General features: G+C 48.8%; 49 protein-coding genes (2 of these 49 cut by a window edge). 37 read left to right on the top strand and 12 right to left on the bottom strand.

Annotation, left to right across the window (positions count from 1 at the left end):
• From pgeF to OCV62_RS01870, 6 genes are all read left to right on the top strand, one after another.
• On the top strand, positions 1-22 hold the 3' end of the coding sequence (gene pgeF / locus OCV62_RS01895; RefSeq protein WP_262584882.1) for a peptidoglycan editing factor PgeF. 809 nt of this gene lie to the left of the window's left edge; the window shows 22 of its 831 coding nt (coding positions 810-831); its start codon lies off the left edge, out of view; it ends in the stop codon at positions 20-22.
• A gap of 117 nt (positions 23-139) precedes the next feature.
• Positions 140-835 carry a response regulator transcription factor gene (locus OCV62_RS01890; RefSeq protein WP_021914561.1) on the top strand — a complete coding sequence of 232 codons (696 nt, stop codon included), beginning with the start codon at positions 140-142 and terminating at the stop codon, positions 833-835.
• Positions 836-864: 29 nt separating this feature from the next.
• Positions 865-3,477, top strand: coding sequence for a sensor histidine kinase (locus tag OCV62_RS01885; RefSeq protein ID WP_262584847.1), 2,613 nt, complete (start codon positions 865-867; stop codon positions 3,475-3,477).
• 10 nt (positions 3,478-3,487) lie between these two features.
• Positions 3,488-4,333: a helix-turn-helix domain-containing protein gene (locus OCV62_RS01880; protein WP_262584846.1), complete on the top strand. Its 846-nt coding sequence runs from the start codon at positions 3,488-3,490 to the stop codon at positions 4,331-4,333.
• Positions 4,334-4,536: 203 nt separating this feature from the next.
• Positions 4,537-5,889 (top strand): ArsB/NhaD family transporter, encoded by a 1,353-nt coding sequence (locus OCV62_RS01875; RefSeq protein WP_262584845.1) that lies wholly within the window; start codon positions 4,537-4,539, stop codon positions 5,887-5,889.
• Between the two features lie 96 nt (positions 5,890-5,985).
• Positions 5,986-6,597, top strand: coding sequence for a cytidylate kinase-like family protein (locus tag OCV62_RS01870; RefSeq protein ID WP_021914556.1), 612 nt, complete (start codon positions 5,986-5,988; stop codon positions 6,595-6,597).
• Positions 6,598-6,700: 103 nt separating this feature from the next.
• On the opposite strand, the gene OCV62_RS01865 is transcribed toward OCV62_RS01870, so the two are convergent.
• Positions 6,701-7,702, bottom strand: coding sequence for an NYN domain-containing protein (locus OCV62_RS01865; RefSeq protein WP_117960078.1), 1,002 nt, complete (start codon positions 7,700-7,702; stop codon positions 6,701-6,703).
• A gap of 222 nt (positions 7,703-7,924) precedes the next feature.
• On the opposite strand from OCV62_RS01865, the gene OCV62_RS01860 reads away from it, so the two are divergent.
• Positions 7,925-8,956: a glycoside hydrolase family 172 protein gene (locus tag OCV62_RS01860; protein ID WP_262584844.1), complete on the top strand. Its 1,032-nt coding sequence runs from the start codon at positions 7,925-7,927 to the stop codon at positions 8,954-8,956.
• Positions 8,957-9,195: 239 nt separating this feature from the next.
• Here OCV62_RS01860 and OCV62_RS01855 read toward each other — a convergent pair whose 3' ends face one another.
• A complete protein-coding gene (locus OCV62_RS01855) occupies positions 9,196-10,380 on the bottom strand; it encodes a ribose-phosphate pyrophosphokinase (protein ID WP_021914553.1) in 1,185 nt (394 codons plus the stop codon).
• A gap of 197 nt (positions 10,381-10,577) precedes the next feature.
• Between OCV62_RS01855 and OCV62_RS01850 the strand changes: the two genes are divergently transcribed.
• From OCV62_RS01850 to OCV62_RS01835, 4 genes are all read left to right on the top strand, one after another.
• The gene (locus OCV62_RS01850) at positions 10,578-11,918 is read left to right on the top strand and encodes a DUF512 domain-containing protein (protein ID WP_118762214.1); all 1,341 of its coding nucleotides are present in this window, start codon (positions 10,578-10,580) and stop codon (positions 11,916-11,918) included.
• Positions 11,919-12,017: 99 nt separating this feature from the next.
• A complete protein-coding gene (der, locus tag OCV62_RS01845) occupies positions 12,018-13,355 on the top strand; it encodes a ribosome biogenesis GTPase Der (RefSeq protein ID WP_117960080.1) in 1,338 nt (445 codons plus the stop codon).
• The gene (gene plsY / locus OCV62_RS01840; protein WP_262584881.1) at positions 13,355-14,014 is read left to right on the top strand and encodes a glycerol-3-phosphate 1-O-acyltransferase PlsY; all 660 of its coding nucleotides are present in this window, start codon (positions 13,355-13,357) and stop codon (positions 14,012-14,014) included. The genes der and plsY overlap by 1 nt, the downstream gene beginning before the upstream one ends.
• Before the next feature lie 43 nt (positions 14,015-14,057).
• On the top strand, positions 14,058-15,068 hold the full coding sequence (locus OCV62_RS01835; RefSeq protein WP_117960081.1) for an NAD(P)H-dependent glycerol-3-phosphate dehydrogenase: 1,011 nt from the start codon (positions 14,058-14,060) through the stop codon (positions 15,066-15,068).
• A gap of 152 nt (positions 15,069-15,220) precedes the next feature.
• Here OCV62_RS01835 and metF read toward each other — a convergent pair whose 3' ends face one another.
• Positions 15,221-16,075 (bottom strand): methylenetetrahydrofolate reductase [NAD(P)H], encoded by an 855-nt coding sequence (gene metF, locus OCV62_RS01830; protein WP_262584843.1) that lies wholly within the window; start codon positions 16,073-16,075, stop codon positions 15,221-15,223.
• A 266-nt stretch (positions 16,076-16,341) separates the two neighbouring features.
• On the opposite strand from metF, the gene OCV62_RS01825 reads away from it, so the two are divergent.
• Complete coding sequence (locus OCV62_RS01825; RefSeq protein WP_330667182.1) at positions 16,342-16,875, top strand: nitroreductase family protein; 534 nt, start codon at positions 16,342-16,344, stop codon at positions 16,873-16,875.
• 226 nt (positions 16,876-17,101) lie between these two features.
• A complete protein-coding gene (locus OCV62_RS01820; RefSeq protein ID WP_262584842.1) occupies positions 17,102-18,472 on the top strand; it encodes an alpha-L-fucosidase in 1,371 nt (456 codons plus the stop codon).
• A gap of 103 nt (positions 18,473-18,575) precedes the next feature.
• On the opposite strand, the gene OCV62_RS01815 is transcribed toward OCV62_RS01820, so the two are convergent.
• The 4 genes from OCV62_RS01815 to OCV62_RS01800 form a co-directional block, all read right to left on the bottom strand.
• Entirely contained in the window at positions 18,576-19,436 is an 861-nt protein-coding gene (locus OCV62_RS01815; RefSeq protein WP_262584841.1) for a sugar phosphate isomerase/epimerase family protein, read from the bottom strand.
• A 53-nt stretch (positions 19,437-19,489) separates the two neighbouring features.
• Positions 19,490-20,500 (bottom strand): Gfo/Idh/MocA family protein, encoded by a 1,011-nt coding sequence (locus OCV62_RS01810; protein WP_262584839.1) that lies wholly within the window; start codon positions 20,498-20,500, stop codon positions 19,490-19,492.
• A complete protein-coding gene (locus OCV62_RS01805) occupies positions 20,497-21,699 on the bottom strand; it encodes a Gfo/Idh/MocA family protein (protein ID WP_262584838.1) in 1,203 nt (400 codons plus the stop codon). Before OCV62_RS01805 ends, OCV62_RS01810 begins: the two co-directional genes overlap by 4 nt.
• A 98-nt stretch (positions 21,700-21,797) precedes the next feature.
• Positions 21,798-22,589: a sugar phosphate isomerase/epimerase family protein gene (locus OCV62_RS01800; protein WP_262584837.1), complete on the bottom strand. Its 792-nt coding sequence runs from the start codon at positions 22,587-22,589 to the stop codon at positions 21,798-21,800.
• 168 nt (positions 22,590-22,757) lie between these two features.
• Here OCV62_RS01800 and OCV62_RS01795 point away from each other — a divergent pair, with 168 nt between their 5' ends.
• From OCV62_RS01795 to OCV62_RS01770, 6 genes are all read left to right on the top strand, one after another.
• Entirely contained in the window at positions 22,758-23,630 is an 873-nt protein-coding gene (locus OCV62_RS01795) for an AraC family transcriptional regulator (protein ID WP_262584836.1), read from the top strand.
• 137 nt (positions 23,631-23,767) lie between these two features.
• A complete protein-coding gene (locus OCV62_RS01790; protein ID WP_021915558.1) occupies positions 23,768-24,670 on the top strand; it encodes an Abi family protein in 903 nt (300 codons plus the stop codon).
• A 656-nt stretch (positions 24,671-25,326) separates the two neighbouring features.
• Positions 25,327-27,423, top strand: coding sequence for an McrB family protein (locus OCV62_RS01785; RefSeq protein WP_262584835.1), 2,097 nt, complete (start codon positions 25,327-25,329; stop codon positions 27,421-27,423).
• Positions 27,398-28,252: a 5-methylcytosine restriction system specificity protein McrC gene (locus OCV62_RS01780; protein WP_262584834.1), complete on the top strand. Its 855-nt coding sequence runs from the start codon at positions 27,398-27,400 to the stop codon at positions 28,250-28,252. Before OCV62_RS01785 ends, OCV62_RS01780 begins: the two co-directional genes overlap by 26 nt.
• Positions 28,176-28,715 carry a 5-methylcytosine restriction system specificity protein McrC gene (locus OCV62_RS01775; RefSeq protein WP_262584833.1) on the top strand — a complete coding sequence of 180 codons (540 nt, stop codon included), beginning with the start codon at positions 28,176-28,178 and terminating at the stop codon, positions 28,713-28,715. Before OCV62_RS01780 ends, OCV62_RS01775 begins: the two co-directional genes overlap by 77 nt.
• 83 nt (positions 28,716-28,798) lie before the next feature.
• Positions 28,799-28,993: a plasmid mobilization protein gene (locus tag OCV62_RS01770; protein ID WP_262584832.1), complete on the top strand. Its 195-nt coding sequence runs from the start codon at positions 28,799-28,801 to the stop codon at positions 28,991-28,993.
• Positions 28,994-29,418: 425 nt separating this feature from the next.
• Here the strand turns inward: OCV62_RS01770 and OCV62_RS01765 are convergent, their stop codons facing one another.
• A complete protein-coding gene (locus OCV62_RS01765) occupies positions 29,419-29,706 on the bottom strand; it encodes a hypothetical protein (protein ID WP_262584831.1) in 288 nt (95 codons plus the stop codon).
• 107 nt (positions 29,707-29,813) lie between these two features.
• On the opposite strand from OCV62_RS01765, the gene OCV62_RS01760 reads away from it, so the two are divergent.
• Both OCV62_RS01760 and OCV62_RS01755 read left to right on the top strand, forming a co-directional pair.
• Positions 29,814-30,749 carry a recombinase family protein gene (locus tag OCV62_RS01760; RefSeq protein ID WP_262584830.1) on the top strand — a complete coding sequence of 312 codons (936 nt, stop codon included), beginning with the start codon at positions 29,814-29,816 and terminating at the stop codon, positions 30,747-30,749.
• A gap of 9 nt (positions 30,750-30,758) precedes the next feature.
• Complete coding sequence (locus OCV62_RS01755; RefSeq protein ID WP_262584879.1) at positions 30,759-31,355, top strand: DUF4368 domain-containing protein; 597 nt, start codon at positions 30,759-30,761, stop codon at positions 31,353-31,355.
• 76 nt (positions 31,356-31,431) lie between these two features.
• On the opposite strand, the gene OCV62_RS01750 is transcribed toward OCV62_RS01755, so the two are convergent.
• On the bottom strand, positions 31,432-32,844 hold the full coding sequence (locus OCV62_RS01750) for an amidophosphoribosyltransferase (protein ID WP_262584829.1): 1,413 nt from the start codon (positions 32,842-32,844) through the stop codon (positions 31,432-31,434).
• Positions 32,845-32,865: 21 nt separating this feature from the next.
• Here OCV62_RS01750 and OCV62_RS01745 point away from each other — a divergent pair, with 21 nt between their 5' ends.
• From OCV62_RS01745 to spoIVA, 4 genes are all read left to right on the top strand, one after another.
• On the top strand, positions 32,866-33,477 hold the full coding sequence (locus OCV62_RS01745) for an L-rhamnose isomerase (RefSeq protein WP_317258830.1): 612 nt from the start codon (positions 32,866-32,868) through the stop codon (positions 33,475-33,477).
• Entirely contained in the window at positions 33,464-35,056 is a 1,593-nt protein-coding gene (locus OCV62_RS01740) for a WD40/YVTN/BNR-like repeat-containing protein (protein ID WP_262584828.1), read from the top strand. Before OCV62_RS01745 ends, OCV62_RS01740 begins: the two co-directional genes overlap by 14 nt.
• Before the next feature lie 439 nt (positions 35,057-35,495).
• Positions 35,496-36,719, top strand: coding sequence for a tyrosine--tRNA ligase (gene tyrS / locus OCV62_RS01735; protein WP_021914124.1), 1,224 nt, complete (start codon positions 35,496-35,498; stop codon positions 36,717-36,719).
• Positions 36,720-36,993: 274 nt separating this feature from the next.
• Complete coding sequence (gene spoIVA / locus OCV62_RS01730; protein ID WP_317258829.1) at positions 36,994-38,463, top strand: stage IV sporulation protein A; 1,470 nt, start codon at positions 36,994-36,996, stop codon at positions 38,461-38,463.
• 81 nt (positions 38,464-38,544) lie between these two features.
• Here spoIVA and OCV62_RS01725 read toward each other — a convergent pair whose 3' ends face one another.
• Positions 38,545-39,708 carry a VanW family protein gene (locus tag OCV62_RS01725; RefSeq protein WP_262584826.1) on the bottom strand — a complete coding sequence of 388 codons (1,164 nt, stop codon included), beginning with the start codon at positions 39,706-39,708 and terminating at the stop codon, positions 38,545-38,547.
• A gap of 134 nt (positions 39,709-39,842) precedes the next feature.
• Complete coding sequence (locus OCV62_RS01720) at positions 39,843-41,162, bottom strand: alpha-L-fucosidase (RefSeq protein ID WP_021914127.1); 1,320 nt, start codon at positions 41,160-41,162, stop codon at positions 39,843-39,845.
• A 159-nt stretch (positions 41,163-41,321) separates the two neighbouring features.
• Here OCV62_RS01720 and OCV62_RS01715 point away from each other — a divergent pair, with 159 nt between their 5' ends.
• The gene (locus OCV62_RS01715; RefSeq protein WP_262584825.1) at positions 41,322-42,131 is read left to right on the top strand and encodes an AraC family transcriptional regulator; all 810 of its coding nucleotides are present in this window, start codon (positions 41,322-41,324) and stop codon (positions 42,129-42,131) included.
• Between the two features lie 46 nt (positions 42,132-42,177).
• Here OCV62_RS01715 and OCV62_RS01710 read toward each other — a convergent pair whose 3' ends face one another.
• Positions 42,178-46,428, bottom strand: a complete 4,251-nt coding sequence (locus OCV62_RS01710; protein WP_330667181.1) for a 2-hydroxyacyl-CoA dehydratase — start codon at positions 46,426-46,428, stop codon at positions 42,178-42,180.
• A 308-nt stretch (positions 46,429-46,736) separates the two neighbouring features.
• Between OCV62_RS01710 and OCV62_RS01705 the strand changes: the two genes are divergently transcribed.
• The 11 genes from OCV62_RS01705 to ppdK all read left to right on the top strand — a co-directional run.
• A complete protein-coding gene (locus OCV62_RS01705; RefSeq protein WP_021914130.1) occupies positions 46,737-47,618 on the top strand; it encodes a hypothetical protein in 882 nt (293 codons plus the stop codon).
• An 86-nt stretch (positions 47,619-47,704) separates the two neighbouring features.
• Complete coding sequence (locus OCV62_RS01700; RefSeq protein WP_262584824.1) at positions 47,705-48,451, top strand: sigma-70 domain-containing protein; 747 nt, start codon at positions 47,705-47,707, stop codon at positions 48,449-48,451.
• Positions 48,452-48,454: 3 nt separating this feature from the next.
• Positions 48,455-48,877: a hypothetical protein gene (locus tag OCV62_RS01695; protein ID WP_117960102.1), complete on the top strand. Its 423-nt coding sequence runs from the start codon at positions 48,455-48,457 to the stop codon at positions 48,875-48,877.
• A 32-nt stretch (positions 48,878-48,909) separates the two neighbouring features.
• Positions 48,910-51,831, top strand: a complete 2,922-nt coding sequence (locus OCV62_RS01690; RefSeq protein ID WP_262584822.1) for an insulinase family protein — start codon at positions 48,910-48,912, stop codon at positions 51,829-51,831.
• An 81-nt stretch (positions 51,832-51,912) separates the two neighbouring features.
• The gene (locus OCV62_RS01685) at positions 51,913-53,040 is read left to right on the top strand and encodes a DUF4349 domain-containing protein (protein WP_262584821.1); all 1,128 of its coding nucleotides are present in this window, start codon (positions 51,913-51,915) and stop codon (positions 53,038-53,040) included.
• A complete protein-coding gene (era, locus tag OCV62_RS01680) occupies positions 52,922-53,839 on the top strand; it encodes a GTPase Era (RefSeq protein ID WP_117960105.1) in 918 nt (305 codons plus the stop codon). Before OCV62_RS01685 ends, era begins: the two co-directional genes overlap by 119 nt.
• A gap of 47 nt (positions 53,840-53,886) precedes the next feature.
• Positions 53,887-54,183, top strand: coding sequence for a hypothetical protein (locus tag OCV62_RS01675; RefSeq protein ID WP_262584820.1), 297 nt, complete (start codon positions 53,887-53,889; stop codon positions 54,181-54,183).
• Positions 54,122-54,766: a DNA repair protein RecO gene (gene recO / locus OCV62_RS01670; RefSeq protein WP_262584819.1), complete on the top strand. Its 645-nt coding sequence runs from the start codon at positions 54,122-54,124 to the stop codon at positions 54,764-54,766. The genes OCV62_RS01675 and recO overlap by 62 nt, the downstream gene beginning before the upstream one ends.
• Positions 54,767-54,875: 109 nt before the next feature.
• Entirely contained in the window at positions 54,876-55,475 is a 600-nt protein-coding gene (locus OCV62_RS01665) for a hypothetical protein (RefSeq protein ID WP_262584817.1), read from the top strand.
• A 27-nt stretch (positions 55,476-55,502) separates the two neighbouring features.
• The gene (locus OCV62_RS01660; protein WP_021914139.1) at positions 55,503-56,891 is read left to right on the top strand and encodes a glycine--tRNA ligase; all 1,389 of its coding nucleotides are present in this window, start codon (positions 55,503-55,505) and stop codon (positions 56,889-56,891) included.
• Positions 56,892-57,249: 358 nt separating this feature from the next.
• Positions 57,250-57,671: the 5' end (the start) of a pyruvate, phosphate dikinase gene (gene ppdK, locus OCV62_RS01655; RefSeq protein WP_262584816.1), read on the top strand. The gene runs 2,206 nt beyond the window's last position; 422 of the gene's 2,628 nt are visible here — the first part of the coding sequence; it begins with the start codon at positions 57,250-57,252; its stop codon lies beyond the right edge, outside the window.

Genomic DNA, 57,671 nt, shown 5'->3' with positions numbered 1-57,671 from the left:
GTTTCTGATGCTGAAGCAATAGAATGCGCGCGAAAGAGGCTGCTGTCGGTAAAATCTTTATAAAATATTAAGAATATCCCGGACAGCAGATTCAGATTTTTCTGGTTTAATAGAGAGAAAGCAGAAAATGGAGGGTATTATGACAAATATTCTGGTATGTGACGATGATAAAGAGATTGTGGAAGCAATCGAAATTTATCTGGCGCAGGAGGGTTACAATGTCATCAAGGCATATGACGGGGAGCAGGCGATCCGGGCGTTAAAAGAAAACGACATTCAGCTTTTGATTATCGATATTATGATGCCGAAGCTGGACGGAATCCATGCGACGCTCAAAATTCGGGAATACAGCAGCATTCCGATCATTATCCTGTCGGCAAAATCCGAGGACGCGGACAAGATTCTGGGGCTGAACATCGGCGCGGATGACTATGTGACAAAACCGTTTAATCCGCTTGAGCTCGTTGCGCGGGTGAAGTCGCAGCTGCGCCGCTACACGAAGCTGGGAAATTTAAACACGGACAATAATGCAGTGTTCCGCGCTGGCGGACTCGTGATCAACGACGAGACCAAAGAGGTTACGGTGGACGGAGAGCCAGTCAAGCTGACACCGATTGAATACAATATTCTGTTGCTTCTGGTGCGCAATCAGGGGCGTGTTTTTTCGATTAATCAGATCTATGAAAGCATCTGGGAAGAAGAGGCAATCGGTGCGGACAATACAGTGGCTGTCCATATCCGGCACATCCGGGAAAAGATTGAGATTAACCCGAAGGAGCCACGTTATCTGAAGGTTGTCTGGGGTGTCGGATACAAGATCGAGAAGCAGCCGTGACGAAAAAAGCCGGAAAGGAGTACGGGCTCATGAAAAAGAAATGGGTCATTGGAAAGAAGGACAGAAGAGTGCTGCTCATTTTTCAGAAAGTGCTGGCAGCGGCTTTTGCGGCAATTTTTGTCGGGCTTGCCTGCAATAGTTCGGTCAGCGTGGAGAGAAATGGCAGGCTGTATGAACAGCAGATCAATCTGCTTGAAAACAGTAATTCGTTTGAAAATTCCGATCTGTTCACGGACATTCTGTCCGAAGAAATCCGGGGAGTGACGCGGCTTTCTGTCATCCGAAGCCAGTTGGAAACGGACGGAACTTATAACGGACAAAAGCAGATCGATATCGCGGAATTTGCCCACAGGCAGGAAGATGTCCGTGATACGACGGCAACGGCGTCTTTTTATCTGGATGATCTGGTCAAATGGGGAAATTATGGCTTCGTGACGGAAAAGGTTTTTGCGACGAAGGCACAGCTGGACGCTTATTTTAAAGGGGATTCCAGCGTTTTTTCCGGTCAGGAGGGGCTGAGCGGGAACGACTGGAACGGGGAAACGGCAACCCTGAATGTGTTGCAGAAGTTGGATCAGAAACGGCAGAAGCAGTCGCTTTCGATGCAGATGATTCAGGAGCTTCCGTCCAGCCGGGAAGAATATCAGAAAAAGTGCGAGGAGCTGGGACTGAATTATTCGGATGCAGATGGGATGGAGCTGGATCTTTTGGTGCCCCGGTATCTGTCTGCAGAGGGAAAGGACCTGGCGCAATATGCGTCCGACACAGACGAATACATTCAGCTGCGGGACGATTTAAAGACGACATCGAAGGAACTTTTTTATAATTTTTCCGAATATTCGGCGTACAAAGACAGTTACGGTCTGGACGCGTCAAATATCCGATATTGTTACCGGATGGATCAGGATGGCGAAGTCCATTATTATACGAATCTGAAGGACGATTTTTCAGATAAAAAATTAGACGAAATCACGAGACAATTTGAAGAATATGGCAGATATCTGTGCTATAATGCGGATCGGGCGGAGCTTTTGACGAATACGGAGATTGCTGCGGAGGAGCTTAGACAGGAGCTGTCCTCCTATCAGTATGCCTTTGGCGATAATACGCGGGTATGGCTGGCAGTTGATACGACGTATCCGGCACAGGACGGCTTTGCAACCGCGCGTGCGGCGTACCACAGAGTCGTTCCTTATTATGGTTATCTGGCTGCAGTCGGCATGTTATTTCTGGTGGTTTCTGTCTGGCTGCTGCTTCGGGTAACTCGGTATGAAGGGCGTGTCCGCAAAGAGGGCGGCGGTTATCAGATTGAATTAAGGATTCGGGACACGGTGCTGACGGAGCCGTTTGTGGCGGCAGGAATTTTGATGATAGGTATGATCCTTGGCGTCAGCTGGCTTTTGTATCTGCTTGCGCAGACGGCGTTGACGGATGTGACGCATGCGGTGTGGTTCCCGTTTGCAGTGGGTGTTGTTGCCTTTTTACTGGACGATGTGTTTTTGTTTTTCTATTTGAGTCTTGTCAGACGGGCGAGAGCGCATACACTGTGGAGCAATTCCATGCTGCGGCTGATTTTCAGTCGGATTGGGAACGGCGTGCTGCACCTTTATGACAACGGGCACATTCTGGTCAGGAGTCTGCTTCCGTTTTTACTGTTGCTTGCGGGCAACCTGATTCTGGGCGGCTGCGGTGTTGTAGGGATTCTGATCGCGGCTGTAATCGATATCATTGCGATTCTGATGCTGTACAGCTCGAAAAAGGATCAGCAGCAGATTGTGGACACTGCGGTTCGATTGGGACACGGCGATCTGGATCTGAAGGTCGATCTTTCCGGCATGCACGGAGAAAACCGGGAACTGGCGGAAGCGGTCAACGGCATCGGAGACGGCATCAAGACGGCGGTTGAAAAGAGCATGAAGGACGAACGGTTAAAAGCCGATCTGATTACGAATGTTTCCCATGATATCAAAACGCCGCTGACGTCGATTATCAACTTTGTGAACCTGTTAAAGCGCGAGCAGATCGACAACGAGCGCGCGAAAGGCTATATACAGGTGTTGGATGCGAAGTCCCAGCGCTTGAAGCAGCTGACGGACGATCTGGTGGAAGCATCCAAGATCACGTCCGGCAATATTTCTTTGCAGATGGAGCGACTGGATTTCAAGGAACTCGTCAAGCAGACCTGCGGGGAGTTCGATGACAAATTAAAGGAAAAATGCCTGGAAATGATCGTCAGTTTGCCGCCGGAGCCGGTTTATATCGAAGCCGATCCGAGAAGAATCTGGCGCGTGGTGGAGAATTTGTTTTCCAATGTTTGCAAGTATGCGCTGGAAGGCACGCGGGTCTATCTGGAAATCCGCAGAGTCAGACAGGAGGATAGGGAAATCGCGGTATTTACAATGAAAAATATTTCCGCACAGGCGTTGAACATCCGTGCCGAGGAGCTGACGGAACGGTTTATCCGAGGCGATATTTCCAGAAGTACGGAGGGCAGCGGACTGGGACTGTCGATTGCACAGAACCTGACGACGCTGCAGAAGGGAACGTTTGAAATCTATCTGGACGGCGACCTGTTCAAGGTACAGATCGGATTTTCCTGTCTGGACGTACCGCAGCCGGAGATAGAAATACAGATGAGGTAAGCCTTACAGGATGAATACAGAAAACGTATGGAAGTCCGGTTTGCAGGCGGCGAAGCTTTTGAGCGGCAGCCGCCTGCAGATCGTATTTTTATTAAAAAAAGAGCCGATGTCCGAAAAACAGTTGGCGGGATATATGGACGAAGACGAGCAGGGCGTGGGGACAGAGCTTTGTATGCTGCAGGCTGTCGGGCTGGTGTCCGCAGAAAAAGAGGGCACGGCGGCAATCGTTGTGTCCGCAGACGGAAAGCCGGGAGGAATGGAAGACTTGTCGGATACCGATGTATTCGGGATGCTTCAGGAGAGAGCCCATCGGACAGACGATGTTCGTTTCCATTTGACAGAGCTTGGCGAGGAGTTGCTGCCGCTGTGCAGGGAACTGGAACGTTTTGGACGTTTGTATGAGGCTGCGAAAGACCTGGTCCCGGAGCTTATGGGTGGGAACGATATCCCCTGGGCAGAATCTGACGGGACTGCAGCAGGCAGCACAGATGCAGGTTCACCACAAAATACGGAAGACGATTTTAACAATCTGCCTGCGAAAAAAGTTTCTGCAAAGGACAGGCACGGTTTTTATCAGGCGGACAATGCGTTTGTTTTTTTCAATCCGCACTGTGAATTTGAGGACTGGTATTTTTATGGCGAAACCGCAGGGGAGATAACAGAGCTGTACCTGATTACGGATCCGGAATATCAGCTGTTTTTGGCGGCATTGAAAAACGCCGGTTCTGCGCCAAAAGATCAGGCGATGTTAAAGCTCCACTTTTCACAAAAAACAGCTGATTTAAACTGGAAAGAGGAGATTGCCTATCAGTTGGCGGAGGACACGCTGATCGGGATTGCAGTTCCGATGGAGTGAAGGGAAAGAGACGGCAGTTCATGCTCTGGAAGCGGAGAAGGTTTCATGCAGAGTTGATGTGCTATGTCAAATTGTCCAGAAGAATGTTAAGAGAACTGGAAAGATGCTGAATTTTGACTGAATTTATTGTGCAAAGTATCAATTATGCTTCCTCGAAAAATGCATTATAATGTCAAAAGAGAATATGAGAGGAGGGAACGAAAATGGCACCGCATATATTGGCAGTTCTGATTTTCGTAGTGATGTTTGTCCTGATTGTCATGGACAAAATCGAGCGGCAGTATGTGTCCCTTGGCTGTGGACTTTTGATGATCGTACTGGTGCTTGGACTGGGCATGCACAGTAAGGATGCGATTGTGGAAACGCTGAATGTGAAAAGCATCTTTCAGGCAAGCTTCTGGTACACGGCAGCGGAAGGAGAGGCATCTTCGTCCGGAATTAACTGGTCTACCATCATTTTCATTTTAGGTATGATGATCATGGTAGAGGGAATGGGAAAGGCAGGATTTTTCCGCTGGCTCTGTCTGGAGATCGCAAAGCTGGTAAAATATCGCACGATTCCGGTATTTATCACGTTTATGCTGATGTCTTTTGTACTGGCGATGTTCATCGACAGTATTACGGTCATCCTGTTTTTGGCGGCAGTTACACTGGAGCTGGCGCAGACGCTCAAGTGTAATCCGGTTCCGATTATTCTGTCGGAAATTTTCTGTGCGAACCTTGGCGGTTCGGCAACGATGTGTGGAGATCCGCCCAACATTATCATCGGCACATCCCTGGGATATACCTTCGGTGAATTTATTTCCAACACCGGCTTTATCGCTCTGATATCGCTTATTGTCATCGTGATTTATTTTTACTTATGCTTCCATAAGGAACTGGCCGGACAGGGTGCAGCGGTTCAGATTACTTCTTATCCCGATCCGAAGGAAGCGATTACAGATAAAGGTGAGTTTGCAAAGAGCTGTGTCATTTTCCTGCTGGCAGTTGTCCTTTTGGTAACCCATGCGCAGACGGGGCTGACCGTTGCGTTTATCGGTACGTTTATTGCGATTTTGACACTTGTGACACAGTATAAGGATGCAAAAGAGCTGCTTTCCAAAGTAGACTATAAGACGCTTTTATTCTTTATTGGTCTGTTTGTTGTAGTCGGCGGATTGGAGCAGACGGGCGTACTGGAAGAAATCGCCGGTCTGATCAGTAAATTGAGCGGCTCCAACGGCATGCTGATGTGCGCGATTATTCTCTGGATATCCGCAATTGCAAGTGCATTTGTTGACAATATTCCGTTTGCAGCGACGATGATTCCGGTCATCCAGACGCTGTCGGCGCTGCAGGGCATAGATTTGAGTACGCTGGCGTGGACACTTTCCATGGGAACCGATATCGGCGGCAGCGCAACACCGATTGGCGCATCTGCAAACGTTGTTGGAATTTCCGTCGCGACTAAGCAAGGCTATCCGATTGGATGGGGATATTACTGTAAATATGCGGCACCTGCGACGATCATTGTCATTTCAATTTCGATGGTTTGCATTTTCCTGAGATATTTCTAAAAGCAGAATCCTGTTTTGCCGGAGGGAGTTTTTTGCCTGCGGCAAAACTGAATTCTCCGAAACGAAAAATATAAGGGGTAACGGAGGGGTATGTGTATGAAGAAACAGCTGATTATTTCTGTAGGACGGGAATTTGGAAGCGGCGGTCATGTGATTGCGGAGACTCTGGCAAAAAGGTTTGATCTGCCTTTGTACGACAGCAATATTCTGGAATCTATTGCGCAGGAGAGAAACGTAGACGCCAAAACGCTGCACCGTTATGATGAAGTGCCCAGAAACATCCTGTTTTCCAGAAGGGTAAGGGAGTATTCGACCTCTGCAGAAGAAAATATCGCGCAGATGCAGTTCGAGTATCTGAAGAAAAAAGCAGATGAGGGAGAATCCTTTGTCGTTGTAGGACGCTGCTCGGAAACAAAACTTGCAGGAACCCCGGGATTGATCACGATTTTTGTGCTGGGTGATATTCCGGTCAAGACTGCACGTATTATGAAGCTTCACAACCTGACGGAGAAAGAAGCGAAGAATATGATCGAAAAGCAGGATCGCCAGCGTAAGATGTACCACAACTATTACGTAAAGGGAAAATGGGGAGATTCCCGTAATTATGATCTGAGCATCAACAGCAGCCGGATGGGGATTGAAAAGACGGCGGATTTCCTGGAAAGTTATATTAGAGAGCGGATCGCAGAATCCGTTCAAGAAGCCTGAGACGATCTGAAAAACGTCCGGTAGAATGCAGATGGGAAAATTCCCAAGGCATTTTGCCGGACGTTTTTAGTCATGACAATAGAAGATCCGCGAAACGTGCATTCTATTGTTTTGTTTTTTTTCGAGTCTTTTGCTTTGCTGCATCCTTTAGGGTAACAGCGTTTCCACGGACGGAAATATTGCCCATGCTGCGTAAGAAGCTGGACAGGCGGCTGTAGCCGTAATCCTTTAGGTCAAAGTCCGGATGCTTCTTTTTCAGGCAGTCGTAGATGACAGAGAGATTATCCACACTGCCGCCGCTTTTCTCAATGAGATCCGTTACTTCCTTCTGCATTTCGGAAACATTGTTTATTTCGCGGACTTTCACATAATAAGAGGAATTTTCTTTCACCAGCTCGAGCTTGGCGCATTTGTCCTGAATAAATGTTAAGAGCTTGGTATATCCGTAGTTGCGGACATCGAAATCGGTGAATTTGCTGTTTAAACGGCTGCCGATTTCTCCCATATAGGTGAGTTTCCCTTTGTTTTCATTATCGTTGATGACAGAAATGATGGCTTCTTCGATATCGGCGATCGGGGTGACTGCATTCGCTTTGACGCTGCGGTCGGAGGAAAAGTCTTCATGCAGTTCGGCGGTCTGACTTTCGGAAAGGGTAACACTTGCTTCAAAAATCAGATTCAGATGGATGAATTTGTTGCACGCTTTTGTGAGGGCAGCAGGGGTTTTGGATTCTCCCATACCAATCACGTACATATTGGCTTCCCGCAGGCGCATGGCGAGCCGGGTAAAATCGCTGTCGCTGGTGACGAGACAGAAACCGTCTACATTGCCGGAATAGAGGATGTCCATCGCGTCGATGACCATCGTCATGTCGGAAGAATTTTTGCCCGAGGTATAGTTAAACTGCTGAATCGGTGTGATGGAATTCTCCAGAAGAATATTTTCACTCCAGCCGTTATTTTTTGTCCAGTTACCGTAGATGCGGCGATAAGTGGCAAAGCCGTAGGTTTCGATTTCATTAAAAATGATAGATGCATATCTGGAACTGACGTTTTCTGAATCGATCAGTACTGCAATCTGCATTTTGGATTCATTCTGGTCCATGTATGACACTCCCGTTTTTCTTTCAGTATAACTCGTCCGGAGGTGTTTTGCAAAGGAGTTTTCTGTATCCTTTTTAAAACGATAGATTTTGCTGTTTTCCTGCAAATTTCCGATTTTGAAATGCAAGTTATCCCTTTTCAGATAAGAGCAAATCAGGTATAATAAGCATAAGCTGTAAAACGGAAAAGGAATACAAAAGAGCAGCGAAAGGGAGATTTTGATATGGAGACATCACTTTTTCAGATCAGGCAGAGAGAGAGTTTTGGGTTTTCCGCAGAGAATCCAACAGGAACCAGAGAAGGCGGCACGCATGCAAAGGACTGCGAAAAATTGCGTCCTTGTATCGACATTGAGCCGGGAGAAACGGTTGTTTTATGCGATACCGACGGACCGGGTATGATTACGCATATCTGGTTTACCGGCTATGTGGGACATTCCTTTGTGATGAGAATCTATTGGGATAATGAGGAGTTCCCTTCGGTAGAAGCACCGATTTCCGCATTTTTCGGATGTGCTTATGATGAGAATTTCAAGGACAGGGATGGAAAGTATGTTGTATTGAATGCTGCGACGATGCTGACTGCACCGGGACGCGGCTATAACAGCTACTGGGAGATGCCTTTTTACAAGCATTGTAAAATTACAATGGAAAACAGAGGAGAGCAGAAGCAGACGCTGTTTTATATGATTTCCGGCTGGCACGGGGAAATTCCGGAGGACAGCGGATATTTCCATGCAGTTTACAGACAGGAGCATCCGGTGCAGAAAGGACGTTCCTATACTGTGCTGGACAACGTTGAGGGTCCCGGAATGTTTGCCGGTGTATGTTTTTCCTCCGGCATGAATGGCAACAACACCTGCTGGGTAGAAGGCGAGATCAAGATGTATATTGATGGTGCGAAATACCCTTCCATGAATTATACCGGTACGGAGGATTATTTCTGCGGATCTTACGGGTTCGGAAATGATATTATTTTGAACAAATATCAGACCTTCTCCGGATTGTATACCGGATTATATGCGATCCTTGGCGATAACGAAGAGTTTTACAACCAGCAGCAGCGCTTTTTGCTTTACCGCTTCCATGTAAAAGATCCGGTTTATTTTTCGAAGAGTTTTAAGATGACAATGGACAACCTTGGCTGGACAGGACCGAGATACGATGATTATACCTCTGTGGCGTTCTGGTATCAGCAAAAGCCCGGAAAACTGCCGTTTGAGCTTCCTGCAGATGCAGAGATGGTGATGAAGTAAACTCTGACTGATTTTGGAACGTAGTTGACAGCAAACAATAGAATGCACGCTCTGCGAGCATTCTATTGTCATGAACAAAAAAGAGCGAACCATTCTGCACCTTGCAGTGGTTCGCTCTTTTTATTTCATAGGAAAATGCATCCTATGAAATAAAAACGCGCTACGAGAATGTGCCAAGGCACATTCTTTTTTGCACTTTTATAAAGACACCGGACAGTATAGCTGTCTGATAACGGAATTTATAAATAAGACTCGCGCTTGTTGTATTTTTCCAGAATTGTACGGATCTTCTCGGTAGGAGTCAGGACGTTGGACATGGAAACATCGTGGTTCATGAAGTCGATGATTGATGCCAGGAACTTGCTCATGTCCGCTTCGATGTAGTAAGGGCGGGAGAGCAGCTCGGGAATCTGGTAGGTGAGGTTGGTGGTGATTACCTTGTCGAACCATCCCTTTTCATAGGCTTCATCGAATGCAGCCATGCCGTCTGTGAACAGACCGAAGGTCGTACAGATGAATACACGTCTTGCATTCATTTCCTTTAACTGACGGGCGGTATCAAGCATACTTCCGCCGGAGGAAATCATATCATCGACGATCACAATATCCTTGCCGTCAATATTATCTCCTAAGAATTCATGTGCAACGATGGGATTTTTGCCATTTACGATTACGGAGTAATCGCGGCGCTTATAGAACATACCGATGTTGACGCCGAGCACATTTGCAAAATAAGTGGTACGGTCGAGTGCGCCTTCATCCGGGCTGATAACCATCATATGATCCTTGTCGATGATGAGATCCGGCACGTTGTCGAGCAGGGCACGCATGAACTGATACGGAGGGGTAAAGTTATCGAAGCCGCACAGAGGGGTTGCGTTCTGTACTCTGGGGTCGTGCGCATCGAAGGTGATAAAGTTGGTAACGCCCATTTCAGCGAGCTCTGTCAGTGCATAGGCACAGTCCAAAGATTCACGGCCGCTTCTTTTGTGCTGACGGCCTTCATACAGGAAGGGCATAATGACATTGATTCTCTTTGCCTTACCTTCTACGGCGGCAATCATTCTTTTTAAGTCCTGATAATGGTCATCGGGAGACATATGGTTGGTATAGCCGTTTAAAGAATAGGTCAGGCTATGGTTGCAGACATCGACCAGAAGATAGAGGTCGGTACCGCGGACGGATTCGTGTAGTTCACCCTTGCCTTCCCCACTGCCGAAACGTGGGCAGCTGGCGTCAACCAGATAGTTGTTTTCGATATAGCCGCGGAATGCAGGATCGTCATGTACGGTCTTGCGCATATTTCTGCGGAATGTTACGAGATAATCATTGACATTTCTGCCGAGCTTCTCTGCGGAGTTTAACGCAATGATTTTCAGAGGGCCAACGGGAAGTGCATTTTCCAGTTCGCGTAAATTAGGCATTTGATTTTCCTCCATTATATCCTGATGGAATTCATCAGACAGTACATTTACCTTTCATTTATATCATCCGCCTGTTGGCGCGTCAAGAAATTTCTCGTGACAGAGCGGGATTTTTCTAGTAAAATAGGAAGGTACAGGAATTAGATTCAAAAAAAGAAGAATTTCCGATCAGAAAGCATGCAGGAGTAGGATAGTTCATGAAGAAGCAAAAAGGGCATTTGATTAAAACTGTAAAACCGGACAGCATCGCAGAGGAGATGGGGATAGAACCCGGAGATCGCCTGCTGGAGATCAACGGTGAAACGGTAGAAGATATTTTTGATTATCAATATATGATCGAGGAAGAGTATGTGGAGGTGCTGATCGCCAAGCCGTCCGGGGAAGAATGGCTGTTGGAGATCGATAAGGATTACGCGGAGGATCTGGGGGTCGAGTTTGAAAACGGACTGATGGACGATTACCGTTCCTGCAGCAACAAATGTATTTTCTGTTTCATCGACCAGATGCCGAAGGGAATGAGGGAAACACTGTATTTTAAAGACGACGATTCGCGTCTTTCCTTTTTGCAGGGCAACTATGTGACGCTGACAAACATGTCTGACAAGGATGTGGAACGTGTGATCAAATATCATATGTCTCCGATCAATATTTCCTTTCAGACCACAAATCCGGAGCTGCGCTGCATGATGCTGCACAACCGTTTTGCAGGCGACGCGCTCAAAAAGGTCGATCGCTTTTACGAGGCGGGCATCGAGATGAACGGCCAGATCGTTTTATGTAAGGGAGTCAACGACGGTGCAGAGCTGGAACGCAGTATTTCCGACATGTCGAAATATTTGCCGCATCTGCGCAGCGTGTCGGTTGTGCCGGTTGGACTGTCGAAATACCGGGAGGGGCTGTATCCTCTGGAGCCCTTTACAAAAGAAGAAGCGCAGCAGGTGCTTGCGACGATCCACAAATGGCAGGAAAAGCTTTTTCCCGAGTACGGTCTGCATTTTATCCATGCCAGCGACGAATGGTATATCCTGGCGGAAGAGGAGATTCCGGACGAGGATAACTACGACGGGTATCTGCAGCTGGAAAACGGTGTCGGCATGATACGACTTTTGCTGGAGGAATTTGAAGATTCCCTGCGGCAGCTTCGAAAAAGCGGCGCGATGGAGCGCTGGAATCACAGAAAGCGGGAAATTTCTACAGTAACCGGCAGAATTGTCGCACCCTATATCGAACGGATGGCGAGACGGATGGAGGAAGAATTTCCGGGGCTCTGCGTCCATGTGCATCCGATCCGCAACGACTTTTTTGGGGAACGGATTACGGTAACAGGGCTTTTAACCGGACAGGATATCATGGCGCAGTTAAAGGGCGAGCATCTGGGCGAAGAGCTGCTGTTGCCGATCAACGTCCTTCGAAGCGGCGAAAGGGTGCTGTTGGACGACTATACGGTTGAGGATATTTCCAGCGCTTTACAAGTACCCGTGAATATTGTAAAATCAAGCGGATATGATTTTACGGAAAGTTTGCTGGGCGAATTTTAACCCCAGTCCGGAAATTGCAGCTGTGCAGTTTAGAAAAATCAGCGCATTGCCAAAGGACAGGCGGGAGAAATGTTGTCCGTTATAAGGAAAGGAGCATATATGGCAAGAAAAAGAAAGCCAATCGTTGCAGTAGTTGGCAGACCCAATGTCGGAAAATCGACACTGTTCAACGCACTGGCGGGAGAGATGATCTCCATCGTAAAGGATACACCGGGCATTACAAGAGACCGTATTTATGCGGACATTTCGTGGTTGGATAAAAATTTTACCCTGATTGATACCGGCGGTATCGAGCCGGATTCCGGGGACATCATTTTGTCCCAGATGCGGGAGCAGGCACAGATCGCCATCGACACGGCGGACGTGATTCTGTTTATGGTAGATGTCAAGCAGGGATTGGTGGATGCAGATTCCAAGGTAGCGGATATGCTGCGCCGTTCCCACAAGCCGGTGGTTTTGGTAGTCAACAAAGTAGACAGCTTCCAGAAATACATGGCGGATGTCTATGAGTTTTATAATTTGGGAATCGGTGATCCGTGGCCGATCTCTGCGGCAAACCGGATGGGGATCGGCGATATGCTGGACGAAGTTGTACGTCATTTCCCTGAAGATGCAGAGATGGAAGAGGAGGATGATCGTCCGAAAATTGCGATTGTCGGAAAACCGAATGTCGGCAAATCGTCCATTATTAACCGCTTGATTGGTGAAAACCGGGTGATCGTTTCCAATATTGCAGGTACAACGCGGGATGCGGTGGATACCGAGGTAGTGCATAACGGAAAAGAGTACATCTTCATTGATACGGCAGGTCTTCGACGCAAAAATAAAATTAAAGAAGAGCTGGAGCGCTATATGATCGTCCGCACCGTCAGCGCGGTAGAGCGCGCCGATGTCGTCGTGCTTGTCATCGATGCGGAAGAAGGCGTGACCGAGCAGGATGCCAAGATTGCCGGAATTGCTCATGAGCGGGGCAAGGGCATGATCATTGCGGTCAACAAGTGGGACGCCATCGAGAAAAATGATAAGACGATTTATCGTTTCCAGGAAAAGATCCGAAACACCCTTTCCTTTATGCCGTATGCAGAGATTATTTTCATTTCTGCACTGACCGGGCAGCGTCTGCCCAAGCTGTTTGAGACGATTGATGCAGTCATTGAGAACCATGCGCTGAGGGTTGCAACGGGCGTATTGAATGAAATTATGGCGGAAGCGGTTGCATTGCAGCAGCCTCCGACGGACAAGGGAAAGCGCCTGCGGCTGTATTACATTACGCAGGTATCGGTAAAGCCTCCGACATTTGTTATTTTCGTCAACGATAAAGAACTGATGCACTTCTCGTATACGAGATATATAGAAAATAAAATCCGCGAGGCGTTTGGGTTCCGCGGAACACCTCTGAAATTTATTATCAGAGAGAGGAAGGAGAATAACGAATGATGGAACGTCTGGTCTGTGTAGCCATCGGCTATCTGTTCGGTCTGTTTCAGACTGCCTATATTTATGGAAAGCTGCATGGAATCGATATCCGCAATTACGGAAGCGGCAATGCGGGAACGACAAATACGCTGCGCGTGCTCGGTACAAAGGCAGGACTGATCGTACTGGCAGGAGATATTTTAAAATGTATCCTGGCAATCGCAGCAGTGCGCTTGTTGTTTGCTGGCGGTGTACATGAGGATATGTATTATCTGCTTGCGATGTATGCGGCACTCGGTGCGATTCTGGGACACGACTATCCGTTTTATTTAGGCTTTAAGGGCGGCAAGGGCATTGCTGCGACAGCAGGCCTGATCCTGGCGATCCATCCGGCATTTATCCCAATGGGTGTGATCCTGTTTTTCGGTACCTTCCTGCTGACGCATTATGTTTCCCTCGGTTCCCTGTTGGTTTATGCAGGATTCCTGATCGAGATGGTGATTATGGGACAGATGGATCTGTTTTCCATGCCGGTCGAACACCGGATTGAGATGTATGTGATCGCGGCGTTTCTGACGGCAATGGCGTATTGGAAGCACCGGGAGAATATCAAACGTCTGCTTTCCGGTACAGAACGCAAGACCTATCTTTTTAAGAAAAATAAAGAAGCGCTGAACTAAGAAACAAAGCAGATATAAATTAGAGTAGGATGGTAAAATAACTATGGCAAAAATCGGTATGATCGGTGCAGGCAGCTGGGGCACTGCGTTGACCTGGCTTTTGACAAATAACGGACATCAGGTAACGGTCTGGAGCGCACTTGCAGATGAGATTACGATGCTGCAGGAAAAGCATGAACAGACCTCCAAGCTGCCGGGAGTCATTCTGGATGACAGTGTGGTATTCACGACAGATTTAAAGGCTGCTGTGGAGGGTATGGATCTGCTCGTTTTGGCAGTTCCGTCCCCGTTTACCAGAAGCACGGCGCATCAGTTAAAGGATGTGGCAGCACAGGGACAGATCATCGTAAACGTTGCAAAGGGCGTGGAAGAAAACACGCTGATGACGCTTTCTCAGATCATTGAAGAAGAGGTTCCACAGGCGGAGGTGGCGGTACTTTCCGGTCCATCCCATGCAGAAGAGGTGGGCAAGGGAATCCCTACGACGATCGTTGTCGGTTCTAAGAAAAAAGAAATTGCGGAAAAAATCCAGAGCATTTTTATGAACCCGGTATTCCGCGTGTATACAAGCCCGGATGTGCTTGGTATCGAGCTGGGTGCAGCACTCAAAAACGTCGTTGCGCTGGCAGCTGGCGTTGCAGACGGCTTAGGATACGGTGATAACACCAAGGCTGCACTGATTACGCGAGGTATCACGGAAATTGCACGCCTGGGCACTGCGATGGGCGGACGCCGTGAGACGTTCTTTGGACTGAGCGGAATCGGCGACCTGATTGTAACCTGTGCCAGCATGCATTCGAGAAACCGGCGCGCAGGCATCCTGATCGGAAAAGGATACACGATGGAAGAGGCCATGAACGAAGTCAAGATGGTCGTTGAGGGCGTGTATTCTGCAAAGGCAGCCCTGGGTCTGGCACACAAGTACGAAACATCGATGCCGATCATCGAGCAGGTCAATCTGGTGCTGTTCGGCGGAAAGCCCGCAAAGGAAGCAGTGGCAGATTTGATGCTGCGGGATAAAAAAGTAGAAATCTCCGATACAGAGTGGGAATGAAGCAAAAAAAGAGAGCCGAGAGGCTCTCTTTTTTTGCGCTACTTCTGAATTCCCGTTAGGGAATTTAGAAGGTTCTATTTAAAAGAGAGCCGGAGGCTCTCTTTTTTTGCGCTACTTCTGAATTTCCGAAAGGAAATTTAGAAGGTTCCTTCTTATCGGATCGCTTCCACGATCGTGCGTGTTGTCTTAGGCTTGTTCATGGAATAAATATGGATGCCGTCTGCACCGTGCTGCTTTAAGTCGAGGATCTGGCGGATCGCATAATCGATACCGGCTTTTCTCATGTCTTCCGGGTTTTCTCCGTAAGTCGCAATGATGTCGGCCAGCTCTTTCGGAACGGAAGAGCCGGAGAGGGTTACCGTCGTGCCGAGCTGCTTTGCGGAAGTGATCGGCATGATGCCTGCACAGACCGGAAGCGTAATGCCTGCATGGTTTTTCTTTTCCAGGAAACGGTAGAAGCTGTCATTTTCAAAGAACAGCTGAGTGATGAAAAACGCTGCGCCTGCTTCCTGCTTTTCTTTCAGGTAAGCAATATCGCTGTCAAGGCTTTCTGCTTCGAAATGCTTTTCGGGATAGCATGCGCCTGCGACTTCCAGATCGGTATGCTCCTTTAAGAAGCGAGTCAGATCGGAAGCATGGGCAAAAGCACGGTTTTCAAACTGTGCATCATCCATCCAGGTCGGTCTGTCGCCGCGAAGCGCCAGTACATGGGAAAGACCCGCCTGCTTCATATCATCAGTAACGGTGAGAATGTCCTCTTTGGAGGAGCCGACACAGGTCATATGGGCAACTGCCGGAATGTGGAGACTGTTCTGGATGAAGGAAGCCAGCTCCACCGTGCGTTTGGAACGGCTGCCGCCTGCGCCGTAGGTTACGCTGATAAAATCCGGCTGCAGCTCGGAAAGCTGATGCAGGACGTTCTGCGCGTTTGTAAATTCGTCGTCCTTCTTGGGAGGAAATACCTCAAAAGAAAGGGTCTGTTTCTGGGAAAATAAATCTTTAATCATAGGTAAGAAATCCTTTTCTGTAGTATGCATCAAACAAACCTGAGTTCAGGAACCGCTTGATTTTGGATCTTAAATATCGTACCATGAACTTAGCTGTAATTCAAGCTTGGCATAAGCAAAAATGAATGGAGGATAGTGAAAAAAATAAGCGTGATCGCTTATTTTTCTCACAGCTATTTGTGCCGCAGGCGTCACAAAGTAGCTAGGATCGCAGAGCAGAACTGGAACTTCTGCTCGCGATTCCTTCGGCGCAAAGCGCCTGCGGAATGGAGGATAGTATGAAACTGGAAACACTGATGAGTATCAAAGAACGCAGAAGCGTGCGTTCTTATCGGAAAGAACAAATCTCGAAGGAAGAGCTGGATGCAGTTCTGGAGGCTGGAACTTATGCGGCGTCCGGAATGGGACGTCAGCCCGCGAAGATGGTTGTGATTCAGGAGCCAGAATTGATTGCAAAGCTTTCCAAAATGAACGGGGCGGTTATGGGAGCAGATTCCGATCCGTTTTATGGAGCGCCTACTGTAGTGATCGTTTTTGCAGATACAAATGCCGGAACATGGCTGCAGGACGGTTCGCTCGTGATGGGCAATCTGATGCTTGCTGCTTATGCAGTCGGGCTTGGCTCCTGCTGGATCAACCGCGCAAAGGAGATGTTTGAAAGCGCAGAAGGCAAAGCACTGATGAAAGAATGGGGAATTGCAGATACCTATGCTGGCGTTGCCTGCTGTATCTTAGGCTATGCGGACGGTCCGCTGCCGGAGGCAAAGCCGAGAAAGAACGATTACATCGTAAGAGTGTAAGGAGAGAACAGCCCCGGTTCTTATCTGGAACGATAGGAACTGGGGCTGATTTTGTAATAATTGCGGAAGCAGGCGCCGCAGTCGATACGGTGCCTGTTTTAAAAGAAGGGAAAGTCTGTGGCATCGGACAGATGGAAATCTTAAAAAAGAAAGTACGCAAATGTCAAACAGCCTGTATAATAGGGCAGAAGTGAATGAAACATAAAATTACAGAGGGAGAAACGGAATGATTCAATTTTTACAGGAAGCGGCCCATGTTGTGCCGTCGAAGCGCCAGCTGGACTGGTATGAGCTGGAAAGCTATGCGTTTATTCATTTTGGAGTAAATACCTTTACGAATCGGGAATGGGGAGAGGGAACCGAGCCGGAATCTATTTTTAATCCTGAAAATCTGGACTGCGATCAGTGGGTGGAAGCGATCAAGGCAGCAGGCATGAAGGGAATGGTGCTGACAGCAAAGCATCACGACGGTTTTTGCCTTTGGCCTTCCAAATATACGGAGCATTCCGTGAAAAACAGCCCGTGCAAAAAAGACGTTGTCCGGGAAGCTGCCGAAGCATGTAAAAGGGGCGGCATCAAGTTCGGATTTTATCTGTCTCCGTGGGATCGGAACGCTTCCTGCTACGGGACGCCGGAATATAACGACTATTTCTGCAACCAGCTGACGGAGCTTCTGACAGAGTACGGCGACATCTTTTATGTCTGGTTTGACAACGCCTGCGGAGAAGGTCTAAACGGCAGAAAACAGGTATACGATTTTCCTCGTTATATTGAGCTGATCCGGAAATATCAGCCCAATGCGGTTATTTTTAACGATTTCGGACCGGACATCCGGTGGTGCGGCAACGAAGCCGGTAAACCGAGACATTCCGAATGGGCGGTCATCCCGTCCGAACTGTGTCATTTGGGCAGGGTGCAGACGGGTCCCGGACCGATGGCGGAGGAAGGAAGCCTTTCCTGGATTTACAATACCGAACAGGAGTTAGGAACGATGCCGAATATTCTCTACACGAAGGGTCTGACCTTTACGCCTACGGAGATCAACATGTCTATCCGTTCGGGCTGGTTCTGGCATCTGGAAGAGGAGCCGCACTCCCTGGAACGCCTGTTTACTACCTATCTGGGAAGTGTCGGGTCGAATGCGTGTATGCATCTGAATTTGCCGCCTAACACAGACGGACGGATTGATGAGCGGGACGTAAAGCGTCTCAAAGAGTTCGGCGCGCTGCTGCAAGAAGAGTTCGGCACTGAGCTGGATGTCAAAATCCGGGAAGAGGAAAGTCCCAAAACGCAGAAGGTCTATACGATTTCCTTAAAGCAACCCACCGCACAGATCCGCTATGTTTCGCTGCGGGAAGATCTGACCAAGGGTCAGCGCGTAGAGGGCTTTCGGATTACGGCGCAGTCCGGCAGCGGCAATCAGTATCCGCTGTATCAGGGCACTGTCATCGGAAACCGCAAAATCTGCCAGCTGCAGAATCCCTTCGGCGAGCAGAACCCGCTGATCAACGACATGGAAGACCGCATCTGTCAGATTCAGGTACAGATCACTGCGGCGAGGGATGAAGTATTCTTAAAAGACATTAAAATCTATTAAGAAAACTGCAGATAGACTTCGCCGGATCAAGGAGGAATACAGGTTTAATTCTGTGAGATAAGATGCCACAAAAAAGAGCTGCCGTATGGGCAGCTCTTTGATGTTATCCCAGCACCTTCTGGAATGCCTCCCAGGCAACGCAGAACGCCTTTTCCGTGTTGTTTTCGGTGCGAATCGCAGCGTTGTGTTCTAATGCTGCGAGACCGCTGAAATTGGCTAAATGCGGCTCGAGGCTTAAAAAGCCGTGATAGCCGGAAGCGTCGAGCTTTTGGAAAATTTCCGGCAGATGTCCGTCGCCTGTGCCTGCCGGAACGACTTCGCTGGTAGCAAAGAGCGCGTCCTTGACGTGGACATAGGAAATATAGGGGGAGAGCATTTCATAAGCCTCTAACGGATCCTGACCGCACTGGATAAAGTTCGCAAAGTCGAACGTGCAGGAGAAGTGCTTCCCTGCAAATTGCTGCATCAGGTCGAGGCAGCGGGACGCGTTGTCGCCGTAAATACCTTTTTCATTTTCATGCAGCAGGGTGATATTGTTATGCGCAGCCTCTGCAACCATCGCCTCCGTCCGGAAAAGCACCTCGGAGCGGCAGTCTGCCGCAGCATAGTTTTCCGGGATATAGAAGCTGAACATACGGATATAGGGCGTTTCGAAGATGTCTGCCATTTGTTCCGTATGGGAAAGCTTCTGCAGGTGCGCATCGAAATCATCGTCAATTCCGATTTTGCCGATCGGAGAGCCGATGGCGGAAATGCGGATATTTGCCTGATCGAGCTTTTTCTTTACCTCTTTTGCAAAATTCATCGTAAAATCGGATACATTTATGCCGTCCGCGCTGCGCAGCTCGACGTAGGAAATGCCGAGCCGGGAAAGCACTTCGATCTGGCGGTCTAAGGATTCCGCGATTTCGTCAGCAAAGCAGCTGACCGGGCAGGAAGAGAGCAGTTTATGTTGTGTGTTCATGACGGGTTACCTCATTGTTTTTTGTTGTGTGGGGCGGAGAGACAGCGTGCATTCTATTGTTCGATGAGTGTTACACTGTGTCCGCTGCGGGCGGATTCATACGTTCCAAGCATCAGCCGGATGCTCGGCTCCATTGTTTCCAGGTTTAAGCTAAAGCGCCGGTTGTCGCGCAGTGACTGGTAGAAATCCGAAATGCATGCGGTGTGCCCGGTGCCCCAGTAGCTCTTGCCGATCGGGGGCAGCGTTTCGACGGAAAGCTGATAAGGCGCAGCGTCTTTGGGATATACCGTGACGTGCGGGTCTTCCACGCGGATTGTCATATTTTCGCAGGCGATTTCGATCAGCGGTGCGACGTCTGCGCAGTAGGAGGTCGTCGCATAGAAGCTTGCATGGACGCCGTTAAAGTCAATATAGGCTTCGAGCGTATCCTCGACTTCGATTACGTCTTTTAAATGGTGGTTGGTCATCGTTGCATCGACCGTAGTCGGGTCGCCGAGCAAAAAGCAGAGCAGATCCTGTGTGTGGACGGACTGGTTGATCAAAACGCCGCCGCCCTCGGTTTTTAAGCTGCCTCTCCAGCCGCTTTCGGTATAATAAGCTGCGCCTCTGCACCAGGTTACGAACGCGCGTGCGCCGAGGACTTTTCCGGCTTTACCGGAGTCGATCAGATCCTTTGCTGCGCGGATGCTGGCGTTATAGCGGTTCTGATAACAGAAGCCGAGCTGTGCCTCAGATTTTGCAGCAGCTTTTTTCAGCTCTTCGAGCTGGTCAAAAGAGATCGCAGGCGGCTTTTCCATAAAGACATTGATATTTCGTTCCAGGGAATAAATCGCCATCGGAACGTGCAGATAGTGCGGCGTGCAGATATGCAGGACATCCGGTTTTTCTGCTTCAAGCATGCTTTCGAGGGACGGATAGGGCTTGGTATGGAAATTTTCCGCATAACTCTGCGCTTTTTCGGGTTTGATATCGGCGGCAGCGACAAATTCCGTATCAATGCCGGAGGTCAGGACGCTGCCGTGTACGGCGGCGATACCACCGCAGCCAACCAGACAGGTTTTCATGCCTTTACGCCTCCTTTGTCGGTATTGTCTGAAACCTTGCTTCCATAGCTGTCAGAGGTATCGAACGTCGCTTCGGTCACTTCGGTTTTGACTTTGGAGGCTTTGCGGTGCTCATTTAATTTTTCAAGGAAAAGCGCTTCATCGATCGGCAGGGTAACCGTCTGGTCTGTCCAGGAGGAAAGGTGCATCGCATTGGAAAGCTCCAGACCTCGGATGCCCTCGGTTCCGTCTGCAACGAGCGGTTCGCCGCGCAGGATCGCGCCTGCAAAAGCGTTCAATACGCCGACATGCTGCGGATTTTTGCCGTCCAGTTCGATTGTGACCTCATGTCCGGCGGGCTGTTCGAAGCCGCCTGTTGCCGTAAAGCAGAAGTCACGTTCGCTCTGTTCGAGCTCGAAGAACGTCAGTTTGTCATGCTCTGCTACGAGTTTTCCGCGTTCCAAAGTGATTTCAAAACGGTTCGTGCCGGGAGCATCTGCCGTGGTCGTGACGAAAACGCCGGTTGCGCCATTCGGAAATTCGAGATAAGCGGTTACATCGTCCTCGACCTCGATCTGGTGCCATTTGCCGTTGTGGCAGAAGGCGCGGACGCGGCAGGGGAGTCCACAGATCCACTGCAGGAGGTCTAAGTTGTGCGGGCACTGGTTTAACAGCACGCCGCCGCCTTCGCCGTCCCAGGTTGCGCGCCAGCCGCCGGAGTTATAGTAAGCCTGTGTGCGGTACCAGTCGGTGATGATCCAGTTGACGCGCTTGATCTGACCGTATTTGCCGTTCTGTACCATTTCATGCATCTTTCTGTAAACGCAGTTGGTGCGCTGGTTGAACATCATGCCGAACACTTTGCCGGAGCGGATGGCAGCTTCGTTCATTTCGCGAACCTGCTTGGTATAAACGCCTGCGGGCTTTTCACTCATGACATGAAGCCCGTGTTCGAATGCGAGGATCGCAAGGCGCGGATGCTCGTAGTGGGGCGTTGCGATGATAACGGCGTCGCACAGACCGGATTCGATCAGCTGGTCGCCGTTTTCAAAAAGAACGACGTCATCGGGCAGCGTCTCCTTTGCCCAGTCGCGTCTGGACTGCCGCAGGTCTGCAGCGGCGGTCAGTTTGATTTCGGGCGTCAGTCCGGCGAGGATGTTGTTGCAGTGGCCACTGCCCATATTTCCAAGTCCGATGATGCCAAGTTTTACCTGATTCATAAGTACCTCCTCTTGATACAGAAATTTCGGTAATGCAAAATTCGCCTGTGTCGATTCAACTCCGGCAGTAGGCATTTGCTGCCGGATGAAAATCTGATTTAGCGGTAGCCAGCATTTGCCAGATTTTCATAGCTGGTCTTTAAGCAGTCGAAGGGGCTTTCCCCATAGCAGTCATCCTGCTCAACGAGCATATATTTGCAGTTGGAAGCTTCCAGCGCATGGAAAATAGCGGAGAAGTTTAAGTTGCCTTCCATAACCGGAGCCATGACCGGCTGCCAGTTTTTTACCTTCATATCTTTTAAGTGGACGCAGGGAATCCGGTCGCTCATCTGCGAGATCCAGTCACAGACGTCCGCGCCTGCTGCCGCAACCCAGTAAGTATCGAGCGTGACTCCCATTTCATCCGGTGCAAAGCCCTCGAGGAGATATTCCAAAATCCGGCGGTTGGGCGCAGCATTTGGAAGATTTTCCGCGGCAAAAGTTTCGAACTCGAGGTTATGGTTGTGGTACATGAAAAGCTTTCCTGCCGCCGCGATTTTTTTCGCAGGCTCTTTAAAATCGGAAATAAAGTGGGAAAGCCACTCTTTGGTGCGGTATTTGTCCGGCATGCAGCCAAGACCGATATAGTTGCAGCCGAGGATATCGTGCTCTTTGATGAGCGCGTCGGTATCGTGCAGAATCCGTTCGGGATCGCTGTGGGTCAGGACAATGGAAATGCCCGCGCGGTCGCAAATTTCACGGATCTGCTCCGGCTTAATCTGTTTGGAAACGGCGGAAAGCTGGACGGCTTTATAACCGATGTCAGCGATTTTTTGAATGGTACAGGTAAAGTCTTCGATCGTCTGTGTGTAGCTGCGGACGGTGTAGAGCTGTGCCCCTGTCTGTAGCATGAGAAAGTTCCCCCTTTCAATGGTTGCTGTCTGAATATCATGCATTCCTATGATAGCCTCATTATAGCAGAAAGACGATTGTAAGAGAAGTTGGCTATATTGTAAAAGTTGCGATTTCGTGCTAGTTTTGTGGTAAAAGAATTTGATGTATTACAGAAAGGACGCCTTATGAAAAAAGAATTAGAGAGCAGATTTGTCACGCGCCAATACATGCTGGCGCAGGATTTTGAAGTTTATTATTACAGCGATAGCGGGATGGCAGAGGTGCGGACGCATTCCCACGATTATTATGAATTTTATTTTTTCCTGGAAGGGGACGTCTGTATGAAGATCGGAGAGCGTTCCTATTTGCTCAAGTACGGAGATATCATCCTGATTCCGCCTCAGATTCCGCACTGTGCGATCATCCAGAATCCACATAAGCCGTACCGACGGTTTGTGTTCTGGATCAGCTGTAGTTATGCAGATCAGCTGCAAAAACAGTCAGACAGCTATGGGTATCTGATTGAGCGGGCGACAAAGCGTCAGGAATATGTGCTGCATCAGGAGGAGATCGCATTTCGGGAAACGCAGGCAAAGGTACTCCGGCTTTTAGAAGAGATGCGGCAGGACAGGTTTGGAAAGGATGCGAAGATTCCGCTCTGTATTGGTGAACTTGTGCTGCATTTAAATCGCGAGGCATACGCACAGGAGCACCCGATCCGGGAGCGGTCGATGCAGGGACTGTATGAAATGATGATGGATTATATAGAAGAGCATTTAAAAGAAAACCTTGATCTGAACGAGCTTTCGCGCATCTTTCATGTGAGCAAATATCATATTTCCCATGTGTTCAAGGATGAGACGGGGATTTCCGTACATCAGTATATTCTGAAAAAAAGGCTTGATGCCTGCAAAAGCGCCATCCGCAGCGGCGATAAGATCACGAGCGTCTACCCGGTGTTTGGATTTCGGGATTATTCCGCTTTTTACCGGGCATTTCGGAAGGAATATGGGATTTCCCCGAAAGAGTACAGGGAGATGCTGGAGAAGCTGGAGTAACTGAATTTCATCCCAAAAACATTGACAGACAGGTTTCTCTCAGGTAGAATATACTTAACAGAACCCGCCACGCTTAGTCTTGTTTTGCAAGAATGCGCAACCCGGCGGGACTTTTTATACCCAGAGGGAGGTGAGCCATGTATACATATCCTAAGAATTTTCTATCCGTTACACAACTAATCCAAAAACTCAAGGACGCTGGAATGGTAATCGACGCAAATGACACAGCTGAAATGGCATTAACAACGATTGGTTATTATCGATTGAAGGGATACAGCTTTCATCTTATTGATCCCGCAACCAAAAAGTATATAAAAGGAACAACCCTGTCTGATGTTATAAAATTGTACCATTTTGATACAGAGCTGTCCCATTTATTGTTCCGCTATTTATCACAAATTGAAGTTGCGTTAAGATCACGACTTGTTAATGCGTTCCAGATCACCCAGGATGCTCTCGTTTTAAACGATCCCTCTGTATTTAAAGATAAGAAAACATTCTGGAAAAATCAGAGTACTATTGCAGCTGAAATCAGTCGTTCAAATGATGTTTTCATAGAGCATAACTTCAATAATCACGATGGAGCGGTTCCCATATGGGCAGTTGTCGAGGTAATGTCGTTCGGAACCATATCAAAAATCATCAAAAATATGAAAACCGGCGGTGACAGCGCATTTTCTGAGCTGATTAAAAATTATAAATTTCAAAACAGCAAGGGACAAGCTATTCATCCATCAAAAGATATGTTTACATCCTGGATTCAGGCTGTTTCTATAATGCGAAATATTTGTGCCCACAACGGTCGTATTTACAACCGCACCATCAGCACTAGACCACAACTTATTTATTCTGATATCATCCAGCCGCATCCCCGATATAATGGTTTATATCAGATTATGCTTTCTATGAAGTATCTTCGTCCAACCGATGATTCCTGGACGACTTTTGCGGCAGATTCCAAACGGTTATTGAAGGAATATTCTGATGTTTGCGATTTGCGAAGACTAAATTTTCCATCCGACTGGAAAAGCCATTTTTAATAGGGCTCATACTTTTCATATATCTGCATATACTGCTGTTGATAGAACCAATCAAGCCTCTTGCAGATGCTCAAATCGATTGGACTTTCAGGAGAGACGATATCTTTTCGTCTCTCCGTTAAAAATAAAAAAAGGAACCTTCTAAATTCCCTAACGGGAATTTAGAAGTAGCGCAAAAAAGAGAGCCTTTGCCGTGTGCCGATAAGACAGTAATTTGAGAAAACTACAAAATCGGCATCTGCCAAGCAGGATTGGACAACAAAACAGGCGGCACTCAACGTCGGTTGGGTGCTGCCTGTTTTTGTACATCTAAGGGTTGAAAATCACCGGCTTTCTGCTCTGTAAAGCAAGGATAGTAAAAAGGGTGAAATAGTTATCGCTCTCATGCAGTTCCTTTGTGAAACAGCGAATCGCTGTATAAGGTATACGGTTCGCTGGGAAGTGCGCATATTTACGGTCGTGCAAAATACCCCACAAAACCGTAAAGTCGATAGAGGGGTATTTCGATGCAGAGTATGTTCGACACTGGGGAAACTGAAAATCAGCTTATATTCGTAGAAAAGTTACATTTTAGGGCGATAAATTCTGGGTATCGTATTGAAAACAGAGCTATCCTTGTGACATAATGTGTGTACACACTTTCGAGGAGGTGCAGCATGGCTATACCTAAGCTGAAAAAGCAGGATGTTATTGATGCCCTGAAATTTATCGACGAGAACGGAGTTCCCGAACATAATACGAGCGTAAAATATGTTCTTGTGTCTGAGAATGGGAAAAAGTATCCGCCGAAGTATGTAGTAGCCGTTGCTGACCATTTGGCCAACGGCGCAGATATTTCAACAGAATCCTTTAACAGCGTTGACGCAAAGGACTATCTGGAAAACATGGGCTTCGTAATTGAGGAGAAGCAGCAGGAAAAATATATGCTCATAATCACTGCTGAAAGTGTTTCCTCTACGGACGAACGCTTCACGATGGATAATCTGAGCCTTGGTGACAATTATAAGCCGCTGGATGCCTATTTTCAGAAAGCAAACGGAGAAATAATCAGACGCGCCTACAGTAAAGGCGAAAAAAGAAATTCCAATCTGACTCTGCCACGTCTTGCCTGCCAGATATTTGAAAAGCAAATTGCCGCCCTGTCTGTTGAGGAAAAGGAAAGTTTTCCTGTATGCAGATATAACCCCAATCGCGAGATGATCTGCGGCATTTATACAAGCGTAGAAGAATTCAAAAAACATCGAAACACATTCGAACATATGGACTATAGCTATGATAACGGTCGTATGTTTGTTATTTACAGTTGGAACACCTTCTCTACACTTATTTTCGTTCAGGAGTGTTTGAAGCATTTCGGTGAGCGTGGAGATCAATTTGTCCTGATATACCGCGAAAAAGATGAAAAGGAAACCGTGGTGTCAGAAAGAGAGATTGCGAGTCGAGATGATCGTGGCCAACAGCCTGCGGAATACCGAAACCCCTACTCATCCATGCTGATTGAATCAAAAAATCTGATTTTCAGAGGTGCGCCCGGTACCGGAAAATCTTATCTTGCCAAAGAAATCGCTACGGATATTATCAGCAATGGTTATGAGGACAACTACACTTGCCTTACTGACGAGCAGAAAAAACAGGTTGAGTTTGTTCAGTTCCATCCGAGTTATGACTACTCTGATTTTGTTGAAGGATTAAGACCGAAAATCAATGATGATGGGACAATGGGCTTTGAATTGCAGGATGGCATTTTCAAGAAGTTTGTTGCCCGTGCCAGAAAGAACTATGAGGACTCCCAAAAATCCAGAGAAACCGTAGAAAAGGAAGTCACGGTTCAAGAATCCATGACAGAGTTTTTCTCCGGCGTTGAGTTTGGCGTTAACACATTTAAGACGATTAATGGAAATGAATTTACCATTACTGGTGTGGATGACGGGCATATCCATATTTCTATTCCCGGAAACGCATCTGTCAACAGGCTTGCTCTGAGTTTGGATGAAGTTCGGAAGATGCTGGAATCCGGGCAGAAGTTTGAAAAAATAAAGGATATCACGTCCTTTTTCGGAAAGACGTTTGCTACGCAAGGATACTCCTATGACTTTGCTATCTATAAAGCAATCAAAGCGAAGAAAGGTACAGTTTCAAAAGCAAAGGCAAAACAGGAGGAACTGAAAAAATACATATTCATCATAGATGAAATCAACCGCGGCGAGATTTCAAAGATTTTCGGTGAACTGTTCTTTGCAATAGATCCCGGTTATCGCGGTAAAACCGGAGAGATCTCCACGCAGTATTCCAATCTGCACTCTGACCCCGGCGAAAAGTTCTATATTCCTGAAAATGTCTATATCATCGGCACCATGAACGATATCGACCGCTCTGTGGACAGCTTTGATTTTGCCATGCGTCGTCGTTTCCGTTTCGTAGAACTCAGAGCGGATGAGCGCCTTGAGATGCTTGCGTCGCTGGAAAACGAGGAGTTGGAGGCTGAGGCAATCAGAAGGATGGCTGCACTCAATAAGGCAATCGCAGAGGTCGAGGATCTGAATGAAAATTATCAGATCGGAGCGTCTTACTTTCTGAAGTTGAAAACACTTGATTTTGACCAGCTTTGGACTGATTATCTGCAACCGCTTCTACAGGAATACATTCAGGGAATGTACGATGAGGAAGGAATTATGAATCGGTTCGTAAGGGCATACGGCTATCAGAAACCTGCCAGAGGTGATGCGAATGAAGCTGCTCAGGATCAAGGATAACTCCCAGCAGAAAAAAGATGCCTTTTCTCAAGTAGCGAGGCTGACAGGCAAAATTGCAGATAAAACATTGGAACAGCTTGAGCGTGAAGGTGTGTTCGTATTTCCTGAAACCGTAAAGGATGCAGAGGATATTACGCAAGATCAGATGATCCTCCAAAGCGTCAATGACACCTATCGCTCCGGCAATGTGATGGGCTTTCTCGGCTACGGTGATGAGCGACTTGTGATCGCGTCCCGTTTTTGCGGAGAGGGTGAGGATTACTTTTTCCAGTATCTTTTAGATGAAGTTTTGGACTTTCCAAACATCGTAGATTTGAACTCCGATGCCAATCAAGACAATCGGCTGTTCAATTTTCTGCTGTTTCTGTTTCCGTATTACCTCAAAGCAGCGATGCGGAAGGGCTTGTTCAAAAAGTATATCCGCCACAGGTACAATGATGGAAATGTAAAAGGCACCATTGATGTCGCAAGGCATATAGAAAAGAACACCCCGTTTGTTGGTAATGTTGCATACAGCCAGCGAGAGTTTTCTTATGATAACAGTTTGATGGAGCTGGTGCGGCATACCATAGAGTTTATCAAAAGAAAGCCTTATGGGAATAAACTTCTTATCAAATTGAAAGACGAGGTAAAACTCGTTATAGATGCGACTCCGGGATATGAGCCGTATGACAGGCAGAAGATCATTGAACAGAATAAAAAGAATACCCGTCCGCCACGCTTATTTCAGAGAGTATCTCGCATTACAAAGGTTGTGTCTCTTAATCCTCCGACACCAGAAACATCAAATCGGCACGGGAGCGAGGCAGATATACGGTATTCTGTTTGACGGTGCATGGCTGTGGGAGAAATATATTAACTTGCTCATTGAAGATATCTTCTACCACCCAATGAACAAGAGCGGCACAGGCGCTCAGAGACTGTTTGATGGAAATGTAGGCTTGATCTATCCCGATTTCATCAGCCGGAATAGCGAACCACGGATCATTGCTGACGCGAAGTATAAGCCCCTTGACAACATTGGCAATCGAGATTATTTACAAGTGCTTGCCTATATGTTCCGGTTTGATGCAAAGGCTGGTTACTATCTCTATCCAGAAGTGGAAGGGTCTGACGATTTGAAATTGTGGTTGAACCGTGGTTTGACCTATGAGAAAAATGTTATGGCGCGTGACGACATCAGCGTTATCAAGCATGGCTTGAAAATTCCTATAGATGCGCAGAATTATTCAGAGTTTACCGCGAAGATGAAGGTTCAGGAGCAGGCATTTACAAGCGTATTCTATGCGTGATTTTGTAGGAGAACACAGAACTGCATATCAATAATCGATCGGTTTTGATTGGAAATAATCCGTAGGAGTAAAGAGGAATCCCGATGCCAGACAACAGGAACCGCAAGCGACCGATACAGGTCAAATTTTTCGTAGATGAAAAAGAACTCGGCTTGATAAAGGCGAGGATGGCGCAGCTTGGGATAGAGAATATGAGCGCTTACCTTCGCCAAGTGGCAATCGACGGATATGAGGGAAAAACGGATTTTCCTGAACGCTGTGAGCCGAAAAATCCCTGACTCACTTTTCAAGATAGATTGATGTTCAGCTTCGCAGGAGTGTAGCCAATTTCCTTGAAATTGTTAAAGGGATTGGGATGTTTCCCAACAAGGTTTTGCAAAAGGTAAGCACGGTTGAAATTTTGCAAAACGCACGAGTGGGTACCGCCGTGCATTGCTTGCCAGAATGGCAAGCTCCGGTGTGGGTACTCACCGGATTTGCTTGCTATTCTGTAAGGAAATCCAGGTCGTACCACGCCGGTTTTCGCAAGTGTAGCTACACTTGCTGTGCTTGCTATTCTCCGTTTCCCATGTTAGCAAGCGCCATTTCCCAAATGGAAATCGGCGGCAACCGCCGCCTTGTCTGCCAAAAAGCGAAACGGACGGGCGCTGTCAATGGCGGCGTAGCCGTTCATCTTGACCATTGACGGTGTTCGTCCGTTTTGCTACGCAGTAGCACTTGAACGAATATAGTGTCGTTTAACGTCGGCATACAATTCGTGGAAAGTGGGATATTTCAGTTCCTTTCGTATATCCTTTCCGTACAAGAGGACGCTGCTCTCGACCAGCTCTGCCATGCCGAAGCTGTCAAACGCATAACTATCGGTAATTCGTTCTCCGCTTGTGCCCCAATATACTACACGGTCAGTTTTCTTTGAGAGGAACGCATCCAGGGTGAGCATCCCGCACTCAAAAGAACGGTAATAGGGATTATCGGGTTCATCTACAAGCATAGCTTGGCGAAGTCCAACGAGCGATTTTGCCTGTTCCTCCGTTATTTGCTTGCTTGTCAATACAAGAATATCAAGATCGCTCCAACCCAATCTGAAATCAGCAGATCATGTTAATGGAGTATGCAAAATCTCAGCACTTTCCGAACCCGACATTCTTTATTGATGACGGGTACAGTGGCATGGATTTTTCCAACCGCCCCGGTTTTCAGAAGATGCTTGCGGAAATTGAAGCCGGTCATGTGGAAGTGGTGATTACGAAAGACCTTTCAAGACTCGGTCGTAATTCTTCGCTGACAGGGCTTTATATCAACTACACGTTTCCTCAGTACGGCGTGCGGTATATTGCCATCAACGACCACTTCGACACCATCGATTCCAACAGCACCGACAGCGACATGGCTGGTATCAAGAACTGGTTCAACGAGTGGTATTCCAAGGATACCAGCCGCAAAATCCGTGCCGTCAACAAGGCAAAGGGGGAGCGTGGAGAGCGCTTGACTACCAACGTTCCCTACGGCTACAAACGTGACTCTGACGATCCTAAGAAATGGGTGATTGACGAGGAAGCGGCACGGGTCGTGAAGCGGATCTTTGCGCTCTGTATGGAGGGAAAAGGGCCGAGCCAGATCGCCGCCTTGCTGGAAAAGGAAAAGGTGCTGAATCCCACCGCTTACAAACAGCGGGAGGGCAGAAAAACACCGCATCAGACTCCGGAGAATGAGTACCGCTGGCACGAAAGCATCGTTGCTTATATCCTCGAATACATGGAGTACACGGGCTGCACGGTCAATTTCAAGACCTACACCAACTCCATCTGGGATAAGAAGCAGCGGGAAAATCCAATAGAGAATCGCAAGATTTTCTATAACACCCACCCGGCGATCATCTCTCTGGAAGTCTTTGATAAGGTGCAGGAGATCAGGCAGCAGCGGCATCGCAGAACGGCAACGGGCAAGAGCAATATGTTCTTCGGCTTGGTGTTCTGCAACGACTGCAAGCAGAAGTTCTACTACTCCACCACCAGCTATTTTGAAAAGAGGTAGGACTTCTTTATCTGCTCCACCCATCGTGCCAACAAGGATAAGTGCAGCGGACATTATATCCGTGCTGTTGTGCTGGAACAGATCGTCTGGAAGCACATTCAGGAGGTCATATCGGTAGTCACTCGCTACGAGGCCTATTTTCGTTCTGAAATGGAGCAAAAGCTCCGTATGCAGAGCGAGGAATCTCTGCGGCTGTATCAAAAGCGGCTGGCACAGGCTGAGAAACGAATCGGAGAGCTTGACCGTCTTTTCATCCGCATTTACGAGGACAATGTTGCCGGTCGGCTGGACGATGAACGCTTCGCCATGATGAGCAAGAACTACACTGAGGAACAGAAAGACCTCAAAGCCGAGGTCAAGAATCTGCAACAGCAAATCCATGAACAGGAACAACAGGCAGAGAATATAGAGCAGTTTGTTCAGCGGGTAAAGAGGAGCAGCACCCTCACGGAGCTGACCCCCTATGCCCTCAGAGAGCTTGTGAAGGCGGTCTATGTGGACGCACCTGACAAGTCCAGCGGCAAGCACAGGCAGAAGGTACATATCGAGTACGACCTTGTGGGCTACATTCCCGTGGATGAGCTGCTAAAAGCGGAACAGGCATGACCGAGATCATGCCTGTTCCAAGAAATTTGATTTTACTGTCTTACCAGCAGAGAGCCTTACGGCTCTCTTTTTTGCTTCATTCTCGACCATCCCAGCAGTAGGTGCAGAGCTTGTCTTTGTCCAGGCCAACAGATTCGATCATATCGTCGAGCCTGTGGTAGCGCAGGGTTGTGAACTTTAACTGGCTGCAGATCCGGCGGATCATTTCCTGATACTGATCGGATTCGGGGTCTGCATAAACCTCGAGGTTCGGATACTTATCGGTGCCCTCCATGTCCTGAATGACACGGCGGGTGATCAGATCCATCTCCGAAGAGGAACGGGAGAAGTTTAAGTATTTACAGCCATAGAGCAGGGGAGGACATGCGGGACGGATATGTACCTCTCTTGCACCGCTTTGGTATAAAAATTCAGTTGTTTCCCGCAGCTGTGTACCACGGACAATGGAGTCGTCAATCAACAGCAGGCTTCTGTTCTGAATCAGGTCATGAACCGGGATCAGCTTCATCTTTGCGATGAGGTTTCGGCGGCTCTGCATGGTCGGCATAAAGGAACGCGGCCAGGTAGGCGTATATTTGATAAACGGTCTGGAATAGGGAATACCGGATTCATTGGCGTAACCGATGGCATGTGCAACGCCGGAATCCGGTACGCCTGCGACGATATCGGGATGAATCGTGCCGGAATCTCTTTTTGCGAGGGCAGCGCCGCAGTTATAACGCATGCGCTCCACGCTGATACCTTCGTAGGTGGAAGAGGGATATCCATAATAAATCCAGAGGAATGTGCAGATTTTCATCTTTTTGCCTGGAGCGACCAGCGTGCGGACCCCTTCGGGAGTCATGATGACGATTTCTCCGGGACCGAGCTCCCGCAGTGGCTGATAGCCGAGGTTTAAATAGGAAAATCCTTCAAAAGCGAGACAGTGCGCACCTTCCTTGCGTCCGAGGGAAATCGGGGTACGTCCCAGCTTGTCGCGGGCTGCGTAGATTCCCTTGGGGGTTAAAAGGACGATCGACATGGAACCGTCGATGATATCCTGCGCGTACTGAATGCCCTCGATCAGGTTTTCTTTCTGGTTGATCAGAGCAGCAACGGCTTCGGTTGCGTTGATTTCACCGCCGCTCAATTCAAAGAAATGGGTAGGGGATGAGTTCATGATCTTATCGACGATCGTATCGATGTTGTTGATTTTGCCGATGGTCATGATTGCATATGTGCCATGGTGAGAGCGGATCAGCAGGGGCTGAGGCTCATAGTCGGAGATACAGCCGATTCCGAGATGTCCGCTTAAGTTGTTCAAGTCTTTGTCAAATTTGGTTCGGAAAGGAGTGTTTTCAATGTTGTGAATTGCTCGATGAAAGCCTTCCTTTTGGTGATAAACCGTCATTCCGGCACGCCTTGTTCCCAGATGGGAATGATAGTCCGTTCCGAAAAACAGGTCAAAAATACAGTCTTCTTTTGATGCTACTCCAAAAAATCCGCTCATTTTCGTCCTCCGGTATAAAAAATTGTTTCAGGCCATACGCATTTTATTGTAGCACAGACATTTCAGAAGCACAATCACAAATGGGTCGAGTATGCAAAAGAAAGAAACATGGGAATCGATTTTAACCCAACGTTTTTCTACCATGAAAAGGCAGCAAAGCTGACGCTATCCAGCCCGGACGAAGAAATTCGCCGGTTTTGGATTCGACACGGGCAGGCATGTATCCGCATTTCCCGGTATTTTGCAGAAGAACTGGGGCAGTCCTGTGTGATGAACATCTGGATTCCGGACGGCTATAAGGATATTCCGGCAGCCCGACTCGGACCGCGGGCACGTTTTAAGGATTCGCTGGATCAGATTTTATCGATTCCGTATGACTGCTCCAAGGTTTATGTGTGCCTCGAGTCCAAGGTATTTGGCATCGGCCTGGAATCCTATACGGTCGGTTCGAGCGAATTTTGCTTGAATTATGCGGCGAAAAACGGTATTATCAGCTTGATGGACAATGGACGTTATCATCCGACCGAGGTGGTTTCGGACAAGCTTCAGACGATTACGCCGGAGGATTTCCGCGCGCTGGCAAAAGATTTTAAAGTGACATTACCGGAGAGATTTTTGTATGAAACAGAATAAAAACCGCGGGCTTTGGCTGGCAGGAACCGTGTGTGCTGCTCTGGCAGCCATTGCCTGCCTCATCGTAGAATATGGATATGAAAAAATCATCCTGCCGAGAGACTATCAGTGGATGTATCCTTGGATGCAGACGGCAGTATTGACAGGGGCAGTGGTTTTTACGGTGCTTGCGGTGCTCTGTCAGCTTCCGGCGTCGGGCAAAAAGAAAATAGCGGCGATAGGGTGCGTTATCGTTGCAGGCATCGGAGTCGTTGTCTGCAGCGGACTGGCTGAGACCGGACAGCTTCAGGTGCTGCGCTCCCCTGCCGGAAATTATCAGGTGATCCTGGAAAAAGACGAAGAAACCGGACAGTTGATGTTAAACCGCCCATATAAAGGGTTTTTTCGGTATCAAAAAGAGCTTCTGCCTTTTACAGCAGACAGCAAGGTAAACAGCCGCTGGCTGCAAGAGGATGCCTGTGCACTGTACGGAACCGATACGGACGGCAACCCGGCGGCGTATCTTGCGACCTATGGCAGCCGCAGCATGGACGATATCGCCTATGTGGATCCCCTCAGCACGATGCACGGTATTTGGGAAGGAACGGACGCAGATGGACAGACATGGACCCTCAGCGTCGGCGGTCAGGATGCGGTAAAGGACGCCTGGGTCAGACTTTCCGGGAAAACGGTGACCTCCTGGTACGGAGAGCCGGAATGCGAACGCTATGGTACGATCGGAATGATTCTGAAAGACGGAACGCAGGCGGATTACTTTGTCGTGCTGAATAAAGACTGCGTCTGGGGAGACAGCGGATTGATCGGCAGCGGAAGTATGACGATTTGCAAGGCTGATTTGGATGAAGAACCGATTATTCTTTCCAGACAGGAAGATGTAGACGGCGACAGAGACTGGTCTGACGCCGGAGGAGTAGAGGATATTGGACAGGCGACCTGGGCAGAAAATCCGGACAGCTCCTTTGATGCGGCATTTGGTGTGGATGCAGAGGATACGGATGCCGGCACAGGCAGCCAGAGTAACGACGAAGAGAGCTGGGACGAAGGTGCGGATGCCGGTTGGCTGCACAGCGAGAGCGAGGCAGAGGCTTCCGTAGAGGGCACGAAGATCCGATATCAGATGATCGTCGAGGATGCGGCGCTGGGCAGTCGGTTTTATGGTCTGATTAAAAGCACGGACGGCGGGGCGCATTGGCAGGTAGTCAGCAGCGATCCCTTCGGCGGACAGATGGGCGGCAGCGTAGAATTTACATTTCTCGATGAAATGTTTGGCTTTGCGACGCTTTCCCACAACGGTGGGGATGCCGCGGTGTTATATGTGACGGAAGACGGCGGAGAGCATTACGAACAGGTAGAATTTGCCCACAAAACCTATACGGACAGCATTGGAAATATCGTCGCACCCTATGATTATCCCAAGATGCCTTATGAAAAAGACGGCGTGATCTATGTGCTGTGCGGACAGGGCGCGGACGGAGATTATGACGGCGGCGACAGCCTACATCTGGCGCGGTACCGCTCAGAGGATCACGGACACAGCTTCGTCTTCGATACGCTGGTGGATGGAACGTCGGAGGGGTGATTCCAGAAATTTCGGAACAGGGGCTTGACAGCCGGAAAGAAACTGTGCTACAATCCGAACCAATGAAGCAAACGACAGAAAAATCCTCTGTTGTTATAACAAAAAAGACTGAGATGGGAAAGAGTAAGACTGAGACGGAACCTACAGAAAGCAGCCGGCTGATGAGAGGCGCAGGGAATGACAGTCCGAATACATCCCGGAGTTCTGCACCAAAACGGTTGTTACGGAGTAGGCTGCAGCGGCGCATGCAGCCGTTATCAGGCAGGGGTATCGCTTTGAATCTGTATCAGAAGCATATTCAGAGCCGTACTTCACGAGGCAGGCAGTGTGAGCTGTCTGTGAAAAAAGGTGGTAACACGAAGCGTTGGCCCTCGTCCTTTTACAGGATGAGGGCCTTTTTTATCGTATAATAAAGCTATAAAGCAGGAGGAACACGAAAATGACAGTATTTGACGAACTCAAAGCCAGAGGACTTCTGGCGCAGCTGACAGACGAAGAAGAAATCAAGGAGTTAATCAACAACGGTAAGGCGACCTTTTATATCGGCTTTGACCCTACTGCAGACAGCCTGCATGTCGGTCATTTCATGGCGCTGTGCCTGATGAAGCGGATGCAGATGGCAGGCAACAAGCCGATCGCCTTAATCGGCGGCGGTACCGGCATGGTCGGTGATCCGTCCGGCAGAAGTGATCTGCGCCAGATGCTGACCCCGGAAACGATCCAGCATAACTGTGATTGCTTCAAGCAGCAGATGAGCCGTTTTATCGATTTTTCCGATGGAAAAGCACTGATGGTCAATAATGCGGATTGGCTTCTGAAGCTGAATTATGTAGAGCTGCTCAGAGAGGTCGGCGCATGCTTTTCCGTTAACAACATGCTGCGTGCAGAGTGCTATAAACAGCGTATGGCAAAGGGACTGAGCTTCCTGGAATTCAACTACATGATCATGCAGAGCTACGACTTCTACATGCTGTACCAGAAATATGGCTGTAACATGCAGTTCGGCGGCGACGACCAGTGGTCGAATATGCTGGGCGGCACGGAGCTGATCCGCAGAAAGCTCGGAAAAGACGCATATGCGATGACCATTACCCTGCTGTTAAACTCCGAGGGCAAGAAGATGGGCAAGACCCAGAAGGGTGCAGTATGGCTGGATCCCAATAAAACCTCCCCGTTCGAGTTCTACCAGTACTGGAGAAACGTTTCCGATGCAGATGTTATGAAGTGCTTAAAGATGCTGACCTTCCTGCCGATCGAGCAGATCCTGGAGATGGAGCATTGGGAAGGCAGCCAGTTAAACACTGCAAAGGAAATCCTGGCCCACGAGCTGACCGAGCTGGTACACGGTAAGGAAGAGGCTGACAAGGCAGAAGCCGGTGCAAAGGCACTGTTTGCAGGCGGCGCAGACGCAGATATCCCGACCACAACACTGACGGAGGCAGATTTACAGGACGGCAGCATCGATATTTTAGGACTGCTGGTAAAATCCGGTCTGTCCGCATCCCGTTCCGAAGCACGCCGCAGCGTAGAACAGGGCGGCGTATCTGTAAACGGCGAAAAGGTAACAGACGTAAAGACCCAGTACGCGGGAGAAGATCTGCAGGGCGAAGGCATCACCTTAAAGCGCGGCAAAAAGAGCTTTAAGAAGATCGTAATGGCGTAAAACTGACTGTTTTGGCGTTCCGATAATGAAAAAAGGAGTAACGGTTCAGAGCCAACCTCCAAAATGCTACGCATTTCGTCGGTGTGGCGTATCCGCCAAATAAAATTTCAAAAACAGTTATAAAAATGCAAGCATTTTACACCTGTTTTTTGAAGTTTTACTTGGCTCTGAACAGTTACAAAAAGGAAATGAATGAAATCCCCTTCCGGTGCATATCATGTAACAGCACAGACGGAAGGGGATTTTTTATATGGAAAATCTGCAGTCGGATCATTTGGATACACAAAATCTATACCGCGATATGCAAAAGCGGACAGGCGGGGAGATTTACATAGGAGTGGTAGGACCGGTGCGTACCGGGAAATCGACTTTTATTAAACGGTTTATGGATGTTGCAGTGCTTCCTTATATGGAAGATGCAGCGCAGAAAACGCGGGCACAGGATGAGCTGCCCCAGAGCGCGGGCGGACGGACGATCACGACGACGGAGCCGAAATTTATCCCGCAGGAGGCGGTAGAGTTAAAGCTTGCGGGAGAGGTTACGATCCGCGTTCGTCTGGTGGACTGCGTAGGATTTATGGTCGAGGGCGCTGCAGGACATCTGGAGAACGGTGCAGAGCGGCTGGTTAAAACGCCGTGGTACGATCACGAGATTCCCTTTACGCAGGCTGCAGAGCTGGGCACAAGAAAAGTTATCACCGACCATTCGACGATCGGCGTCGTTGTGACGACGGACGGAAGCTTTTCTGATCTGCCGCAGGAAACCTATCTGGATGCGGAAAATCAGGCGATTTCGGAATTAAAAAAGCTGCATAAGCCGTTTCTGGTGCTCGTCAATTCCTCGCATCCGTCAAGCCGTACCGCACGGGAGGCGGCAGAGCGGATTGAAAAACAGCATAGCGTTGCTGCGATGCCGGTCAACTGTGCGCAGCTTTCGGAAGAGGATATCCGGCAGATCATGGAGCAGATTCTCTATGAATTTCCGGTCAGCCGCGTGGAGTTTTACATGCCGAAATGGGTCGAAATGCTTCCGCTTTCCCATCCGTTAAAGACCGGGCTGATCGAAAAAATTCGGGAGCTGACCGGGAAAATTCGCACGATCCGAGATGTGGCGGAGCATCCGATCGTCCTTTCTTCGGAGTATGTCCGCAGATGTATGACGGAACGGATTGATCTCGCGGACGGCTGCGTGCGGGTGCTTTTAGACGTTGAAGAACGCTATTATTACGAAATGCTCAGTGAATATGCGGGGGAAAAAATTGAGAATGCGCAGGAGCTTCTGCACACACTGCGCGTGCTTTCCGGCAGAAAACAGGAATACGACCGCGTTGCGTCTGCGATGGAGGCGGTGCATACAAAGGGATATGGAGTGGTGCTGCCGTGCCGGGAGGAAATCCATCTGGAGCAGCCGGAGGTCATCCGGCATGGAAACAAGTTCGGAGTGAAAATCCGTGCAGAAAGTCCGTCTTTACACTTTATCCGCGCAACGGTTGTGACGGAAATCGCCCCGATCGTCGGGACAGAGCAGCAGGCGAAAGACCTGATCGGTTATATCGATGAGACGGGAAAACAGGACGGCATCTGGGAAACGAATATTTTCGGAAAAACTGTGGAGCAGCTGGTCAACGATGGTATTCGTACAAAGATTTCTATGATCGGGGAAGAAAGCCAGGAAAAGCTGCAGGATACGATGCAAAAGATCGTCAACGATTCGACGGGCGGAATGGTGTGTATCATTATCTAGGCGTGCTGGCGTCAGCACGGTCGCTGCGATATAAACAGCCGGACGCTTTTTGGGAAACGCCCGGCTGTTTCTATCAGCCGCTCAGTCGTCGTTTACCGCTTCGCGGTAAGGATTATAGCGGGAGGTGCCGACAAACTGCGTGCTGATTTCTTTGCCATTCAGATAGGTCGTAAAGTAAGTGTCGGCGCTCAGTGCTCCGGTCTGCTTTGCCCACAGCTTAAAGCTGCGTCCGGCAAGCTCCTGGTTCCAGACAAGGACGTTGACGGTCAGGTGCTTGTTGGAGGTATCGGTATACAGGACAACCGGTGTCGTGTAGTCGTTGCGGAATTTGAGATCCTTGGAGCCTGCAGCGATTGCGGCGTCAAGGCCCTTGGGAAGATAGCTTACCGGCATGCTGTGCGGATTGCGCTGTACGACGGTAAGACCGGCATTTTTTACCGCATTGTAAACGGTAGAGGAGATCTGGCAGACACCGCCGCCAAGACCGCTTGTATGGGCACCGTTTACATAGACACCGGCTTCTTTATAGCCGTTTGCACGGGTCCTGGGCAGAATCGTGTCGCTGACAGAAACGGTCTGGCCGGGCAGGACAATCAGATTATTTAACCGGGACGCACCCACAACGATGTTATTGCTGCGGTTTGCTCCGCTCGTTTGGAAGCTGGTCGTGCAGGTGCCCGCCAGAACAAAGTCTGAGCTGGTGGAAACCGTTCCACTGTCCAGTACCTGTGTCATCAGGGAATCGTTTAATTCCAGCGTGATATCGGTGCACTGTCCGGTCAGAATCAGGCTATGGAGCATCTGGGCGAGCCAGTCGGGCATCGAGGAGACTGCTTCTGTGTGCTGAGTGCCGCTTATGTGAATATAGCTTCCGGCGCCGTTATCGAATACCGGAACTGCCGCTGTCGTCGTCATGGAGGCGATAGACGCGTTGATTGCGGAAAAGAAGGACTGGAAAACCGCTGTGTTTAAAAAGGTGCAGTCGATCGCACCGTTATTGTTGGTCAGGCGGACAGGCATATCCTTGAATGCATCCATTCCGGTCATCCAGGTGTTTCCGTTCCAGGTGATGGTCACCTTTTTCGTCATCCATTCCGGATTCAAGTAGGTGGAATCCCCGAACACTGTGTTGATAGAGGCGGCAGGAAGCGGGGAAGCGTTCCATCCGGCATCTGCCTGCAGTGGAACGATAAAAAGAAGCAGACATGCCAGGATTCCCGCCAGACGGGCTTTGAAGTTTTTCATGATACACTCCGTTCTGCAGACGGCTTGAAAAAGCGTCAGCGGATAAAAAAACTGTTGTCAGGAATTGAAAATAGACTGACAGAAAAAGATCTATCAGCCTGTTTATTGTACTACAGATTTGAAAAAAAACCAACTCAGTCTTTTAAGAAAATCTCAATGACCGGGACGAGGGTATGGGGCTTTACGTTGGGAACATAGAAGACCAGATCCTTTGCAGCCTCCGGGTCGTCTGTTAAGAAGAAGCAGTCCGTGCCGTCGGTGAAGCGGACTTCGCTGCCGTCATGCAAAAACTGTGCGTATTCCACCTTGCCGCCAAGACCGGGAACGCGCAGATAGCCGAACGGATAAGCGAACAGATGCAGATAGAGACGTTTGCCGTCTTCACTCTGGGTCAGGCGGCAATCTCTGGGTTCTTTAAATTCTGGTTCTGCCATCGTGCAGCCATAAATCGAGCGGCTGTTGTATTTCATCCAGTCAGCGAATACCTTCAGGGCTTCTTCCGCGCGGTAATCCAGATAGCCTCTGGAGGTGGGGCCGACGTTCATCAGCAGGTTGCCGCCGCGGGAAACGGTGTTGACGAGCAGGCGAATGAGCATTTCGGGAGATTTCCAGGTCTGTTCGTCTCTGAAATATCCCCAGGAGCCGGAAAAGGTGTGGCAGGCTTCCCAGGTAACGAGCTCGCCGGTTTTTTTGTCGCGTACCCACTGGTCGGGCTCGTACTGTTCGGGTGTCCAGAGATCCTGATCAATTTCTGTGCGGTTGTCGATGATGATATGGGGCTGCAGGGCGCGTGCAGTTGCGATCAGCTTTTCTGCCTCCCAGTCGTCCTTACCTTTGCCTTTCTGCCATGCTTTATCGCCGGTTCCGTTGTTCTGGGAATAAGAGAAGTCAAACCAAAGGATGTCAATCTTACCGTAGTTGGTTAAAAGCTCGGTCACCTGATCCCGCATGTACTGCGCATATTTTTTTATGTCGCGGCCTTTGCTCTGCTCATAAGCGTCCGGATCATCTCTGCGGGGATGTAAGGGGTCAATCGGGAATTCCGGATGATGCCAGTCGATCAGGGAGTAATAAAAACCGATATGAAGCCCTTCTGCACGGAACGCATCCACATATTCGCGGATCAGGTCTTTGCCGCAGAGGGTGTTGGTGGACTTGTAATCGGTATATTTGCTGTCAAAAAGGCAGAAGCCCTCGTGATGTTTTGTTGTCATGACGACATATTTCATGCCTGCCGCTTTTGCCTGTCTTGCCCATTCCTTCGGGTCGTACAGATCCGGATTAAAGTGTTTAAAATAGAGATCGTAGTGATCTTCCGGGATTTCTTCGTAATTTTTGACCCATTCGTGGCGTGCGGGCATGGCGTATAAGCCGAAATGAATGAACATGCCGAAGCGATCATGGGTAAACCATGCGGTATCGCCGGGGGTAGGAAGTGTTTTGTAGCTGCTCATGGCAGAATCCTCCGTTTCAAAAAGTGTTGTAAAGTACGAATCCTTATGGCATTATTGTAAGAAATACCGGGCAATAGGAACATGGCAAAAGGATGTAAAAATATGGAATATCCACGCAGCTCGGACAGAAGATAAAAAGATAGAGAAGGACTGAAAAACTTGCAGATCACACAGAATCAAAATGCGATCCGGATATGGAAAAATCTGGAGCTGAATATTATATATGCAGGACATGCCATTGTCGGGCAGGACTGGAAGGAACCGAAGGTATGTTCTCCGTTTTCCCGCATTTATTACATCGTTGACGGGGAGGGCATCCTGACCGTAAACGGTCAGAGAATTGTCCTGAAAAAAGGGAGCGTCTGGCTGGTTCCGGCAGGCATGACCTTTGGATATTTCTGTGAGTCCTCTATGGAACAGCTTTTTTTTCATCTGAATGTACTTTGCAGCGATGGAACAGATTTATTGTATGGGGTCCGGCAGCTGTATGAGCGAAAAGAACAGACAGGGGAAATTGAGAGGGTCAAGGGACTGTATCAGAGTGAAACCATGACGGATGCGATCCGGCTGCAGGGAATGCTTTGGGAAACCCTTGCGGGATTTTTGGAGCAGGCAAAGTTGGATGGGGAGGAGTTAAAAGAACACTCCCCGTTAATCGGACAGATGTTTGAGCTCGCGCAGAATCCGGTCAGTGTAGCGACACATGTGCGGACGCTGGCACAACAGCTCCATGTTTCGGAAAGCACACTCACACGCCGGTTCCGTGCAGAAACCGGGATTTCTCCGGGTGAATATCTGGAACGGCTTGTCGCAGGGCAGGCCTGCAGAATGCTCCTGTCCGAGGATTACAGCATCGCAGAGATCGCTGAGATCCTGCATTTTTCCGATCAGTTTTATTTCTGTAAATTCTTCAAACGTCATATGAATCTGACACCGAGCGCTTATCGGAGGCAGATGCGGAAAGGATAAAAATACCGGGCTTCCAATGCGTTCAAAACATTGGAAGCCCGGTGTTTTATGATCGTAGGTTCTGTTCTTTTTTAAGGTTTTTCTGCGCGGTAGAGAGCATCAGTTTGATACGGTTCAACTGGTTTACTTCGCTGGCACCGGGGTCATAGTCGATGGCAACGACGTTGGACTGCGGGTAGCGGCGGCGAAGCTCTTTGATGACACCCTTGCCGACAACGTGGTTAGGCAGACAGCCAAAGGGCTGGGTGCAAACGATATTATTGACACCCTCGTGGATCAGCTCGACCATTTCACCGGTTAAAAACCATCCTTCACCGGTCTGGTTGCCGATGGATACGATGGGCTCTGCGTAGGACACCAGATCATAAATAGAAGATGGCGGCGTGAAGTTTTTACTCTTTTTGAGCGCATCGGTTGCCGCACCGCGGATTTTTTCGACTGCCCAGATCCCCATCTTAGCGATTTTGGCGGTCGATTTTTTCGTGCCGAGATGCTCTGCCTTGTAAATCTGGTTGTAGAAGCAGTACAGCATGAAATCGAGCAGATCAGGTACAACGGCTTCAGCGCCTTCCGATTCCAGCAGTTCTACCAGATGGTTGTTTGCTGCCGGGGCAAATTTAACCAGGATCTCGCCGACAATGCCGACACGGGGCTTTTTCTCGTCTGTGATCGGGATACGGTCAAAGTCGTCAACTATTTCACGGCACATTTTGCGGAAGGTGAAGTAGTTCGGAAGCTTTTTCGTGGACAGGAAATTCTGGCACTTTTTTATCCACTTCTGATGAACCGCGTTGACGGAGCCGGGCTCTTTTTCGTAGGGGCGCATATGATAAACACAGCGCATGAAAATATCGCCGAAGATTGCACCGAAGGCCGCACGGGTCAGAAGGTTTGCATCCAGTTTAAATCCGGGGTTTGTCTCAATGCCGCCCATGTTGATGGAAACGACCGGAATGTATTCCATACCGGCTTTTTCCAATGCACGGCGGATGAAACCGATGTAGTTGGTTGCACGGCAGCCGCCGCCGGTCTGGGTGATAACAACCGCAACCTTGTGCAGGTCATATTTACCGGAAAGCAGGGCATCCATGATCTGGCCGACAACACACAGGGACGGATAGCAGGCGTCGTTGTTGACGTATTTTAAGCCAATGTCAACGGAATGACGATTATCATTATCTAATACTTCGAAATTATAGCCGCAGGACCGGAAAGCGGGTTCCAGCAGATCGAAATGGATCGGGGACATCTGCGGACAGAGGATCGTGTAGTCTTTGCGCATTTCTTCTGTAAAGATGACGCGGTTTAAGTTGGTCGGCATGATCTTGCGTTCCTGATGCTTCTTTTCGCGGACACGGATTGCAGAAAGCAGGGAGCGGACACGGATTCTTGCTGCACCGAGGTTGTTGACTTCGTCGATCTTTAAACAGGTATAAATCTTGCCGGAGCCGGAGAGAATGTCGTTGACCTGATCGGTGGTGACAGCGTCCAGACCGCAGCCAAAGGAGTTGAGCTGGATCAGATCCAGATCGTCTCGGGTGCGGACATAGGCTGCCGCCGCATACAGGCGGGAGTGATACATCCACTGGTCGGAAACGATCAGCGGACGGTCCGGGTGACCGAGGTGAGAAACGGAATCCTCCGTCAGGACAGCCAGCCCGTAGGAAGTAATCAGTTCCGGGATACCGTGGTTGATTTCAGGATCGACATGGTAGGGACGGCCTGCCAGCACGATGCCGCGTTTGTGGTTTGCCTCCATCCACGCCAGGACCTCTTCGCCTTTTTTGCGCATATCGTCCCGGGCAGCTGCCATTTCATCCCAGCCTGCACGGGCTGCGGCAGTGACTTCTTCTGCAGGAATGTCAGAAAACTCCTTGATCAGCGCCTCGGTAGCAACTTCAAGGGAAGAAAACGCCATGAAAGGATTTCTAAATTTCACTTCCCCGCGGCCAATTTCCTCCACATTGTTCTTGATATTTTCCGAATAGGATGTAACGATCGGGCAGTTGTAGTGGTTATTGGCATCCGGGGTCTCATTTCTTTCATAGAACAGCGCAGGGTAGAAGATAAAAGGAACTCCCTGTTTGATCAGCCAGGTCACATGACCGTGGGCAAGCTTTGCCGGGTAACATTCGGATTCACTGGGAATGGATTCGATGCCCAGTGAATAAATGTTGTGGTTGGAAGCGGGGGACAGGATGACCTGATAGCCCAGTTTTGTAAAAAATGTAAACCAGAACGGATAGTTTTCATACATATTTAAAACGCGCGGGATGCCGACGGGTCCTCTGGGCGCCTGGTCAGCGGTCAGAGGTTCGTAGGAAAACAGCCGTTTTAATTTGTAGTCGAATAAGTTCGGTACCTGGTTCGGGTTTTTCTGCTTGCCAAGGCCGCGCTCGCAGCGGTTGCCGGAGATATACTGACGGCCGCCGGAGAAACGGTTGATTGTCAGACGACAGTTGTTGGTGCAGCCTTTACATTTTGCCATGCTGGTATCGAATTCCAAGGAATTGATCGCGTCAATCGAAAGCATGGAGGTCTGATAGCCGTCCGTGTAATGCTCGCGAGCTATTAAAGCTGCGCCGAATGCGCCCATGATGCCGGCGATGTCGGGACGGATCGCCTCACAGCCTGCGATCTTTTCGAAGCTGCGCAGTACGGCATCGTTATAGAAAGTACCGCCCTGAACGACGATCTGACTGCCCAGCTCGGATGCATCGGACACCTTGATGACTTTAAATAACGCGTTTTTGATAACGGAATAAGCCAGTCCGGCGGAAATATCGGAAACGGAAGCGCCTTCCTTCTGCGCCTGTTTTACCTTGGAGTTCATAAATACGGTACAGCGCGTACCCAGATCGATGGGGTGTTCTGCAAACAGCGCAGCCTTGGCGAAGTCCTGAACGCTGTAGTTTAAGGATTTTGCAAACGTCTCGATAAAGGAACCGCAGCCGGAGGAACAGGCCTCGTTTAACTGTACGCTGTCTACGGTCTGATTTTTGATCTTGATACATTTCATATCCTGACCGCCGATATCGAGGATACAGTCTACCTTCGGATCAAAGAAAGCAGCAGCGTAATAATGTGCAACCGTCTCAACCTCACCGTCATCCAGCAAGAATGCGGCTTTCATCAGGGCTTCACCGTAGCCGGTAGAACAGGAACGGACGATTTTGGCACCGGCGGGCAGTTTTTTATAGATATCCTGGATCGCACCGATGGCGGTCTTTAACGGACTGCCGTTGTTGTTGGAATAAAAAGAGTACAGCAAAGAGCCGTCCTCTCCGACGAGGGCCGCTTTTGTCGTTGTGGAACCTGCATCGATACCCAGATAGCAGTTACCGGTATAGGTTTCGAGCGGCGCGGTTTTGACGCAGTGGCTGTCATGACGTTTGCAGAAGGCGTCATATTCTTCCTGGGAGGCAAACAACGGCTCCATACGTTCTACTTCAAATTCCATCTTGATGCCGGAGGAAAGCTTGTTGACCATTTCCTCCATCGTGTAAAAGACGTCCTCCTTTGCATTTAAGGCGGAACCAATGGCGGCGAAAAGGTGGGAATTGGCCGTGTCGATGACGTGTTCGTCATCCAGGTTCAGCGTGCGGATGAAGGCTTTTTTCAGTTCGGATAAAAAGTGCAACGGACCGCCGAGAAATGCGACATGTCCGCGGATGGGCTTACCGCAGGCAAGGCCGCTGATGGTCTGATTGACAACTGCCTGGAAAATGGAAGCAGAAAGGTCTTCTTTGGTCGCGCCGTCATTGATTAACGGCTGGATATCAGATTTTGCAAATACGCCGCAGCGCGCCGCAATGGTATAAAGGGAGCGGTAGCTTTTTGCATATTCATTCAGGCCGGCAGCATCTGTCTGCAGCAGGGAAGCCATCTGGTCGATGAAGGAACCGGTACCGCCGGCGCAGATGCCGTTCATACGCTGCTCAACATTCCCATTTTCGAAATAAATAATCTTGGCGTCCTCTCCGCCAAGTTCGATGGCAACATCTGTTTTGGGTGCCAGCTCCTGCAGGGACGTCGATACAGCGATAACCTCCTGCACAAAAGGAACCTGCAGATAGTTTGCAAGGGTCAGACCGCCGGAGCCGGTGATCATCGGATGCAGGGTGATATTGCCGAGTTTTGTATAGGCATCTTTCAGAAGGTCAGAAAGAGTCTCCTGAATGTTGGCAAAATGCCGTTTATAATCGGAGAACAGAATCTGGTGATTTTCGTCCAGAATGGCGATTTTAACTGTGGTGGAACCGATGTCGATTCCGAGGGTATATTGCATTTGATTCATAAGCGCTTGTCACTTTCTTCCTATTAAATGTGTGATAGTTCTTCTTTTTTGAGTCTGAATCATTATACGACAGGATTTTTCAGGTTTCAATCGGTGATTTGCTAAAAATTTGCTAAAATTTGTATAAAGTGGGAAATTTTTGATTTCTTAAAGAATTATAAAAACGATAAAATAAAAAGGCACATCGTTGCCTTTTTTTTGTTGGAATGATATCATAAACACAGTCTTTCATAAATTTTTATGGAAAACCCGAAACGGCGGCGCGAAAAAATGCGTTTGCTATTATAGAAGGAAAGGAACATTATCCTATGAATCAACATAATGGACTGAGACGGAAGCTGGAAAAATATGCCATTCCGAATCTTACGCTTTATCTGATTATTTGTTACGGAATCGGTTACCTGATGCAGTATCTGGTGCCCGCAGGGTATCAGTATCTGATGCTCGACCCGTTCCTCGTGTTAAAAGGACAGGTCTGGAGACTGGTCACCTGGATCCTGATTCCGCCGGATAGCTCGAATATTTTCTTTGTGCTGATCACGCTGTATCTGTATTATTCGCTGGGCGGCCTGTTGGAGCGCATCTGGGGAACATACAAATATAATGTATATCTGTTCTCCGGTCTGTTGTTTACGATCCTCGGCGCCTTCGTCCTGTGCGGTTACAGCGTGCTGATGGGTGCGCAGCCGACGATGTATACAGGATTGTACCTGTTAAACAACGGTAGTGCAGTATATTTTGGACAGTTTTCCACCTATTATATCAACATGTCCATTTTCCTGGCATGTGCGGCCAGCATCCCGGACGTGCAGGTGCTGCTGATGTTTATTTTTCCGATTAAGGTCAAATGGCTCGGTATCGTTTACGGCATCATTTTGCTGGTAAACTGCATTCAGGGTGGTATCGCCACCTGGATTGTGGTGATTTTCTCACTGTTGAACTTCCTGGTATTTTTCCTGCGCTCGAAAGGAAAGATGCATCTGTCAGTGGGGCAGATCAAGCGGCAGCAGGAATTTCATCAGAAGATGCGGTCGGCAGGGCAGACGAAAGGGATTACGCGGCACAAATGCGCGATCTGCGGCAGAACGGAGTTGGACGGAGACGATCTGGAATTCCGTTTCTGCTCCAAGTGTAACGGCAACTACGAATATTGTCAGTATCATCTGTTTACGCACGAGCATGTAAAGTAAGGCGTGCAGGCTTTGCAGCGAAACGGCGGTATCCGCTGGCGCTGTCCGGGCAGGCATGAGAAATTATAAAATTTGTGAGGAAAATTATGAGGAAAGAACAAATTTTTGCAAAAACACTGGAAGAGCTTTCAGCGCTTGCAAAGGAGCAGGGAAATATGCTTTCGGAGGAACAGGTTACAGAGGCCTTTGACAAGGCAAAGCTGAATCTGGGAGAACCGCAGCTGGAGATGATTTTTGCCTATCTCAAAAATAAAAAGATCGGCATCGGGCAGCCTGCAGATCCCTTTGACTATATGACACGGGAAGAAATCGACTATCTGGAAGAATATTTAAAGGCAGTGCAGGCTGGTGCGGACGTGACGGATGGTGTGAAAGAAGCGGTCCTTTTATCCGCTATGGCGGGCGATGCGGACGCAAAGCACCGGATGATCGAAATTTTTCTGCCGCAGGTGGCGGAGATCGCAAAGCTCTACGCCGGACAGGGCGTTTTTCTGGAAGACCTGATCGGAGAAGGCAATGTGGCGCTGACGATGGCGGCAGAGATGCTGGACTGTGCACAGAATGCCAAAGAAGCTGAGGGCACGATCGCCAGCATGATCATGGAGGCGATGGAAAATTATATTTCTGAAAATGCTTCCGAAAAAAAGACGGGCGAAAAGCTTGCTGAAAATGCCAATGATATTCTGGAAAAAGCGGAGGAACTATCAAAGGAGCTCGGCCGCAAGGTGACGGTGGAAGAGCTGTCCGAAGAAACCGGAATTTCGGAAGAAAAAATTCGGGACGCAGCCAGAATCACCGCAGATCATATTGAATTTCTGGAACCGGAGGGCTGACGCATGGACATGCCGCAAAATCAGGATTTTAAGTATGTCCTGCAGGATTTTGGAAATATTTATATCGGTGCCCGTTATTCCTATGAGGAAATGTTAAAAAGTGAGGAGATTCCTTATAAATGGAAAGCGATCATCCGACATTATCTGTTGAAGGAGACCTCGCCGGAGACGACGATGGAAAATCATATCTTTTTTATGAAAGAGGATGATTTCGCTTATGAGACGTTTCAGGAGCTGAAGGCATCGTTTAAGATGAGCGTATGGATAGAGGCGGACGGGAAAAGGCATAAGCATGGGCATTACGAAAGCCGGGAATACAAAATTTCCGAAATCGTACAGAGTGAAGAGCTTCACAGAAAGATGGACACGATTATCGTGGAAGAGCTTCATCTGACCAAGCTTGCGCTGATGATGTTTTCCGTGTGAGACAAATATCTGATACAGGAGAGGGAGAGAAAATGAGAATAGAAGATCTGGCAGCTTATGAGATCATCAGCCGACAGAAGATCCATGATTTAAGATCGGAAGGATATCTGCTGCGCCACAAAAAGAGCGGTGCGCGGATCGCACTGTTATCCAATGAGGATGAAAACAAAGTATTTTACATCGGATTTAAGACGCCTCCGGCGGACAGCACAGGTGTTGCGCATATTCTGGAGCATTCCGTTCTGGAAGGCTCGAAGGAATTTCCGGTCAAAGACCCTTTTATTGAACTTGTAAAGGGATCTATGAATACGTTTTTAAATGCCATGACCTATCCGGACAAGACGATGTATCCGGTTGCAAGCTGCAACGACAAGGATTTTGCAAACCTGATGCATGTTTATATGGATGCAGTATTTTATCCGGATATTTATAAGCAGCCCAACATCTTTTATCAGGAGGGCTGGCATTATGAGATGGAAAACGCCTCCGATGAACTGAAATTAAACGGCGTCGTATATAATGAGATGAAGGGTGCGTTCTCTTCTCCGGACGACGTTCTGGATCGGGAGATCGTGCGGAATCTGTTCCCTGATACGGTTTATGCGAACGAATCCGGCGGCGACCCGGATGTGATTCCGAACCTGACCTATGAACAGTTCCTGGATTTCCATCGTAAATATTATCATCCGGTCAACAGCTATATCTATCTGTATGGCAACATGGATATGGTCGAGCGCCTCAACTGGATGGATGAGCATTATCTGTCCCATTTTGAAAAAATTGACGTGGAGGCAAATATCAGTCTGCAGGAGCCTTTTGCTGCACCCAGGGAAGCTGTAAAGCCTTACTCGATCACAGAGAACGAGCCGCTGGAGCACAATACCTACCTGACCTGCAGTATGACTGCCGGGGACGTTTTAAACCGGGAAGAATACATTGCCTTTCAGATTCTGGACTACGCGCTTTGTTCCTCCCAGGGTGCGCCCTTAAAGCAGGCACTTTTGGATGCAGGCATCGGCGAAGACATCTACAGTGATTATGACAACGGGACGAGACAGCCGTATTTCTCCATCGTCGCTAAGAATGCGGATGCTTCCCGGAAAGAAGAATTTTTAAGGATCATCGACGAGACACTGGAAAAGCTTGTTGCAGAGGGACTGGATCAAAAGCGTTTGCAGGCCGGCCTGAATTATTACGAATTTAAGTATCGGGAAGCGGATTATGGTATTTTCCCTGCAGGGTTGATGTATGGTCTGCAGGTAATGGACAGCTGGCTTTACGATGAAACCAGGCCGTTTATCCATATCGAAGCGGGCGATACTTACCGCAGCCTGAGAGAAAAGGTGGAGACCGGATATTTTGAACAGCTGATTGAAAAGCATCTGCTGCACAATCCGCACAGAAGCGTGCTGCTGCTCGTACCCGAAAGAGGGCTGACCGAAAAAAAGGATCAGGAGTTGGCAGATCGCCTGCAGGCTTACAAGGAAACGCTGACTGCAGAAGAAATCGAAAAAATTGTGGAAAAGACAGCTGCGCTGAAAGCGTTTCAGGAAGAACCCGACCGCCCGGAGGATCTGGCGAAGATTCCGCTGCTGGAAAGAAGCGATATTCGTCGGGAGATCGAGCCGATCATTTTGGAAGAACGTAAAATCGAAGACACAAAACTGATTTACCATAAAATCGAAACCAACGGCGTCAGTTATTTTCGCCTGCTGTTCGATATCAGTGAGGTTCCGGCAGAGCTGTTTGCCTATGTCGGCATTTTGAAGGCGGCGATCGGCCTGGTGGATACGCAGAATTATTCCTATCAGGAGCTGTTTACGCAGACAGACCTTTTGACCGGAGGAATCGTGCCGGTTACGAATATTTATCCGAATATCACAAATCCGTCCGAACGCAAAATTACGTTTGAAATCAAAGGAAAAGCGTTCCATGCGCATTTAAAGGACGCGATGGAGCTGACAGCAGAGATGCTGGTACGTTCCAATTATACGGATACGAAGCGCCTGTACGAGATTCTGACAGAGTTGAAATCGAGACTGCAGTCCTCCATGATTTCCGCAGGACATACGATTGCGGCGGGCAGGGCAATGTCCTATACGTCCGAGACAGTAGCAATTCAGGAAATTTTAAGCGGCATGGACTTTTATCGGCTGGTGGATAGGCTCTGCACAAACTGGGACGAAGAAAAAGAGAAGCTTCCGGAGATTTTGAAACGGCTGAGCGAGTGCATGTTCCGTCCGGAAAACCTGATGTTTGATTTTACCGCAGAAGAGGAAGAACAGGAAAAGCTGTTTGAAGCAGAAGCCAAAGCACTGAAAAAAGATTTGTTTACCTGCCCGGTGGACAGAGAGCCGGTGCATGCTGCGGTTTCGAAGAAAAATGAGGGCTTTTTATCAGCTTCTCAGGTACAGTATGTGTGCCGCGCCGGAAATTATAAAAAGAACGGGTTGGAATATACCGGAGTGCTGCGGATGCTGCGTGGTATTTTAAATACGGATTATCTCTGGAACACAGTCCGCGTCAAGGGCGGCGCTTACGGCTGCATGTGCAGCTTCGGAAAGAGCGGAGATGCCTATATCGCTTCTTACCGCGATCCGAATCTTGGCAAGACGATCGAAGCCTATGAGGGCATCGTGGAGTATGTAGCGCATTTCGCAGGGGATGAGCGCTCGATGACTCAAGCGGTCATCGGTACGGTCAGTGAAATGGATGCACCGATGAACCCGGCTGCAAAGGCGCTGCGCGCGCTGAGCATTTATCTGACCGGACAGACCGCAGAGCAGCTGCAGAAGGAGCGGGATCAGGTTCTGGATGCAACGGCGGAGGATATCCGGGCGCTTGCCGGTCACATGAAGGCATTTCTGGAAGACGACTGCCTGTGTGTTGTCGGAAATACGAAGAAGATCGAAGAGGAAAAAGAACGCTTCGGGACACTGGAACAGCTGCTTTGAAGCACGCGGCTGCCCGGACAAAAGTTCGGTGCAGCCGATGGAGCATATACACAATGGGAAGCTTAGAAGGGAGGGATTTTCATGTTGAAAAAGAAAATGGCGAAGGTACTGACGGGTGTTTTAGCCTTATCCATGCTGTCGGGCTGCGGCTCGGCAAGCAAAATGGCGATGGAATCCGCCTATGATACGGCTGCGTCAAACTACAGTGCTGCTGGCGGTGTATATTATGACAGCGGCGACTATGAGTATGCCGATGAAGTATCGGAAGAAAACGGCTCGTCCCAGGCGGAAACCGTAGAAAAGGGAGAGACGACCGGGCGCAAGCTGATCCGAAATGTGGATATGGACGTAGAGACGGAAAGCTTTGACGCGCTCCTTGCGTCTGCACAGTCTCAGGCGGAGGAGCTTGGAGGCTACATAGAAAGCAGCAGCATTTCCAATAGCAGTTATGCCAGTTCAACGTCTGCTGCCAGAAGCGCACGTCTGACGGCAAGAATTCCTTCGGAGAAGCTCGATGGCTATCTGGCGGGAATTTCCAAGCAGTCCAATGTGACGAGAAAATCTGAATCCACAGAGGATGTGACGTTGCAGTATGTGGATCTGCAGAGCCACAAAAAGGCACTTCTGGCAGAACAGGAAAGCCTCCTCTCCATGATGGAGCAGGCGGAATCCATCGAGGATATCATTGCGATCAACGAGCAGCTGACCGATGTACGCTATCAGATCGAAAGCATGGAATCCCAGCTTCGCACCTATGACAATCAGGTGGATTACAGCACGGTCAACCTCTATATCGACGAGGTGGAGCGCTACACGCCAGGAGCGGCAAAGAGCGCGGGTGCGCGGATTGCAGAGGGCTTTTCTGCAAATATTTACAGGGTTGGAAGCTTTTTCAAAAATTTCGCAATTGAATTTATTATTCTCTTGCCGATCCTGATTGCGATTGCAATCGTACTCGGAATTGCGATCCTGATTGTACGGATAATTATCAAGATAAGTGAAAAGCATCAGGCGGGAAAAAAGACATCGGCAAAAACAGAAATCAAAACCGGGGACAGATACAGACAAAAACCGGGAAAGGAACAGATACATGGCGCAGAACAAACAGAAAAAAGCGGGCTTTGCAACGCTGGTAGGACGCCCGAACGTGGGCAAGTCCACACTGATGAATCATCTGATCGGACAGAAAATCGCGATCACATCCAATAAACCCCAGACGACAAGAAACCGGATTCAGACCGTCTATACGGGACCGAAGGGACAGATTGTGTTTCTGGATACGCCGGGCATCCATAAGGCGAAAAACAAGCTCGGCAACTACATGGTAAAGGTGGCGGAAAGCACATTTTCCGATGTGGACGTCATTCTCTGGCTGGTAGAGCCGACGACCTATATCGGTGCCGGGGAACGGCATATCCTGGAGCAGTTAAAACGCAGCAGGCTGCCGGTCATTCTCGTGATCAACAAGATCGACACTGTTCCTAAAACAGCCGTTTTGGATGCGATGGAAACCTACCGCAAAGAGATGGATTTTGCAGAAATCGTCCCGGTATCGGCGCTTCGCAGCAACAATACCGATACGCTGTTGGACTGCATTTTCAAATATCTTCCCTATGGAGAGCCATTCTACGATGAAGATACAATCACAGACCAGCCGCAGCGTCAGATCGTTGCAGAGATGATCCGGGAAAAGGCGCTGCGCTGTCTGGAAGAGGAAATTCCCCACGGCATCGCAGTGGCGGTCGAACGGATGGAATTTAAGGAGCATATCGTCAATATCGATGCGACGATCATCTGCGAGCGGGACTCTCACAAGGGAATTATTATCGGCAAGCAGGGCAGCATGCTCAAAAAGATCGGTTCTCAGGCGCGCCGGGATATCGAGGATATGCTGGAATGCCAGGTCAATCTGCAGCTCTGGGTCAAGGTCAAGAAGGACTGGAGAGACAGCGATTTCCTCTTAAAGAACTTCGGCTACAACCCTGCGGATACCAGACCGGACAGATAGAAAGCTCTTTTTTCTGAGGGAATAAAAAAGTCCAAACCGCTTATCCTATGAGGGACGTAAAAGCTGTCGGAGACGGCAGATTGGATACATGGGAGGCGGTAAGGATGAATGAAAGAAGTTACTGGGATCAGTTTTTAAAAACCGGACGTGTGGAGGATTATCTGCAGTACCGGAATCAGATACAGGAAAGAAATGCGCTCCGGAACCGGGCGAAGTCACACGAGAGCAGCTCGTTTACTTCGTCCTTCCGCGCAAAGGCGCAGGGACAGGATGGGGAACAACATGCAGGATCGGATCAAAGTGCTCGGGATCGTTCTGAAGGCAGAACCGATCGGGGAGTATGACAGGAGAGTCGTGATCCTGACTCGGGAAAAAGGAAAAATATCCGCTTTTGCAAGGGGAGCCAGAAAGCCGACAAGCGCTTTTCTGGCTCCTACCAGTCCGTTTACCTTCGGGACGTTCGAGCTGTATGCAGGGCGAAATTCCTACAGTGTCTGTGATATTTCAGCAGACTGCTATTTTGAAGAGCTGCGGCAGGATTTTGAGGGCGCCTATTACGGAATGTATTTCCTGGAGCTGGCGGATTATTGCACGCGGGAAAATAACGACGAGCGCGAGGTGTTAAAGCTTTTATATCAGTCCCTGCGGGCGCTGACGGTAAAAAGCATCCCGCGCAGGCTTGTGCGATGCATCTACGAAATCCGGCTGATTGTGGCAAACGGGGAATTCCCGGGGCTGCCGCAGGGCAATTTTTCGGAAACAGCGCTGTATGCAGTCGAATTTATCGCAGGGACGCCCGTGGAAAAGCTTTACACATTTACCTTAAAAGAAGAAGTGCTTGCAGAGCTTGTGAAGATTGCAGAAAAATACCGGAGGGATTTTCTTCCGGGTGAATTTCATACCCTGGAGATCCTGGAAACGTTATAAAATGACTTTGTAAAGTTATGGGTTGAAAAAGAAAGGGCGGTCGGCTATAATAGTTAAGATCATAGCATCGGCAGATAAAGAGCGGATGCAGATGAGAGGGAGCAGATAAATGACGCGAAAATGGATCATGCGCGCACTGTGTATCCTGTGTCTGGCAGCGATGCTGACGGGATGCGGCAGGGAGCCGGAAGTAACCGAGACCACGATTGAAGTCAAAAAAAATGGTCAGGTGGTTCACACGATTATAGAAGATTTTTCCGAAAGCTATTATAATCTGGATGAGCTGGAAAGTACGATTCAGCAGGCATGCGATACTTATAATGCTTCGGCTGGAAAAGAAGCGGTTGTGCTGAAAGCGGCAAAAGAAAATGACGATCATACGGTAACGGTCGTGATGCAGTATGCGGACGCTTCTGCTTATTCTGCTTTCAACAAACTGGCATTGTTTGTCGGAACCGTAAAAGATGCGTTTAACGCAGGATACGATCTGAATGTCACGCTTTCTTCCCTGACGGGAGACGGAGAGCAGATCGGCAAGGAAGACCTCCTCAAAATGGGAGAAAAGCACATTGCAGTTGTGCGGGAAGCGGTTAATGTCAGAGTATGGGATAAGGTCCGGTACGGTTCGGAGGATGTCGAGGCGACAGCGAATGCCAAAACAGTATCCGTAACCGACGCAGATATGCTGACCTATATTCTGTTTGATTAAAATCTGTGCAGTCAAAGGAGAAAAACGATGGAAAAGACAATGGACAAAATTGTATCGCTGGCAAAAGCGAGAGGGTTTGTATATCCCGGTTCCGAAATTTACGGCGGACTTGCAAATACATGGGATTACGGTAACCTCGGCGTAGAGCTGAAAAACAACGTAAAGCGCGCATGGTGGAAAAAATTTATCCAGGAGAACCCTTACAACGTCGGTGTGGACTGCGCGATTCTGATGAATCCCCAGACCTGGGTTGCATCCGGACATCTGGGCGGCTTTTCTGATCCGCTGATGGACTGTAAGGAATGCCACGAGCGTTTCCGTGCAGATAAGATCATCGAAGATTATGCGCAGGAGCACAATATTGATCTGGGAGGCTCTGTAGACGGCTGGAGTCAGGAACAGATGATGCAATTTATCGAAGATAATCAGGTTCCTTGCCCGACCTGCGGCAAGCATAACTTTACCGAGATCCGTCAGTTCAACCTGATGTTCAAGACCTTCCAGGGTGTTACGGAGGATGCAAAGAATACGGTATATCTGCGTCCCGAAACCGCACAGGGTATTTTCGTAAACTTCAAGAACGTACAGCGTACTTCCAGAAAGAAAATCCCGTTTGGTATCGGTCAGATCGGTAAGTCCTTCCGGAATGAAATCACACCCGGCAACTTCACGTTCCGTACCAGAGAGTTTGAGCAGATGGAGCTGGAATTCTTCTGTGAGCCCGACACTGACCTCGAATGGTTCGCATACTGGAAACAGTTCTGTATCGACTGGCTGCAGACTCTTGGCATCAAGCCGGAAGAAATGCGTGTCAGAGACCATGAAAAAGAAGAGCTTTCCTTCTACTCCAAGGCTACAACGGATATCGAATTTTTATTCCCCTTTGGCTGGGGCGAGCTGTGGGGCATCGCTGACCGTACCGATTACGACCTTTCCCGCCATGCAGAGGTTTCCGGTCAGGATCTGTCTTACTTTGACGATTCCAAGAATGAAAAATATATCCCTTATGTTGTTGAACCGTCTCTGGGTGCAGACCGTGTCGTTCTGGCATTTTTATGCGCTGCTTATGACGAGGAAGAGCTGGAGGGCGGAGATGTCCGTACTGTCCTTCATTTCCATCCGGCTCTGGCACCGGTTAAAATCGGCATCCTGCCGCTGTCCAAGAAGCTCAATGAGGGTGCAGAGAAGATCTATACCCAGCTGTGCAAGAAGTACAACTGCGAATTTGACGACAGAGGCAATATCGGTAAGAGATATCGCCGTCAGGATGAAATCGGTACGCCGTTTTGCGTTACCTACGATTTCGAATCCGAGACAGACGGCTGCGTAACCGTTCGTTTCCGTGATTCTATGGAGCAGGAGCGGGTTGCGATCGCTGATCTGGACGCATACTTTGCAGAAAAGCTGGATTTCTAAGAAATTTTAAGCTGGCTGTGTATAATCGAGTACGCGCTTTGTGGGTACTTAATTCTGTGAATTAGAAAGATCCGTCTTTTCCGTGTGGATTCCACATGGAGAAGGCGGATTTTTTTGCAAATGGCGCGGGTGAATTGTATTGCGCGTGAACGGCTCCTTTTGGCAACATTTTGCTGTTTGTGAAAGATTTTGTTTGTTCTGCGACAAAATTTGGCAGGAAAACTAAAAACTGCACAAATAAAAAACGAATATATTGTTTGACTTTACATATTTTAATGTGCTAGAATGATTTTATGAGAAAAACAGTCCGGCATAATGCTAAATGACTGTAAATACAGACCAAAGGGGGACCATTACAATGGCGAAATGGGTGTATTTATTCAGGGAGGGAAATGCGGATATGCGCAACCTCCTGGGCGGAAAAGGTGCGAACCTTGCAGAGATGACGAATCTCGGGCTGCCGATTCCACCCGGCTTTACCGTGACGACAGAGGCCTGCACAGACTACTATAACCATGGCAGGTCAATTTCTGAAGAAATTCAGACACAGATTTTTGATGCACTGGCACTTTTGGAGGAAAAGCTCGGCAAGAAGTTCGGAGATACCGAGAATCCGTTGCTTGTGTCGGTACGAAGCGGAGCGAGAGCTTCGATGCCCGGTATGATGGATACGATCCTGAATCTGGGCTTGACCGATATTTCGGTCGAAGGCTTTGCCAAACGGACAGGCAATCCGAGATTTGCCTACGATTCTTACAGACGCTTTATTCAGATGTTCTC

Origin of the sequence: Gallintestinimicrobium propionicum, assembly GCF_025567525.1 — a bacterium.
Classification (GTDB): domain Bacteria; phylum Bacillota; class Clostridia; order Lachnospirales; family Lachnospiraceae; genus Gallintestinimicrobium; species Gallintestinimicrobium propionicum.
This window is presented reverse-complemented; position numbering and strand designations above follow the sequence as displayed.

Excerpts from the sequence above, each read along its gene's own strand:
- OCV62_RS01890 (WP_021914561.1), top strand. The coding sequence starts at position 140 with ATGACAAATATTCTGGTATGTGACGATGATAAAGAGATTGTGGAAGCA.
- OCV62_RS01885 (WP_262584847.1), top strand. The coding sequence starts at position 865 with ATGAAAAAGAAATGGGTCATTGGAAAGAAGGACAGAAGAGTGCTGCTC.
- OCV62_RS01880 (WP_262584846.1), top strand. The coding sequence starts at position 3,488 with ATGAATACAGAAAACGTATGGAAGTCCGGTTTGCAGGCGGCGAAGCTT.
- OCV62_RS01875 (WP_262584845.1), top strand. The coding sequence starts at position 4,537 with ATGGCACCGCATATATTGGCAGTTCTGATTTTCGTAGTGATGTTTGTC.
- OCV62_RS01870 (WP_021914556.1), top strand. The coding sequence starts at position 5,986 with ATGAAGAAACAGCTGATTATTTCTGTAGGACGGGAATTTGGAAGCGGC.
- OCV62_RS01865 (WP_117960078.1), bottom strand. The coding sequence starts at position 7,702 with ATGGACCAGAATGAATCCAAAATGCAGATTGCAGTACTGATCGATTCA.
- OCV62_RS01860 (WP_262584844.1), top strand. The coding sequence starts at position 7,925 with ATGGAGACATCACTTTTTCAGATCAGGCAGAGAGAGAGTTTTGGGTTT.
- OCV62_RS01855 (WP_021914553.1), bottom strand. The coding sequence starts at position 10,380 with ATGCCTAATTTACGCGAACTGGAAAATGCACTTCCCGTTGGCCCTCTG.
- OCV62_RS01850 (WP_118762214.1), top strand. The coding sequence starts at position 10,578 with ATGAAGAAGCAAAAAGGGCATTTGATTAAAACTGTAAAACCGGACAGC.
- der (WP_117960080.1), top strand. The coding sequence starts at position 12,018 with ATGGCAAGAAAAAGAAAGCCAATCGTTGCAGTAGTTGGCAGACCCAAT.
- plsY (WP_262584881.1), top strand. The coding sequence starts at position 13,355 with ATGGAACGTCTGGTCTGTGTAGCCATCGGCTATCTGTTCGGTCTGTTT.
- OCV62_RS01835 (WP_117960081.1), top strand. The coding sequence starts at position 14,058 with ATGGCAAAAATCGGTATGATCGGTGCAGGCAGCTGGGGCACTGCGTTG.
- metF (WP_262584843.1), bottom strand. The coding sequence starts at position 16,075 with ATGATTAAAGATTTATTTTCCCAGAAACAGACCCTTTCTTTTGAGGTA.
- OCV62_RS01825 (WP_330667182.1), top strand. The coding sequence starts at position 16,342 with ATGGAGGATAGTATGAAACTGGAAACACTGATGAGTATCAAAGAACGC.
- OCV62_RS01820 (WP_262584842.1), top strand. The coding sequence starts at position 17,102 with ATGATTCAATTTTTACAGGAAGCGGCCCATGTTGTGCCGTCGAAGCGC.
- OCV62_RS01815 (WP_262584841.1), bottom strand. The coding sequence starts at position 19,436 with ATGAACACACAACATAAACTGCTCTCTTCCTGCCCGGTCAGCTGCTTT.
- OCV62_RS01810 (WP_262584839.1), bottom strand. The coding sequence starts at position 20,500 with ATGAAAACCTGTCTGGTTGGCTGCGGTGGTATCGCCGCCGTACACGGC.
- OCV62_RS01805 (WP_262584838.1), bottom strand. The coding sequence starts at position 21,699 with ATGAATCAGGTAAAACTTGGCATCATCGGACTTGGAAATATGGGCAGT.
- OCV62_RS01800 (WP_262584837.1), bottom strand. The coding sequence starts at position 22,589 with ATGCTACAGACAGGGGCACAGCTCTACACCGTCCGCAGCTACACACAG.
- OCV62_RS01795 (WP_262584836.1), top strand. The coding sequence starts at position 22,758 with ATGAAAAAAGAATTAGAGAGCAGATTTGTCACGCGCCAATACATGCTG.
- OCV62_RS01790 (WP_021915558.1), top strand. The coding sequence starts at position 23,768 with ATGTATACATATCCTAAGAATTTTCTATCCGTTACACAACTAATCCAA.
- OCV62_RS01785 (WP_262584835.1), top strand. The coding sequence starts at position 25,327 with ATGGCTATACCTAAGCTGAAAAAGCAGGATGTTATTGATGCCCTGAAA.
- OCV62_RS01780 (WP_262584834.1), top strand. The coding sequence starts at position 27,398 with ATGAAGCTGCTCAGGATCAAGGATAACTCCCAGCAGAAAAAAGATGCC.
- OCV62_RS01770 (WP_262584832.1), top strand. The coding sequence starts at position 28,799 with ATGCCAGACAACAGGAACCGCAAGCGACCGATACAGGTCAAATTTTTC.
- OCV62_RS01765 (WP_262584831.1), bottom strand. The coding sequence starts at position 29,706 with ATGCTTGTAGATGAACCCGATAATCCCTATTACCGTTCTTTTGAGTGC.
- OCV62_RS01760 (WP_262584830.1), top strand. The coding sequence starts at position 29,814 with ATGTTAATGGAGTATGCAAAATCTCAGCACTTTCCGAACCCGACATTC.
- OCV62_RS01750 (WP_262584829.1), bottom strand. The coding sequence starts at position 32,844 with ATGAGCGGATTTTTTGGAGTAGCATCAAAAGAAGACTGTATTTTTGAC.
- OCV62_RS01740 (WP_262584828.1), top strand. The coding sequence starts at position 33,464 with ATGAAACAGAATAAAAACCGCGGGCTTTGGCTGGCAGGAACCGTGTGT.
- tyrS (WP_021914124.1), top strand. The coding sequence starts at position 35,496 with ATGACAGTATTTGACGAACTCAAAGCCAGAGGACTTCTGGCGCAGCTG.
- OCV62_RS01725 (WP_262584826.1), bottom strand. The coding sequence starts at position 39,708 with ATGAAAAACTTCAAAGCCCGTCTGGCGGGAATCCTGGCATGTCTGCTT.
- OCV62_RS01720 (WP_021914127.1), bottom strand. The coding sequence starts at position 41,162 with ATGAGCAGCTACAAAACACTTCCTACCCCCGGCGATACCGCATGGTTT.
- OCV62_RS01710 (WP_330667181.1), bottom strand. The coding sequence starts at position 46,428 with ATGAATCAAATGCAATATACCCTCGGAATCGACATCGGTTCCACCACA.
- OCV62_RS01705 (WP_021914130.1), top strand. The coding sequence starts at position 46,737 with ATGAATCAACATAATGGACTGAGACGGAAGCTGGAAAAATATGCCATT.
- OCV62_RS01700 (WP_262584824.1), top strand. The coding sequence starts at position 47,705 with ATGAGGAAAGAACAAATTTTTGCAAAAACACTGGAAGAGCTTTCAGCG.
- OCV62_RS01695 (WP_117960102.1), top strand. The coding sequence starts at position 48,455 with ATGGACATGCCGCAAAATCAGGATTTTAAGTATGTCCTGCAGGATTTT.
- OCV62_RS01690 (WP_262584822.1), top strand. The coding sequence starts at position 48,910 with ATGAGAATAGAAGATCTGGCAGCTTATGAGATCATCAGCCGACAGAAG.
- OCV62_RS01685 (WP_262584821.1), top strand. The coding sequence starts at position 51,913 with ATGTTGAAAAAGAAAATGGCGAAGGTACTGACGGGTGTTTTAGCCTTA.
- era (WP_117960105.1), top strand. The coding sequence starts at position 52,922 with ATGGCGCAGAACAAACAGAAAAAAGCGGGCTTTGCAACGCTGGTAGGA.
- OCV62_RS01675 (WP_262584820.1), top strand. The coding sequence starts at position 53,887 with ATGAGGGACGTAAAAGCTGTCGGAGACGGCAGATTGGATACATGGGAG.
- recO (WP_262584819.1), top strand. The coding sequence starts at position 54,122 with ATGCAGGATCGGATCAAAGTGCTCGGGATCGTTCTGAAGGCAGAACCG.
- OCV62_RS01665 (WP_262584817.1), top strand. The coding sequence starts at position 54,876 with ATGACGCGAAAATGGATCATGCGCGCACTGTGTATCCTGTGTCTGGCA.
- OCV62_RS01660 (WP_021914139.1), top strand. The coding sequence starts at position 55,503 with ATGGAAAAGACAATGGACAAAATTGTATCGCTGGCAAAAGCGAGAGGG.